The sequence below is a fragment of the Arthrobacter silvisoli genome, assembly GCF_003369445.1.
GTDB lineage: Bacteria > Actinomycetota > Actinomycetes > Actinomycetales > Micrococcaceae > Arthrobacter > Arthrobacter silvisoli.
Window position 1 is genome coordinate 167,304 of the sequence record NZ_QRCU01000059.1, and the last position, 50,257, is coordinate 217,560.

General features: G+C 67.1%; 43 protein-coding genes and 4 tRNA genes (1 of these 47 running past the window's edge). 21 read left to right on the forward strand and 26 right to left on the reverse strand.

Features of this window, described 5'->3' with window-relative positions; translation table 11 throughout:
• Positions 1–634, reverse strand: partial view of a phosphatase PAP2 family protein gene (locus DWV11_RS14155; RefSeq protein WP_115789550.1) — the 5' portion only. The gene continues 119 nt to the left of window position 1, outside the view; 634 of the gene's 753 nt are visible here — the first part of the coding sequence; its start codon is at positions 632–634; the stop codon falls past the left edge of the window.
• A 75-nt stretch (positions 635–709) separates the two neighbouring features.
• Positions 710–1,636 carry a LysR family transcriptional regulator gene (locus DWV11_RS14160; RefSeq protein ID WP_115789606.1) on the reverse strand — a complete coding sequence of 309 codons (927 nt, stop codon included), beginning with the start codon at positions 1,634–1,636 and terminating at the stop codon, positions 710–712.
• 73 nt (positions 1,637–1,709) lie between these two features.
• Here DWV11_RS14160 and DWV11_RS14165 point away from each other — a divergent pair, with 73 nt between their 5' ends.
• Positions 1,710–2,630, forward strand: coding sequence for an EamA family transporter (locus DWV11_RS14165; RefSeq protein WP_115789605.1), 921 nt, complete (start codon positions 1,710–1,712; stop codon positions 2,628–2,630).
• 44 nt (positions 2,631–2,674) lie between these two features.
• On the opposite strand, the gene DWV11_RS14170 is transcribed toward DWV11_RS14165, so the two are convergent.
• The 5 genes from DWV11_RS14170 to DWV11_RS14190 all read right to left on the reverse strand — a co-directional run bounded on the left by DWV11_RS14170 (position 2,675) and on the right by DWV11_RS14190 (position 8,302).
• Positions 2,675–3,280: a hypothetical protein gene (locus DWV11_RS14170; protein ID WP_115789551.1), complete on the reverse strand. Its 606-nt coding sequence runs from the start codon at positions 3,278–3,280 to the stop codon at positions 2,675–2,677.
• A gap of 74 nt (positions 3,281–3,354) precedes the next feature.
• Positions 3,355–3,990, reverse strand: a complete 636-nt coding sequence (locus DWV11_RS14175) for a TetR/AcrR family transcriptional regulator (RefSeq protein ID WP_115789552.1) — start codon at positions 3,988–3,990, stop codon at positions 3,355–3,357.
• Positions 3,987–6,023, reverse strand: coding sequence for a YhgE/Pip domain-containing protein (locus tag DWV11_RS14180; protein ID WP_115789553.1), 2,037 nt, complete (start codon positions 6,021–6,023; stop codon positions 3,987–3,989). The genes DWV11_RS14175 and DWV11_RS14180 overlap by 4 nt, the downstream gene beginning before the upstream one ends.
• A complete protein-coding gene (locus tag DWV11_RS14185; RefSeq protein WP_115789554.1) occupies positions 6,020–6,763 on the reverse strand; it encodes an ABC transporter ATP-binding protein in 744 nt (247 codons plus the stop codon). The genes DWV11_RS14180 and DWV11_RS14185 overlap by 4 nt, the downstream gene beginning before the upstream one ends.
• Positions 6,764–6,832: 69 nt before the next feature.
• A complete protein-coding gene (locus DWV11_RS14190) occupies positions 6,833–8,302 on the reverse strand; it encodes a dihydrolipoyl dehydrogenase family protein (RefSeq protein ID WP_115789555.1) in 1,470 nt (489 codons plus the stop codon).
• A gap of 209 nt (positions 8,303–8,511) precedes the next feature.
• Between DWV11_RS14190 and DWV11_RS14195 the strand changes: the two genes are divergently transcribed.
• On the forward strand, positions 8,512–9,228 hold the full coding sequence (locus DWV11_RS14195) for a FadR/GntR family transcriptional regulator (RefSeq protein ID WP_245953648.1): 717 nt from the start codon (positions 8,512–8,514) through the stop codon (positions 9,226–9,228).
• 222 nt (positions 9,229–9,450) lie between these two features.
• Here the strand turns inward: DWV11_RS14195 and DWV11_RS14200 are convergent.
• Positions 9,451–9,524, reverse strand: a tRNA-Arg gene (locus DWV11_RS14200).
• 296 nt (positions 9,525–9,820) lie between these two features.
• Here DWV11_RS14200 and DWV11_RS14205 point away from each other — a divergent pair.
• Positions 9,821–11,647 (forward strand): phosphoenolpyruvate carboxykinase (GTP), encoded by a 1,827-nt coding sequence (locus DWV11_RS14205; RefSeq protein ID WP_115789557.1) that lies wholly within the window; start codon positions 9,821–9,823, stop codon positions 11,645–11,647.
• A 161-nt stretch (positions 11,648–11,808) separates the two neighbouring features.
• Here the strand turns inward: DWV11_RS14205 and DWV11_RS14210 are convergent, their stop codons facing one another.
• The 4 genes from DWV11_RS14210 to DWV11_RS14225 form a co-directional block, all read right to left on the reverse strand.
• Positions 11,809–12,966 (reverse strand): globin domain-containing protein, encoded by a 1,158-nt coding sequence (locus tag DWV11_RS14210; protein WP_115789558.1) that lies wholly within the window; start codon positions 12,964–12,966, stop codon positions 11,809–11,811.
• Positions 12,967–13,111: 145 nt separating this feature from the next.
• A complete protein-coding gene (locus DWV11_RS14215; protein WP_115789559.1) occupies positions 13,112–13,582 on the reverse strand; it encodes an RrF2 family transcriptional regulator in 471 nt (156 codons plus the stop codon).
• A gap of 75 nt (positions 13,583–13,657) precedes the next feature.
• The gene (locus DWV11_RS14220) at positions 13,658–14,200 is read right to left on the reverse strand and encodes a hypothetical protein (RefSeq protein ID WP_245953650.1); all 543 of its coding nucleotides are present in this window, start codon (positions 14,198–14,200) and stop codon (positions 13,658–13,660) included.
• A gap of 12 nt (positions 14,201–14,212) precedes the next feature.
• A complete protein-coding gene (locus DWV11_RS14225; RefSeq protein WP_115789560.1) occupies positions 14,213–15,631 on the reverse strand; it encodes a phosphomannomutase/phosphoglucomutase in 1,419 nt (472 codons plus the stop codon).
• A 138-nt stretch (positions 15,632–15,769) separates the two neighbouring features.
• Between DWV11_RS14225 and DWV11_RS14230 the strand changes: the two genes are divergently transcribed.
• On the forward strand, positions 15,770–17,929 hold the full coding sequence (locus DWV11_RS14230; protein WP_115789561.1) for a RecQ family ATP-dependent DNA helicase: 2,160 nt from the start codon (positions 15,770–15,772) through the stop codon (positions 17,927–17,929).
• Positions 17,930–18,015: 86 nt separating this feature from the next.
• On the opposite strand, the gene DWV11_RS14235 is transcribed toward DWV11_RS14230, so the two are convergent.
• Positions 18,016–18,104: transfer RNA gene (locus DWV11_RS14235), tRNA-Ser, on the reverse strand.
• Between the two features lie 230 nt (positions 18,105–18,334).
• A complete protein-coding gene (locus tag DWV11_RS14240; RefSeq protein WP_115789562.1) occupies positions 18,335–20,686 on the reverse strand; it encodes a prolyl oligopeptidase family serine peptidase in 2,352 nt (783 codons plus the stop codon).
• A 62-nt stretch (positions 20,687–20,748) separates the two neighbouring features.
• Here DWV11_RS14240 and DWV11_RS14245 point away from each other — a divergent pair, with 62 nt between their 5' ends.
• Positions 20,749–22,692, forward strand: a complete 1,944-nt coding sequence (locus DWV11_RS14245) for an FAD/NAD(P)-binding protein (RefSeq protein ID WP_115789563.1) — start codon at positions 20,749–20,751, stop codon at positions 22,690–22,692.
• Positions 22,693–22,726: 34 nt separating this feature from the next.
• On the opposite strand, the gene DWV11_RS14250 is transcribed toward DWV11_RS14245, so the two are convergent.
• The 3 genes from DWV11_RS14250 to DWV11_RS14260 all read right to left on the reverse strand — a co-directional run bounded on the left by DWV11_RS14250 (position 22,727) and on the right by DWV11_RS14260 (position 29,025).
• Positions 22,727–27,214, reverse strand: coding sequence for an ExeM/NucH family extracellular endonuclease (locus tag DWV11_RS14250; protein WP_115789564.1), 4,488 nt, complete (start codon positions 27,212–27,214; stop codon positions 22,727–22,729).
• Positions 27,215–27,509: 295 nt separating this feature from the next.
• Positions 27,510–28,025 carry a septum formation family protein gene (locus DWV11_RS14255; RefSeq protein ID WP_168404713.1) on the reverse strand — a complete coding sequence of 172 codons (516 nt, stop codon included), beginning with the start codon at positions 28,023–28,025 and terminating at the stop codon, positions 27,510–27,512.
• 214 nt (positions 28,026–28,239) lie between these two features.
• A complete protein-coding gene (locus DWV11_RS14260) occupies positions 28,240–29,025 on the reverse strand; it encodes a VOC family protein (protein WP_115789566.1) in 786 nt (261 codons plus the stop codon).
• A gap of 171 nt (positions 29,026–29,196) precedes the next feature.
• Here DWV11_RS14260 and DWV11_RS14265 point away from each other — a divergent pair, with 171 nt between their 5' ends.
• Positions 29,197–29,490: a hypothetical protein gene (locus DWV11_RS14265; RefSeq protein ID WP_136017912.1), complete on the forward strand. Its 294-nt coding sequence runs from the start codon at positions 29,197–29,199 to the stop codon at positions 29,488–29,490.
• 352 nt (positions 29,491–29,842) lie between these two features.
• Here DWV11_RS14265 and DWV11_RS14270 read toward each other — a convergent pair.
• Positions 29,843–29,930, reverse strand: a tRNA-Ser gene (locus DWV11_RS14270).
• A 102-nt stretch (positions 29,931–30,032) separates the two neighbouring features.
• On the opposite strand from DWV11_RS14270, the gene DWV11_RS14275 reads away from it, so the two are divergent.
• From DWV11_RS14275 to DWV11_RS14305, 7 genes are all read left to right on the forward strand, one after another.
• On the forward strand, positions 30,033–31,016 hold the full coding sequence (locus DWV11_RS14275; RefSeq protein ID WP_115789568.1) for an NAD(P)H-quinone oxidoreductase: 984 nt from the start codon (positions 30,033–30,035) through the stop codon (positions 31,014–31,016).
• Positions 31,017–31,042: 26 nt separating this feature from the next.
• A complete protein-coding gene (locus tag DWV11_RS14280) occupies positions 31,043–31,612 on the forward strand; it encodes a PadR family transcriptional regulator (RefSeq protein WP_115789569.1) in 570 nt (189 codons plus the stop codon).
• Positions 31,613–31,729: 117 nt separating this feature from the next.
• Positions 31,730–34,018: a carbon starvation CstA family protein gene (locus tag DWV11_RS14285; RefSeq protein WP_245953652.1), complete on the forward strand. Its 2,289-nt coding sequence runs from the start codon at positions 31,730–31,732 to the stop codon at positions 34,016–34,018.
• Positions 34,018–34,233, forward strand: coding sequence for a YbdD/YjiX family protein (locus DWV11_RS14290; protein WP_115789570.1), 216 nt, complete (start codon positions 34,018–34,020; stop codon positions 34,231–34,233). Before DWV11_RS14285 ends, DWV11_RS14290 begins: the two co-directional genes overlap by 1 nt.
• Positions 34,234–34,298: 65 nt before the next feature.
• Positions 34,299–34,955, forward strand: a complete 657-nt coding sequence (locus DWV11_RS14295) for a bacterial proteasome activator family protein (protein WP_115789571.1) — start codon at positions 34,299–34,301, stop codon at positions 34,953–34,955.
• Between the two features lie 7 nt (positions 34,956–34,962).
• Positions 34,963–35,403, forward strand: coding sequence for a hypothetical protein (locus tag DWV11_RS14300; RefSeq protein WP_115789609.1), 441 nt, complete (start codon positions 34,963–34,965; stop codon positions 35,401–35,403).
• A gap of 145 nt (positions 35,404–35,548) precedes the next feature.
• A complete protein-coding gene (locus tag DWV11_RS14305) occupies positions 35,549–36,388 on the forward strand; it encodes an aldo/keto reductase (protein ID WP_115789572.1) in 840 nt (279 codons plus the stop codon).
• 58 nt (positions 36,389–36,446) lie between these two features.
• Here the strand turns inward: DWV11_RS14305 and DWV11_RS14310 are convergent, their stop codons facing one another.
• Entirely contained in the window at positions 36,447–36,842 is a 396-nt protein-coding gene (locus DWV11_RS14310; protein WP_115789573.1) for a winged helix-turn-helix transcriptional regulator, read from the reverse strand.
• A gap of 104 nt (positions 36,843–36,946) precedes the next feature.
• Here DWV11_RS14310 and DWV11_RS14315 point away from each other — a divergent pair, with 104 nt between their 5' ends.
• Entirely contained in the window at positions 36,947–37,846 is a 900-nt protein-coding gene (locus DWV11_RS14315) for an alcohol dehydrogenase catalytic domain-containing protein (RefSeq protein WP_115789574.1), read from the forward strand.
• 96 nt (positions 37,847–37,942) lie between these two features.
• Here DWV11_RS14315 and DWV11_RS14320 read toward each other — a convergent pair.
• A tRNA-Thr gene (locus DWV11_RS14320) sits at positions 37,943–38,015 on the reverse strand.
• Between the two features lie 265 nt (positions 38,016–38,280).
• Between DWV11_RS14320 and DWV11_RS14325 the strand changes: the two genes are divergently transcribed.
• Positions 38,281–39,021 carry an HAD-IA family hydrolase gene (locus DWV11_RS14325; RefSeq protein WP_245953654.1) on the forward strand — a complete coding sequence of 247 codons (741 nt, stop codon included), beginning with the start codon at positions 38,281–38,283 and terminating at the stop codon, positions 39,019–39,021.
• 23 nt (positions 39,022–39,044) lie between these two features.
• Here DWV11_RS14325 and DWV11_RS14330 read toward each other — a convergent pair whose 3' ends face one another.
• From DWV11_RS14330 to tmk, 3 genes are read right to left on the reverse strand one after another with little or no spacing between them, the layout of a single operon-like run.
• A complete protein-coding gene (locus DWV11_RS14330; protein ID WP_115789576.1) occupies positions 39,045–40,631 on the reverse strand; it encodes an alpha/beta hydrolase in 1,587 nt (528 codons plus the stop codon).
• Positions 40,632–40,680: 49 nt separating this feature from the next.
• Positions 40,681–41,826, reverse strand: a complete 1,146-nt coding sequence (locus DWV11_RS14335) for a DNA polymerase III subunit delta' (protein WP_115789577.1) — start codon at positions 41,824–41,826, stop codon at positions 40,681–40,683.
• On the reverse strand, positions 41,823–42,482 hold the full coding sequence (gene tmk / locus DWV11_RS14340; protein WP_115789578.1) for a dTMP kinase: 660 nt from the start codon (positions 42,480–42,482) through the stop codon (positions 41,823–41,825). Before tmk ends, DWV11_RS14335 begins: the two co-directional genes overlap by 4 nt.
• A gap of 186 nt (positions 42,483–42,668) precedes the next feature.
• Here tmk and DWV11_RS14345 point away from each other — a divergent pair, with 186 nt between their 5' ends.
• The gene (locus DWV11_RS14345; protein ID WP_115789579.1) at positions 42,669–43,853 is read left to right on the forward strand and encodes a trans-sulfuration enzyme family protein; all 1,185 of its coding nucleotides are present in this window, start codon (positions 42,669–42,671) and stop codon (positions 43,851–43,853) included.
• A 17-nt stretch (positions 43,854–43,870) separates the two neighbouring features.
• Positions 43,871–44,221 carry a DUF2516 family protein gene (locus DWV11_RS14350; protein ID WP_115789580.1) on the forward strand — a complete coding sequence of 117 codons (351 nt, stop codon included), beginning with the start codon at positions 43,871–43,873 and terminating at the stop codon, positions 44,219–44,221.
• Here the strand turns inward: DWV11_RS14350 and DWV11_RS14355 are convergent.
• Entirely contained in the window at positions 44,209–45,039 is an 831-nt protein-coding gene (locus DWV11_RS14355) for a class I SAM-dependent methyltransferase (RefSeq protein WP_115789581.1), read from the reverse strand. The genes DWV11_RS14350 and DWV11_RS14355 overlap by 13 nt on opposite strands.
• Before the next feature lie 91 nt (positions 45,040–45,130).
• Here DWV11_RS14355 and DWV11_RS14360 point away from each other — a divergent pair, with 91 nt between their 5' ends.
• A complete protein-coding gene (locus DWV11_RS14360) occupies positions 45,131–45,877 on the forward strand; it encodes a phosphoglyceromutase (protein ID WP_115789582.1) in 747 nt (248 codons plus the stop codon).
• Between the two features lie 141 nt (positions 45,878–46,018).
• On the opposite strand, the gene phoU is transcribed toward DWV11_RS14360, so the two are convergent.
• Complete coding sequence (phoU, locus tag DWV11_RS14365; RefSeq protein ID WP_115789583.1) at positions 46,019–46,672, reverse strand: phosphate signaling complex protein PhoU; 654 nt, start codon at positions 46,670–46,672, stop codon at positions 46,019–46,021.
• Positions 46,673–46,892: 220 nt separating this feature from the next.
• On the opposite strand from phoU, the gene DWV11_RS14370 reads away from it, so the two are divergent.
• Entirely contained in the window at positions 46,893–48,098 is a 1,206-nt protein-coding gene (locus DWV11_RS14370; protein WP_115789584.1) for a sensor histidine kinase, read from the forward strand.
• Entirely contained in the window at positions 48,095–48,775 is a 681-nt protein-coding gene (locus tag DWV11_RS14375) for a response regulator transcription factor (RefSeq protein WP_115789585.1), read from the forward strand. The genes DWV11_RS14370 and DWV11_RS14375 overlap by 4 nt, the downstream gene beginning before the upstream one ends.
• Positions 48,776–48,861: 86 nt before the next feature.
• Here the strand turns inward: DWV11_RS14375 and DWV11_RS14380 are convergent, their stop codons facing one another.
• On the reverse strand, positions 48,862–49,428 hold the full coding sequence (locus tag DWV11_RS14380) for a hypothetical protein (RefSeq protein ID WP_115789586.1): 567 nt from the start codon (positions 49,426–49,428) through the stop codon (positions 48,862–48,864).
• Between the two features lie 307 nt (positions 49,429–49,735).
• Here DWV11_RS14380 and DWV11_RS14385 point away from each other — a divergent pair, with 307 nt between their 5' ends.
• Positions 49,736–50,218: a CarD family transcriptional regulator gene (locus tag DWV11_RS14385; protein ID WP_011690592.1), complete on the forward strand. Its 483-nt coding sequence runs from the start codon at positions 49,736–49,738 to the stop codon at positions 50,216–50,218.
• Positions 50,219–50,257 lie beyond the last annotated feature (39 nt).

Below are 50,257 nucleotides of genomic sequence, written 5' to 3' on the forward strand. Positions count from 1 at the left end.
ACGCCAGTACGTCGCTCATCCAGTGGTAGCCGAGGTAGATGCGGCTGAAGGCCACCAGGAGCGTCCCGGCGAGTGCAGCGGCCGGGGCGAGCACCGCCGTCGAACGCCGGCCTGAACGCGACGCCAGAAGATACGCGAGGACGAACAGGAACACCGCGATGCCCGCGGTGTGGCCTGACGGGAAGGACAGGGCGTCATCGGGGCCGAGGAGGAAATCCCGGGCCGGCGGGCGGGGCCGGTCCACCCATTCCTTCACCACTGCGGTGACCACCACGGTGAAGCCCATGGCGCACAGCAGCAGGGCGGGGCGCCACAGTTCGCGGCGGCGGACCCACCACGCCACACAGAATCCCACGCAGATCACGGACATCGCCAGGGGCGACGTCGCCGCGGAAACGGCACCGAACAGGGCAGTGAGGACCGGGCCGCGGATTCCCAGGAGGAAGTCGTGGGCCGGGCCGTCGAGCAGTACGAGGCCTGAGGTGGTCTGCACCTGGGAGTACAGGGTCCAGAACAGGGCATCACCGGCCAACAGGAGGCCGGCCGCCCAGAAAAACAGGGTCCGCTGGGAGGAGCGTGGCGCGGGCGGCGGCGCGGAAAATTGCCGGGCGCGTTCCCGGAGGGCAAGGTGCATGTTCCGATGATCCCCGCCCGAACTGCGCGAAAACGGGGAGCTTGCTGGAAGCCGGCTGGGTCCGCCCTGGTCCGCCTACGCCTCGTCCAACTCCGCGGCTGCTTCCCGAAGCAGGCCCACGACGTGCCGGATGCTCGGGCTCGACCGCATCGTCTTGCGGTAGACGATGCCCACTTCCCGCTGCTGCCGCGGATTTTCCACCGGCACGGCCACCACGCCAGCGGGAAGCTCCGGCCTGCCGAGCCGCGGGACGAGCGCCACGGCCACGCCCTGCCGGACCATGGCGATGTGGGTGGAGAAATCGGGGTCGTACATGCGGATGTCCGGTACCTGGCCGAGGCCCGCGAAGATCGCCAGCAGCGCTTCGTTGCAGATGGCGTTGGACGGCGTGCTGATCCAGGACTCGCCCAGCAGATCGGATGCCTCGACGGCGGACCGCCCTGCCAGGGGGTGCACGGAGTTGAGCAGCACGTCCGCGGTGTCGGTGCACAGCTCTTCGTGGACCATGTTCCCGGGGATGAGCAGCGGCACGGAGTTCCAGTTGTGGACCACCCCGAGATCCGCTTCGCCGGAGGCCACGCGCTGCACGGCTTCGCGCGGGTCCTCGGCCAGGACGCGGATGTCCAGCCCGGGCTCGCTGTCGTCCGCCGTCGTGCGGCCGAGCTTCCCAAGCACCGGTCCCACCAGCCCCCGGCAGGCCGTGGAGAATGCCACGAGCCGCAGCACGCCGCTGGGCTTGGCGGGATCGGCCAGGAGCGTGGTCTGCAGTTCCTCCAGTTCGCCGAGGATGCGGCGTCCATGCTCCGCGAGGGCCATGCCGCGATCCGTCAGGAGCACTCCGCGGCCGTGGCGCTCGAGAACGGACACGCCGCTCTGCTTCTCGAGCTTCTTGATCTGCTGGGACACGGCGGACGGGCTGAAGCCCATGATGTCCGCTGCGGCGATCACCGAGCCGTGCTGTTCAACTGCGACCAGGGCACGCAGCGCTGCCATCTCAATCATGAAGCAACGGTACATGATTTCATGAAGAATTCAACGCTGGTGCTTCATGGTCCTGGAGTGCCACAGTTGGATCGTGAACCTGCGCCACTCCGCCCTTGCCGTCCTGGTCGCCGTCCTTTGGGGACTCAACTTCGTCGCGATCGATTTCGGCCTGCACCCCTCCGACGGCCATGGTGGCACTGCCGCTGTCCCGCCGCTGCTGTTCGTGGCCATCCGCTTCGTCCTGGTGGTCTTCCCCTGCATCTTCTTCATCCCCAAGCCGGACGTCGGCTGGAAGGCGATCGCCGGCGTCGGGCTCTTCATGAGCGCGGGGCAGTTCGGGCTGCTCTACCTGGGCATGGCACTGGGCATGCCCGCAGGGCTGGCGTCGCTCGTCCTCCAGGCGCAGGTGCTCCTGACAGTGTTGCTTGCCGCCCGGATCCTCGGCGAAAAACCCGGGAAGCGGCAGCTGGCCGGGGTGGTGCTCGGCGTGGCCGGACTCGCCGTGGTGGCCGTCGGCCGGAGCCTCGTCGCGCCGGTGGTGCCCCTCATGATTGTTCTCGCCGCGGCACTGTCCTGGGCGATCGGGAATGTGATCGTGCGCAAGGCCAAGGCAGCCTCGGGGCTGGGCCTTGTGGTGTGGTCCGGGGCGGTGGTGCCCCTGCCGCTTGCGGCACTGTCCCTGCTGGTCGACGGGCCCGACGCCGTCGTCGGCACCCTCACGCAGCTGCAGCCGGCCACCATCCTCAGCGCCCTCTACACGGCGGTCTTCGCCTCGCTGCTCGGCTACGGAATCTGGAACCGCCTGCTCAGCCTGTACCCGGGCTCGGCGGTCGTGCCATTCACGCTGCTCGTGCCCGTGGTCGGGATGACCGCGGCGTGGCTTCTCCTCGGGGAGATCCCGACGCCGGCCGAACTGGCGGGCGGACTGATCCTCCTGGCCGGCGTGGCGGTGGCAGTGCTGCAACGGCGGCAGGCATCGCCCCTGAAGATTCCCCAACTGACCCGCACCTAACGTCGTATTGAGGGCTCAAACGACACAAGTGCGAGCTACTTGGGTCAGCGGCGGCGGGCCGGAGAGTTTTGCCGGTTCCCCTTGGCGGGCGCCTTGGGCTGGGACGCAGCTCCCGACGTCGGCCGCTTGGCAGGTGTCGGCGGCACCTTGGCGGCGGGCCGCCGCCGGGCCGCCGGCGCCGGGCGCCGGGCAGTGCTTGAAGCCGGCCGACCAGCAGGACGCGGTGCGGGCTTGCGCCTTGCAGGGCGTGCCGGGGCGGTCCGGCGGCCAGGCCACACTGCCCCGACGAAGAGTACGAGCAGGGACGCGCCGCCGGCGGCGAGAGAGAGGTAGAAGTAGCTGTCCGAGTCCTTGCTGCTGACCGCACTGCCCAGGGAGTTCTCGCTCAGGGTGAAGGCCAGGCCCCACATGCGCAGGAAGGCGATACCGAAGGCGATGAACAGCGTGCACCCGACAAAGGCCACGGCCAGGACCAGGTAGCGGCGCCGGGCGAGCACCTGGGTGAGGGAAGCCAGGTAACCCAGCAGCACGGCGCCGAAGAACATGAACAGCACCCACTCTTCGAGGGTGATCGCCGCCAGGACCAGCAAGGCCCCGGCCACCACCGCGGAAATGACCGCGAGCTTTCCACTGTTCCCCATACGACGCATGGATCCATCATCCCCGAGCGGACGCCGGCGCCCGCACCCCCGCCACGCCGCGGCAGATTGCAGTTGCGTACCGTTTAGCGCAGCACGTAGCCGTGCATGAGGGTCATCACCGCGGCCACGCTCTGTTCCTTGCTGCGCTCCGGGTTGTAGGTCTGGCGGTCCAGGCCCACCACGAAGATGGCACCGAACATCGCCGCTTCCAGGCTGCCCCGCGCCACTCGCGTGTCCACGGGGTACTTCCGGGCCACGTTTTCCAGGGCCGCTCCGATGACGCCGATCAGTTCGGCCCGCAGCTCCGCAAAGAGCTGGCCCCATTCGTTCGGCGTCTTCCAGTTCTCGCTGACCCAAAGCCGGGCGAAGGACGGGTAGTCGTCCATGAAGTCCATGGCTTGGCCCACCATGGCATCCATGGCATCCAGGGGATCGGCTTCCGGATCCGCGATGCTTTGCAGCCGGCCCAGCATGATGTCCACGCCGTGGCGCAGCAACTGGGCGATCAGGTCCGACTTGCTGCCGAAGTTGTAGTACACCGTTCCCTTGGACACCCCGGCCGCGGCCGCGATCTCGTCCACCGTGACCCCGGCCGCCCCGCGCTCGCCGATCAGTTCCATCGAGGCCTCGAACAGGCGCTGCTTGGTGGCGTTGGTCCGTGCAGGGCGCAGCTTCCTGCCGGCGTCATCCTTCCTGCCCGCGTCATCAGGGGTGCTCATACGGCTATCTCCGGCTTCAGGGTCTTCAGGGTCCAATACTTGTGCTTGCGCACGGCCAAGGTGGACAGGGCCGCGCCCAGCAAAGTGTAGCCAAGCAGCCCGAGCACCGTGGGCAGGATCATCGACAGGTCCCCGCCGTAGACCAGGTGCCGCATGCCCGTGACAACATAGCCCATCGGCATGATCTGGTGCACCACGTGCAGCGGTTCCGGGGTGGTCTGCCAGGGGAACGTGCCGCCGGAGGACACCAGTTGCAGCACCAGCAGGATGAGCACCACGAACTTCCCGGGGGTGCCGAGCAGTGCCACCACACCCTGGATGATCGCGCTGAACGCCATCGCGGCGGCCAGCATGAACAGCCACATCAGCACCGGGTGGGCCGGGTTCAGCCCGAGCCCGAGGTCCACCACGAGGGTCAGGATGCTGGCCTGCAGCACGGACACCGCGAAGAACGGCAGCCAGCCGCCTACGGCGATCTTCCACGAGGGCGCGTTCGAGGCCAGCGCCCGCTGGGTGATCGGCCGCATGGCCTGCACCAGCATGAACACGCCGATCCACAGGGCCAGGGTCAGGAAGAACGGCGCGAGCCCGGCGCCGTAGGATCCGGCCTTGGCCTGCGAAACGTTGTTCACCGCCACGGGGTCCGCGATCACTTTGGAGACCTCGCTCTTCTGGGCGTCGTCCGGATTCGGGATCTTGCCTGCACCCTTGGCGAGTTCGTCCGCCAGGGTGCGCGAACCGTCCGCGGCGGTGGCGGCGCCGCTGGCGAGCCGGGCGGCGCCGTCGTCGAGCTTCGCGGCACCGTCCGCCAAGGCGGAGGCACCGTCCAGCGCCGTCTGCTGTCCCGCGGCGAGGGTGGCGGCTCCGGTGCTGAGCTGCTCGGCGCCCGCCGAGGCCTGGCCGATCGCCCCGGTCAGCGCGGGCATCGCCTGAGCGAGCTTGGCCGCTCCGGCGCTCACGGCTGCCGAACCGTCGGAGAGTTGCTGGATTTTCGCGGCGTCGGCGGCGATCTTCGCCTTCGCACCGGCGACCGGTGCCGATGCCGCGCCGGTGTCGTAGTCGGCCAGGATCCTGTCCGCCTGCTCCTGGGTGATCACTCCCGCGTCCATCAGCCGCGCATTGGCGGCGACCACGCGGTCCCGCGCCCCGGCGTCGAACGCTTCCAGTTGCCCGACGACGTCCTGCACCTTCGCGTTCAGCTGCGCGTTTCCGGCGGCCACCTGCGCGGCGCCGTCGGCGAGCTTCCGCGAATCCGCCGGGAGGCTGGCGGTCTTGTCCCTGAGTTCGGACAGACCCGCACTGAGCTGGCCCGCCCCGGCGTTGAGCTGGTTCGCTCCGTCGCGCAGCTTGGCCTGGCCGGCCGCGAGCTCAGCGGTGCCGCGGCGCAGCTGGGCGGTGCCGTCATGGAGCGCGGCGGCGCCGGAACTGAGCTTGCTTACGCCGTCCGACAGTTTCGCGGCGCCGTCTGCCGCCTTCACGATTTGGGCGTGAATGGTGCCGAAGCCGGTGAGGAGCTGGTTGGCGGTCTCCTCGCCCACTTCCTTGGCCACCGTGGAATGCACGGCCGTGGTGAGCTTGTCCACGATCGTGCTCAGCAGGTAGTTGTTGGCATCGTTCGTAGTGACGTTGAGCATCGCCTGGTTGGCGGCGTCGAAACTGCCGGGCGAAACCAGGTTGGCGGAGAAATCCTTGGGGATCTTCAGGGCGAAGGCGTACTTGCCGCTCTGCACCCCGGCGTCCGCCTCCTCGGCAGTGTCCACCTGCTGCCAATTGAAGACATGGCCCTCCACCAGCGAATCGGCCACCTTGCGGCCGGCCTGCAGTTGTGTGCCGTCGGAGGACGTGGCGCCCGCGTCCTGCACCACCAGTGCGGCGTCGATCTTGTCCAGGTTTCCGTACGGGTCCCAGTTTGCGTACAGGTACACGGCGCCGTAGAGCAGCGGAACCATGGTCAGGGCAAGGATGGTCAGCTTGGGCAGCAGCCCGCCGGTCATGCGCTTGAGTTCGGAGCGGGCCAGCCGCAGAACAGTCACTGTGCAGTCCTTTGCAGGGTGTCGGGCCTTTGCAGGGTGTCGGTCCCGGGGACTTCCGGAGCGGAGTCCGCTTCCTCGGGTGCACCTTCTTCGGTGTCCGCTTCCCTGGCGGGCTCCGGCACGGCGTTGCCGATCGTGGCCGAGGCGCCATCCCAGCCGTCCGGGAGGGCGGAAACGACCGCGACGACGGCGAGCGGCCGCCCGGCGTCGTGCGCCAACTGCTCGAGCCGGGGGAGCCAGTCCGCAGGATCGGAGCTGTGCCGGTCCGGGGAGTCGAGCACCAGGAGGTCAACCGCGGGGTCGGCGAGAGCGAGGGCGGTCAGCAGTTCGAGGCGCCGCGCCGCGGGGAGTTGCTCGATCCAGAGTCCTGCGATGTCCTCGAAGCTGTTCACCTTGAGCCAGGGCTTGCTGAGCAGGGCGCCGCGGTACCGGCGCGGGATGAGGGCAAGGTCCTCGGTAACGAGGTCGCGCACGCTCAAGTGCTGTTCGGGCTCGTTGATTCCGGGGGAGTCGAGCAGCGCGCCCGCCGAGCGGATCTTCCTGGTCCTGGTGGCGCCGTCCCAGCTGAGCAGCCCGCTTCCGGGCTTCATCCGGCCGCTGAGGGCGAGGGCGAGGGCGGTGCGCTGTTCCTGCCCGTCGCCGCTGATGAGCAGAAGCTGGCCGCGGCGGACCTCGAGGGAGGTGGGCGGCAGCAGGTCGGCGCGGCGGCCGTTGATCTGGAGTTCCTGTGCGGTGAGCACCGATGGACCTTTCGAGAGCCTGATGTCACCATCATTCTATTTGAACTGACTAGTCAGTTCAAATAGAGCTCACAGGCCGTATTTTTCCAAGAGCCGCAGCCACACCTCGCTCAGGGTGGGGAAGGAGGGCACCGCATGCCACAGACGCTCCACCGGCACCTCGCCCACGATCGCGATCGTGGCCCCGTGCAACAACTCCGCCACGCCGGGTCCCGCGAAGGTGGCGCCCAGCACTACGCGCCGGTCTTCGTCCACCACCAGCTGCGCCCACCCCTTGTAGTTCTCCGCGTACAGTTGCGAGCCCGACACGTTGATGGGCAGGTCCACCGAGCCCGCCCGGATGCCGCGCTCCTGCGCCTGGGCCAGGCTCAGGCCGACGCTCGCTACCTCGGGATCCGTGAAGACCACGCTGGGCACCGCGTGTTCGTTGGCCGTGCTGGTGACGTGGCTCCAGGGTTTCGGGGCCCGGTGCAGCTTCCCCTCGGAGCGGGCCACGATCGCGTCACCCGTTGCCCGCGCACTGTACTTCCCCTGGTGGGTCAGCAGCGGAGTGCCCGCGGCGTCGCCTGCCGCGTACAGCCACAGCCCGCTGGTCCCGTCACTCGCGGCCCCCTCCACCAGTCCTGTCGAATCGGTGCTGAGCCGCACCGCCGCCGGGCCGCCGTCGTCCTCCACTTCCGCGAGCCCGACGCTCTCCAGCCCGAGGTTGTCCAGGGCCGGCCGGCGGCCCGTCGCCACCAGGAGCTTGTCGGCGTCCAGGACTTTGCCGTCGTCAAGGGTGACGGAGAAGGACTGCTCGTTCGTCCGCACGCTCAGGACGGCGGCGCCGGTGTGCAGCGCCACGCCGTCGGCGCGCAGCCCGGCCGCAACCAGTTCCGCCGCTTCCTCCGGGAAGGCGCTGAGCAGCCTGCCGCGCGCCACCACCGACACCTGCGATCCCAGCCGCGCAAAGGCCTGCGCGAGTTCGACGCCGGCAACGCCGCCGCCCAGCACCACGAAGCGCTCCGGGACCTCGCGCGCCGAGGTGGCCCCGCGGGTCGTCCAGTAGGGGGCCGAGCGAAGGCCTGGAATGTCCGGAATGAGTGGTGTGGAGCCGGTGGCGATGACGACGGCGTGCCGTGCCTTGAGCGCGTAGCTGTTGCCGTCCACCCCGTCCACCTGGACCTCCCGCGGCCCGGTGATTCGGGCGACGCCGCGCACCAGCTCGATTCCGGCGTCGGACAGCCACTGGACGCCGCCGTCGTCCTGCCAGCGGTTGGTGAAGTAGTCGCGGTACTTGAGCACGGGCGCGGGGTCCAGGACCTTCGTGACGGAATCGGCGGCGCCGGGGACGGATTGTGCGCCATGCAGCGCGGTGCCCGGGCGGAGCAGGGCCTTGGACGGAATGCAGGCCCAGTAGGAGCATTCTCCGCCCACCAGCTCGGATTCGACGATGGCTGCTGTGAGGCCTCCCCGGACGACGCGGTCGGCGACGTTTTCGCCGGCGGCTCCGGCACCGATCACGATGACGTCGAATTCCCGGGAGCGCTCCTCAGTCATGAGAGAAGCCTACGCCTGTCCTTTCGCCGCGGTATCCGGGCCCGCAGGCTTGTTTCCCGGGCGGAGATGGGACATCCGATATTGTCTTGAGATGGACGGAACGGCGCACTAAGCTCGCCTCAACATCGTCACCGGAACGTTCGCGCCCGCCTTCCTCGGGATCGGCGGAACGGCGTCCGTCTTGGGAGGGGGCACGGATGGAATCCGGCATGGTTCGGCAGGCGCGGTACGGCGCCCAGACCCGGCTCAGGGCCCTGCAGTCGGACATCATGGACCTGATCCTCGAGCGGGAACTCGAAGCGGGGGACCCGCTGCCCACCGAAAACGAACTCGCTGCGTCCCTCGGGGTGGGTCGCAATACCTTGCGGGAATCGCTCAAGGTGCTGCAGGCGATGGGTGTGGTGGAGATCCGCCACGGCTTCGGGATGTTTGTGGCCCCCAGCAATTTCGACGCTTTTGCGGACGGGCTGGTGTTCCGCGGCCGCTTGTCCCTGCGCCAGAACGGCGAGGACGCCCTGCAACTGCTCGGCATCCGGGAAGCACTGGAGACCGGACTCCTGCCGGCTGCGGTCGCCGCGACCACTCCCGGGCAGCTCGCCCGGCTGGCCGAAGCCGTTGAGCATGTGGAGCAGCTCGCGGAATCGGGCGAACACTCCGCCGCGGCCGACGCCGAATTCCACCGCCGCCTGTTCGAGCCCCTGGGCAACGATCTGCTGCAGCAGCTGCTCGAGGTCTTCTGGAAGGTCTACCGCAGGATCCAGCTGGAGGCAGGTCCCTCCGCTGACGATGCCGCGGTGGTTGCGGCGTTGCAGCGGAAGATCTGCGACGCCGTCGCCGCGGGTGACGCTGCCGCTGCCGGCGGTCTGCTCGCGTCCCGTTTCGAGGAGCTCCGGGGGAGGATCGCGGCGCTGGTGGCCGGCCACTGAGGATGCCATTGTGGCGGTAAGGCCCGACGCCGGTGCGGGTGCCGTCCGTGGCGGGCACCTACCGTCGTACTACTTACCGGGGTTTGTACAGGATCGCCGCCAGGGCGGCCTGCACTTGGGGAGAGCCCTGATCGCCGCACGGCTCTATGACGAAAAAAGACAACGAAAAAGGCCCGCACCGCCGAAGCGGTACGGGCCTTGTCTGTGTTGTATCAACAACTGTGCGCCCAAAGGGATTCGAACCCCTGACCTTCTGTTCCGTAGACAGACGCTCTATCCAGCTGAGCTATGGGCGCATTCAGTGCTTTCAGCACCGTGGTCCGTGGGCTTCGCTTTTTCGCTCGCCCCCCGAACCTCAATAAACTTTACGCGAGATCGGCCCATCCGCCAAATCGAGAACGTGTAATCTGGGCAACTATACCGGTCTATGTGACCTTGCTCACTAAAATCGTCGGTTTTTGGGTCGCAATCGTTGATTTTCCGGGCTTTTGCCCCGAAAGGCCCATGAGGTCCCACGTCCTAAGCCGAAATGGTCTACTCCGCGAGACCTAGCATTTAGGACACACCACTGACCCCGACGAAGGGAACCGCAATGGGCGACCTGGCGCGACTGCCGCTGCTTGAGAAGGCACCCACTACGCACGCACGCCTGCTGGCCTGGGTTGAGGAAGTTGCAGAACTCACCCAGCCTGACCGCATCCACTGGGTGGACGGCAGCGAGGGCGAATACAAGACCCTGACCGAGGAACTCGTCGCAGCCGGCACACTGAAGCCGCTGAACCCGGAGACCTTCCCGAACTCCTTCGCGGCGTTCTCCGATCCGGCAGACGTTGCGCGCGTCGAAGAGCAGACCTTCATCTGCTCCGAGAACGAGCGCGACGCAGGCTTCACCAACAACTGGATGGCCCCGGCCGAGATGAAGCAGAAGCTGCGCGGGCTGTTTGCCGGCTCCATGCGCGGCCGCACCATGTATGTCATCCCCTTCGTCATGGGGCACCTCGACGCCGAGGATCCCAAGTTTGGCGTCGAGATCACCGACTCCGCCTACGTTGTGGCCTCCATGCGCATCATGGCCCGCATCGGAACCGACGTGCTTAACCGCATCACCGCGACCGACGCGTTCTTTGTGCCGGCGCTGCACTCCCTGGGCGCTCCGCTGGAGCCCGGCCAGCAGGACGTTGCCTGGCCGTGCAACCCCGAGAAGTGGATTGTGCACTTCCCTGAAGAGCGGTCCATCTGGTCTTTCGGTTCCGGGTACGGCGGCAACGCCCTCCTGGGCAAGAAGTGCTACTCGCTGCGCATCGCTTCCGTCATGGCCCGCGATGAGGGCTGGCTGGCCGAGCACATGCTGATCCTCAAGCTCACCTCCCCGGAGCAGAAGGTCTACCACGTGGCTGCGGCTTTCCCGTCCGCATGCGGCAAGACCAACCTGGCGCTCCTGGACCCCACCATCAAGGGCTGGAAGGCTGAGACCCTCGGCGACGACATCAACTGGATGCGTTTCGGCAAGGAGGGCGAACTCCGTGCCGTGAACCCCGAGGCCGGCCTGTTCGGCGTCGCTCCCGGCACTGGCTGGGGCACCAACCCGAACGCCATGCGTGCCATCGCCAAGGGCAACAACATCTTCACCAACGTCGCGCTGACCGACGACGGCGGTGTCTGGTGGGAAGGCATGACCGAGGAAACCCCGGCGCACCTCATCGACTGGCAGGGCAACGACTGGACTCCCGAGTCCGGCCGTCCCGCAGCGCACCCGAACTCCCGCTTCTGCACGCCGATCGACCAGATCGACATGCTCGCCGAGGAGTACTTCGCTCCGGAGGGCGTGAAAGTGGACGCAATCCTGTTCGGTGGCCGCCGCAAGACGACCATCCCGCTGGTCACTGAGGCCCGCAACTGGACCAACGGCATCTTCATGGGGTCCACGCTGTCCTCCGAAACCACGGCCGCTGCCGCGGGTGCCGTCGGCGTCGTCCGCCGCGACCCCATGGCCATGCTGCCGTTCATCGGCTACGACGCAGGCGACTACCTGAACCACTGGGTGAACCTGTCCGCCAAGGCCAACCCGGAGAAGCTGCCGAAGATCTTCCTGGTCAACTGGTTCCGCCGCACCGCCGACGGCGGCTTCGCCTGGCCCGGTTTCGGTGACAACTCCCGCGTCCTCAAGTGGGCCATCGAGCGCATCGAAGGCAAGGCCGACGCCGTCGAGACCCCTATCGGTTTCGTGCCGACCGGCGAGTCGATCGACCTCGAAGGCCTGGACATGACTCCGGCCGAGGTCGAAGCGGCCGTCCGTGTGGACGCCGCCGAATGGGAAACCGAACTGGCCTCCATTGAGGAGTGGTTCGCGAAGTTCGGCGAGTCCCTCCCTGCGGCCCTGCAGGCCGAGCTGGACGGGCTGAAGAGCCGGTTGGCCTAGTCCCCGCTGCGGCCCCAATCTCGCAAGCTCGATTGGGGCCCCTCGGCAGCGTGGGCCCACCTGGCCTAGACCACTCAGGGACAATGGCGTCCCTGAGACGACGGCGGTCCGTCACCTTTTATACGGGAAAGGTGACGGACCGCCGTCGTGCGTTAAGGGCTCTAGCTCGCGAGCCAGACGTCCGGGCCGAACACTTCGTAGTGGATGCGGGTGGCCGGGATGCCCGCTTCGATGGCTTCGTCGCGGATCTTCTTCATGAAGGGCAGCGGGCCGCAGAGGTAGAGCGAGGCGTCCGCGGGAAGGTCGACCTCCCGCAGCGACATGAACCCTTCTTTGGCGCCGGGCTGGGGCGTCTCAAGCCACAGCAGGAGATCGGCGTCGATCTTCGCGGCGTCCGCAGTCATCTGCCCGCTCAGTGCCCAGCTGTCCATGGACCGTTCCGCGTGCAGCACCAGGACATCGCGCTCTGTACCGGCGTCTGCGAGGGAGCGCAGGATCGACGCCGTGGGGGTGCAGCCGATGCCGGCGGATGCCAGGACTACCGGTCCGTGGCCGTCCTTGAGCGTGATTTCGCCGTAGGGGTTGGAGATCTCCAGGATGTCGCCGGGTTCGACGTCGGCGTGCAGGGCGGAGGACACCTCTCCGTCGTCGTTGAGCTTGGTGGTAAAGCTCCGGCTGGTGCCGGCGTCACCGGACAGGGAGTACTGCCGGACCTGGCGGAGGCCGTCCGCCACCCGGACCTTGACGCTGATGTACTGGCCGGGTTTGGCTGCCGTGACGGGCGTGTCATCCGCGGGCTCCAGGGTGAAAGTCATGGAGGCCTTGCCTGCTGCCTCTTTGGCAATCACCCGCCACGGCATCCACATCCTGGTGTTCGCCTGTGCTGCGTAGAGGTCCTTTTCCAGTTTGATGAGCGCATCGGCCATGAGCCAGTAGACCTCGGTCCAGGCTTCCGCGATTTCCGGGGTGATGACGTCGGCCAGGTCCGCGGCGATGGCTGCGAAGAGGTGCTCGTACACCACGCCGTACTGCTCTTCCTTGATTCCCAGGGACGCGTGCTTGTGGGCAATCCGGGACAGGACCTTTTCCGGAAGGGTGCCCGGGTTGTTGACCAGGTGGGTGGCGAAGGCCGCAATACTTCCGGCCAGGGCCTGCTGCTGTTCGCCGGAGCGCTGGTTGGAGCGGCTGAAGAGTCCGTCCAGCAGTTCCGGGTGTGCCGCGAAAAGGCGCTTGTAGAAGTCGGCGGTGATTTCGCTGATCCTCGATCCGACAAGGGGGAGAGTGGCTTGGATGACAGGACGCGACTTCTCGGAAAGCATTGGTTCTCCTGCGGGTAGGGCCGGGCAGTTCACCCGGGCGATCAATATTCGTATTTGAAATACGAGTATTTGTGCTCAATTTCTACCCCTTGTAGAAAAGAAGTGCAAATCGACCCTTCTGCGCGCCTGGGACGCGTAACAGCGCTCAGCGCCGGGCTGCCGGCTCCTGGAATTCCGGCCGCAGGCCGATGCTCCCGAAGACGGGTGCCATCTGGCGGGCATGGGGGAGGGAGGAAATCACCACGGGGTCGAGTTCGCGGTAGAAAGCTTCACGGGCGCGCCCCATGGCGTGCCGGAGTGCGCATTCGGTGATGAGCGGGCAGTCGCCGTTGCTTGACTGGCATTCGGCCGGGTCCTGCCTGCTGTCGAGCTGGCGCAGCACTTGACCCACCGTCGCGCGCCGTCCGGCAGTGGTCAGCTGCGATCCGCCGTTCCTGCCCCGTTCGACTGCGATCAACCCGAGTTCGCGCAGCTTGGCCAAGGCCTTGCTTACGTGGTTGTAGGGGGTCCCCACGGCGTCCGCCACCGCTTGAGTGGTTAAAAGCGCGCCCTCCGGAACCGCCGCCAGCACCATGACGGCGCGCAGGCTCACATCGGCGAACGCGTTGATTTTCATGTACTCAGCTTAAGCAGAGCTTCGCATTGATGCCGATTCGCGTGCCTGGAGCTGCTCATGCAGGGCTGGCCGAAGCTAGTCCGACCAGACCGTGGGCTCGTGACCGTCCGCCTCGAGCGGGCGGAAGCTGAAGCCTTCCGTCGTGACGTCGTAGGGCACGACGGCGGCCATCAGGCCGCCGCTGCGGTGCTCGGCCGCGGCGTGTATCCCGTCCGTGCCGTGCTCGGGCAGGGTGACGTCGCTGGCGAACGCCACGGCTCTGTACCCCTCGCGGCCTTGGCGGAGGAGTCCGATGACATCGGTGAGCATCGTCCCGGCGTCGATGTTCCCATCCGCATCCAGCTCACCAGGCGAGATCATCACGAGCCGCAGTTCGCCGTCGTCGGCCAGGGTGACGCCAAACGGCAGGAAGCCGCCGTTCTGCTCCATGTGCTCCTGCGCCGTGCCAAGGGCGGCGCCCAGGACCTCGCGCAGTTCGCGCGAGATGGTTTCCTGGGCGGATTCCTGCACGGCGCCTTCTTCCTGCACGGCGCCTTCTTCCTGCACGGCGTCTTCCGGCGTTCCGGAAGCGGGCGTTCCGGACGCCTGCGGGCCGCCCGGCGGGATGTTTTCAACCATTCTGCTGCTTCCTTAACCGCGGACGATTGCCAAGACGCGGTCGCGGACCGCGCTCATGGTTTCGGCGTCCTTGGCCTCGGCGTTCAGGCGGAGGAAGGGTTCGGTGTTGGACGGGCGCAGGTTGAACCACCAGCTGCCGTCCTTCGCGCTGAAGGTGCTGCCGTCCAGGTGGTCGATATCGATGTCTTCGCCTTCGAAGTCGGCACGGACGCGTTCGATCGCGGCGGCCTTGTCCTCGATTTCGGAGTTGATCTCGCCGGAAGAGACGTACGGTTCGTACTGGCGGCCGAGCTCGGACAGCGGCCCGTCCTGTTCGCCGAGGGCAGCGAGCACGTGCATGGCGGCGAGCATGCCGGTGTCCGCGTTCCAGAAATCCCGGAAGTAGAAGTGCGCGGAGTGTTCGCCGCCGAAGACGGCGCCTTCTTCGGCCATGACGGCCTTGATGAAGGAGTGGCCCACGCGGGTGCGGACGGGGCGGCCGCCGTCTTCTTCGATCAGCTCCGGAACGGCCTTGGAGGTCAGCAGGTTGTGGATGATGACCGGGACCTCCTCACCCGCGGCTCTTGCCCGCGCGATTTCGCGGCGGGCCACCATGCCGGTGATGGCCGACGGCGACACGGGCTCGCCCTTTTCGTCCACCACGAAGCAGCGGTCGGCGTCGCCGTCGAACGCCAAACCGATGTCCGCGCCATGCTTGACGACTGCGGCCTGGAGATCGCGGAGGTTCTCCGGCTCCAGCGGGTTGGCCGGGTGGTTCGGGAAGGAGCCGTCCAACTCGAAGTACAGCGGGACGATCTCGAAGGGCAACGCAGGGAGCAGGGCGTCGCCGAGCACCGCGGGCGTGGTCAGGCCCGCCATGCCGTTGCCGGCGTCGACGACCACCTTCAGCGGACGGGAACCGCTGAGGTCCACCAGCTTGCGCAGGTAGGCAGAGTAGTCCTTCAGCACATCGCGGACAGCGATGGTCCCCACGGCTTCCGCCTCCGGGATCGCGCCTTCGTTCAGGTACTGCTCGGCGAGGGCCTGGATTTCCTTCAGTCCGGTTTCGGAGGAGATCGGTTGGGCGCCGGCCTTGGCCATCTTGATGCCGTTGTACTGCGCCGGGTTGTGGCTTGCGGTGAAGGTGGCACCGGCGGCGTTCAGCGCCCCGCAGGCATAGTAGAGCTCATCGGTGGAGATGAGGTCGAGGAGCTGGACGTTGGCACCGCGGCGGGACGCGCCATCGGCGAATGCCTTGATGAACTCCAGCGAGGACGGCCGCATGTCACCGCCGACCAGGACAGTCTGGCCCGCAAGGCCAAGGGTGTCGACAAAAGCAGCGCCCACAGCCGTCACGATTTCCGCGCTGATGGTTTCGCCGACGATGCCCCGCACGTCGTAGGCCTTGAAGGAAGCCGAGAGGTCGAAAGTGTTGTTCTGCTCGCTAGTCACGGGCTCAATCCTACTGTGGCGTCGGTCCGGTACACCCACACGGACCACGTATGTGGACAGACTTCACAAGTTTCCCGGTTGTCCACATACCGAAGGTCCCGGCTGCCGGCTGTCGGACCCGGCTGAAATACTGGAGCCATGTCCCAGGAGCCATACACCGCAGAAATCACCAGCACACGCCAGGAAGCCCTGCAGGTCCTCCGGGAGCTTGTCGGCAACCCGGAAGCCGGGTTCCATGACGGCCAGTACGAGGCCATCGAAGCGCTCGTTGACGCCGGCCGCCGGGCGCTGGTGGTGCAGCGCACTGGTTGGGGAAAGTCGGCCGTTTACTTCGTCTCCTCGCTGCTGCTGCGGCGCCGGGGGAGCGGACCTACCCTCATCGTGTCGCCGTTGCTGGCCCTGATGCGGGACCAGGTGGCCGCGGCGGCCCGCGCCGGTGTCAGGGCCGTGGCCATCAACTCCGCCAACCAGCTGGAATGGGACACCGTGCACGCGCAGCTCGCCGCCGATGAAGTCGACGTGCTGCTGGTTTCACCCGAACGGCTCACCAACCCTTCCTTCCGGGAAAACCAATTGCCGGAATTGATCCAACGCACAGGCCTGCTGGTGATCGACGAAGCACACTGCATCTCGGACTGGGGGCACGACTTCCGACCCGACTACCGGCGCATCGCCGACTTGATCGGCCGCCTGCCGGATGCAGTGCCGGTCCTTGCAACCACGGCAACGGCAAACTCGCGCGTGGTCCACGACATCGAGGAACAGCTCGGCGCCGGAGTGCTCACCATCCGCGGTTCCCTCGGACGCGAATCGCTGCGCCTCGGCGTGCTGAACCTGGCCAATTCCCGGGACCGGCTTGGCTGGTTGCTGACGCACTTATCGGACATGCCCGGCAGCGGCATCATTTACGCCTTGACCGTCTCAGCCGCCGAGGACACCGCAAGGCTGTTGGCGGAAGCCGGCCATGAGGTCCTTGCGTACACCGGGCGTACGGATCCTGCGGACCGGGAGCGGGCCGAACAACAGCTCAAGGACAACCAGGTGAAAGCGCTCGTTGCCACCTCGGCCCTCGGCATGGGCTTCGACAAACGGGACCTTGGTTTTGTGATCCACTTGGGTGCGCCGTCCTCACCGGTCGCGTACTACCAGCAGGTGGGCCGTGCGGGCCGAGGGGCTGCCAACGCGGACGTCCTGCTCCTTCCGGGGCAGGAGGACCGGGACATCTGGCAGTACTTTGCCACGGCCTCCATGCCTTCCGAGGAGAAGGCAGCGGCGGTGCTCCAGGTCCTGGGGGAGGCCGGGACCGCACTGTCCACCGTCGCCCTGGAGGCGCGAGTCGACCTGCGCCGCACGCCCCTGGAACTTCTGCTGAAGGTCCTTTCCGTGGACGGGGCGGTGGAGCGGGTCGGCGGCGGGTGGAGGGCCACCGGGCAGCCGTGGTTCTACGACGCCGAGCGCTACGCCAGGATCGCCGAGGCACGGGTCGACGAACAGGACTCGATGATCATCTATGAGGACACCGCAGGCTGCAGGATGGAGTACATCACCGCCGTCCTGGACGACGACACCGCGCGCCCCTGCGGCCGCTGTGACAACTGCGCGGGACGCTGGTTCCCGGCGGACATCGCTGCAGAAGCTTCCGACGCGGCGGGCCGCACGCTCAGCCGCGCTGGAGTCGCCGTTGAACCGCGGCTGCAGTGGCCAAGCGGCATGGACCGCCTGGGCGTGGCCATGAAAGGCAAGATCAAGGCCGGGGAAAGTATCGCGGAGGGCCGCGCGCTGGCCCGCCTGAGCGACCTTGGCTGGGGCGGTGCCTTGCGGGAACTGTTCGCGGCGGGGGCTCCGGACCGCGAGGTCGATCCGTCCATGCTGCAGGCCTGCGTCCAGGTGCTCAAGGAATGGGCTGCAGGCAGCGCCGGCCGGGGCGGTTGGAGCGGCGAGGAACGCCCGGCTGCCGTGGTCAGCCTGCCGTCCCGGGGCAAGCCGCAGCTCGTGGACTCCCTGGCCCGGGGAATCGCGGGCATCGGCCGGATGCCCTACCTCGGCTCCCTCCAGCTTCAGCACGGCGGGCCCACCGGCGGCCGGGGAGGCAACAGCGCCTACCGCCTGGCCGGAGTCTGGGACCGCTTGGTCGTGGGTCCGGACTTGGAGGAAGCGCTCGCCCCCATGGCGGGACGGAGCGTCCTGTTGGTTGACGACCTGGTGGACAGCCGGTGGAGTGTGACGGTTGCCGGCCGTGCCCTCCGGCAGGCGGGGGCAGGTGCGGTGCTGCCGCTCGTCCTCGCGCAGGCGGGCTGACGCCGGCCCGGGGGTGGGGTTGGTACCCGGCGGGCCCCGCGCCCCAGGTACGCAAAAGGCCCCGGTCCAGGACCGGGGCCAAAACGCGGAGACGGGGGGATTTGAACCCCCGGTCGAGTTTAACCCCGACCCTTCATTAGCAGTGAAGTCCATTCGGCCGCTCTGGCACGTCTCCAATTGCTATTGCTAGCCCACCAAGGATACGCAGAACACGGCGTACAGCGCAAAACGGCCGGTTCCCGCGGCTTCGGTACCGGATTGCCGCCGTCGGAGGCTCACCACCGGCACCGGCGAAGCTGCTCTGTACCGGGGCATCACCGCAGGCGGGGGCGGCTACGGGACCCCATGCCAGCCCGCCTCGCCGAACGGGCGATGCGGGCTCCGCCTTTTCCGGTCCAAGGTGGGTTAAGCGCCCTGGGCCCGGATGTCTGCGGTCAGTGCACGCCAGAGGAACTGCTGGCTGCGGGCCTGCAGTGCCGCGGCCTGCCGGTTGTCCGAGGCGCCGGCGTGGCCGCCCTCCAGGGTTTCGTGGAACCAGACATTCGGGATGCCCATCGCCTGCATCCGTGCGGCCATCTTGCGGGCTTGGACCGGGCCGACGCGGTCGTCGGAAGTCGAGGTCCAGATGAACGTCTCGGGGTAATCCACGGCGTCGTGCAGCAGATGGTAGGGGGAGAAGGTCTTGATGAACTCCCACTGCTCAGGAATGTCCGGGTCACCGTACTCGGCGATCCAGGAGTATCCCGCGGACAGCTTGGTGTAACGGCGCATGTCCAGGAGGGGCACGCCACAGGACACCGCCGCGAAGAGTTCCGGGTACCGGGTCAGCATGTTGCCCACCAGCAGCCCGCCATTGGATCCGCCCACGCAGCCCAGCCGTTCGCGGCTGGTCACGCCCCGGGAAATCAGGTCCTGCGCCACCGCCGCGAAATCCTCGTAGGCGCGGTGCCGCTTCTCCTGCAGGGCCGCCCGGTGCCAGGCCGGGCCGTACTCTCCGCCGCCGCGGATGTTCGCCACCACGTACACACCGCCCCGGGGCCCGCCGGCGACGGAACCGCTGCGCCGTTCCAGCCAAGACCGGCCGATCGCGCCGCTGTATGCCGGCGTGCGGGAAACCTCGAAGCCGCCGTAACCGGACAGCTGGGTGGGATTGCCGCCGTCGAGCACCAGGTCCTTCGACCCGATCTGGAAGTACGGCACCCGGGTACCGTCCGCGGACACCGCGAAATGCTGCTGCACTTCATAGTCGCCGTCGTTGAAGAACGACGGCGAGGTCTTCACTACGGCGTGCGCGCTGGTGACGGCGGTGCTCCCCGACGCCGCGCCCGAGGCCGTGAGGGTTCCCCGCATCAGGGTCGTAGGGGTAGTGAAACCCGTGGCGACGAGCCAGAAATCGTTGCCCGCACCCTCGCTTTCATCCTCATCATCCACCGCGTAGGCGTTGACATCGTGGAGCGGCGGGCAGGCATCCAGCGGGGCCATAGCCCAGCCGCCTGCCGCCACCGCGCCGTCGGTTGCCACCGCTCCGTCGAACGCGCCGTCGGCGCCGTTCTGTCCGACGCCGCCAGGCCCGCCGCCCGGCTCGACGGCTGCGTGCTTGCCGGTCGTCGACGGACGCGAGGGGTCGAGCACCAGGATCTTGGAGGAGACGTCACTGAGCAGGTTCAGGATGAGGAAGTCCCGGGTCCAGCTCCAGGACTGCAGGGACGTGCGCTCGTCCGGCGTGAAGAGCACTGTGAAATCCCTGCCGCCGTCCAGGTAGGACTGCAGCCTGGCGGCGAGCAGGCAGCCGGCCGGGAACACGGTATCCGCCGCTTGTCCGCCGTCCACCGTAGCGCCGGCAACGGTCCAGTCCTGGCGCGGACGGAACAACAGCCACTGGCGGTGCGTGCTGATGTTGACGTCGGTGGGAACCTCGATTTCCAGCCACCCGCCGTCGCGCTGCAGGTAGGTGCGCTGGTTGAAGAAATCGATCCAGTCCACGGCGAAGGTGCGCTCGAAGCCCGGCGTGGAGTCGTGCGCCACGAGGGCCATCATGTGGTCTTCCGCGATCTCGAAGATCCGCTCGGCCTGGTCCAGGCCCTGGCCACGGGACAGCCTCACTCCCGTGCGGGCGTACGAGGAACTGGTCTTGGGCAGCCCCTCGGCGGTGCTGGCAACCAGCAGGGTATCGGCGTCGAGCCAACTGACGTTGCCCTTGGCGACCGGAAGGTCGAAGCCGCCCTCGGCGGGGTCCACGAAGCGGCGCTGCTCGACGTCGAACTCGCGGTAGCGGTTGGCGTCGCCGCCGTCGGGGGAGAGCGACACCATGGCGAGTTTGTAGGGCTGGCCGGCTGCGGGGCGCAGGAAGGATGCACCGTGGAAGACCCACTCTTCGTCCTCCGCGGCCGCGAGGGCGTCAATGTCCAGCAGCACGTCCCATTCGGGGTCGTCGCGCAGGTAGCTTTCCCAGGTAGTGCGCCGCCACAGACCCTTGGGATTCTGCTTGTCGCGCCAGAAGTTGTAGTAGTGCCCGCCGCGCTTGGTCACCATGGCGATCCGGTCAGTGGAGTCCAGCACCTCCAGGATCCCGCCTTCGAGGCCGGCAAAGTCCTCGTCTTCGAGCAGTTCCTCGGTGCGGGCATTCTGTTCCCGGACCCAGGCCAATTGCTCCTCGCCGTGGATTTCCTCAAGCCAGATGTTCTCGTCAACAGGCTCCGGGGCCGTGGCCTTTCCGGGAGCGCCTTCAGGGCTTTGTCCGGCTGCAGTGGTGGTCATGGCCCCATCCTAGGGTGCCCTCGCAAGCGGGAAGCAAGTCACGGTGAAAGTAAGCTTGGGCGGTGGGCAATTCGCAGAAAACCAAGGTGGCACTGATCGGTGCGGGGCCTCGTGGCACCAGTGTCCTGGAGCGTTTGTTCGCGAACTGGGCGGCGTCGGCGCCGGCCGGGCACACCTTGCAGGTCGACGTCGTGGACCCGTACCCGGCGGGTCCTGGCAGGGTCTGGCAGCCGGGGCAGTCGCGCCTGTACCTGATGAACACGCAGTCGTTCTACCCCACCCTCATCCACGAAGATCCCACCCTTGCCCCTCCGTTGGCGGGCGGCACGTTCGAGCAGTGGCGGATCCACCGCCGGGAGGACGGCCGCGGGCTGGCCAGCGATGAGCAGGCCGAACTTTCGGAACTCGGCACCGGCGGCTTTCCCAGCCGCGCAATCTACGGGCGGTACCTCAGCGAAACGCTGGACGCCGTGCTGGAACGCAAGCCCGACGGCGTCGACCTCACTTTCCACCGCAACGCCGCGGTGTCGGTCCGGAAGAACCCGGACGGGACGTCCGCGTTCGACGTCGAACTCGACTCCGGAGCGCACCTGGCCGTCGACCGGGTGGTCCTTGCCCTCGGCCATCTGGAAGCCCAGCTGAACGCCGAGCAGCGTTCCTTCGCCGGCGCCGCGGCCGGGCTGGGACTGCTGTACCTGCCGCCGGCGGCCCCGGCCGACGTCGACTGGTCCCGGGTGCCCGACGGCGAACCGGTGCTGGTCCGCGGCATGGGGCTGAACTTCTTCGACGTCATGGTGCAGCTGAGCGTGGGCCGCGGCGGACGGTTCGAACCGTCGGGCGGCGGCCCGGGCCCGCTGAGGTACGTGCCGTCCGGGCGGGAACCGAAGATCATCGCCGCGTCCCGGCGCGGAACCCCGTACCGGGCCAAAGCCGGGCTGGACGGCTACTACCCGAAATCCATCCGGCTGCGCTACCTGAACGAGCGCGCCCTGGCACGTTTCGCTGCGGCCGGTATCCAGCCCGGGTTCGATCACGACCTCTGGCCCCTGCTGCACCGGGACACTCTGTGGGCGTACTACTCCACGCTCGCCGCCGCCCAGCCCGCTGCGATCAGCGACACCGGGGAATTCCTTGCCGCGCTGGAGGACGCCCTGCAGCCCCACGCCCATGCCGCCGGCAGCTGGGAGAAGCCGGTTGACGAACTGGTGACCAAGCACGTGGCGGCGTCGCGCCGCCTGGACTTGCCCGGCCTTGCCGCCCCACTTGCCGGACGGTCCTTCGCCGGACGACGGGAGTTGGATGCCGCCGTCGTGGAGTACCTCGATGACGACGCGCGCCGTTCCGCACTCGGCGAGACGGACCCCATGAAAATGGCGATCGGCGCCCTGCACACGGGCCGGGCTGTGCTGAAAAGCGTGGTGGCCGACGGCGGCATTACCGATGAGTCCTGGCTGGGGGAACTGCGGGGCTGGTTCGAGTCCTTCGTCGAAGGCCTGGCCAGTGGGCCCCCGGCGCTGCGGGTGGAGCAGTTGGCAGCCCTGGCGCGGGCCGGCGTCGTCAGTTTCACCGGACCCGACCCGCGCTTCAGCGTGGACCGTGCGCAGCATCTTTTCGCGGTCTCGTCCCCCTGGGTGGGGGGACCGCCGGCCACGGCGAAGACCATGGTGGAAGCCCTGGCCCCGGCGAACCGGGTGGGCACCACGGCGTCCCCGCTCATGCGGCAGTTGCTGGCCGACGGCCTGGTGCGGCCCAAGGTCATGCTAGGCGCCGAAGGCGTCCCGGTGCAGGCGACGGGCCTGGACGTCGAGCCGCACCCGTACCGCGCCGTGGGAGCCAACGGCTCGGTGACCGAGGGCATGTACGTGCTTGGCCTGCAGTTGTCCGCCAACCAATGGGGGACAGCTATCGCTGCCGAGGCGGTTCCCGCGGACGGCCCGGCGTACCGCAGCGGGCAGCGGACCCTGCGCGACGCGGACGAAATCGCCAGGGCCATCCTGGGGCTCTGAGGCCTAGCATGTCCCTCCTGCTGGGCCTACGGAGTTAGCCCTTCAGGCACTTCTGGTATTCGATCCACGCAATCGCGTAGCGGATCCAGCCGATCACGTCGTACCACTTCGGCGGAACCGGTGCCGTGCACTTGGGCGGCAGCGGCGCGGCCACGTTCACCGCGGCCTTAACCACCGTTCCGGACTCGACGGCGGTCAGCGCCAGCGTGCCCGTTCCGGCGGCGGCCGATGCGGGAACCGTCAGTTCCACGGCCGCAGCGCCCCCGCTCACCGGAACGGAACCCAGCTGGGTGGCCACGCCCTTGGCGTCGGTGAACACCGCGGTGAGCGATTTGTTCACCGGGCTGCCGAGGGAGGTCAGGTCCAGCTTGGAAACCGCCAGCGAGATCGCCCCGCCGCCCTTCACCTCGGCTGCCGTGTTATTGACGACGGCCACCGAGCGGCGGCCGAAGTCCGGCGATACCGGTTTGTGGGCCTGCAGGTACTTGATCCAGGCGTCCCGGTCCACCAAGCCGCTGTCCCGGGTGTTGGCGCCCTCCTTGAAGATCCGGAAGTTGTCGCCGCCCGCGGCCAGGAAGCTGAACGTGCCGATCCGGTAGGACTTCGCCGGGTCGATCAGTTCGCCGCCTATCCGGATCGAGGTGACCCGGTCACCGGCCGGACGTCCGGCGTCGTACGTGTAGTTCACGTTCTTGGACAAGCCCAGCTGCAGGTACGGCCGGCTCGGCACTGTCCCGTCCGGGTTGCTCTGCCACTGCTGTTCCAGGAGGGTCTTGAACTGCGCGCCGGTCAGGGAAGTGGTCCAGAGGTTGTTCACGAACGGCAGCACCGCGTTGGCCTCGGCGTAGGTGATGGTGCCGTCGGGTGCGTAGTAGAGCTCGTTGCGCAGGCCGCCGGGGTTTACGACGCCGATCTCGGCCCCGCCCAGTTCCGGTGCCTTGAGCGTGTCCACCAGGGAGTCCGCCACGAGGTTGCCGAGGGTCGATTCGCTCGCGCGGTCGTCCCGCTTCGGTGCGCCGCCCGCCGGGTCCGGCGTGAACGCCGTCGTGATGTCCGCCGTCACCGCACCCACCGGCTGGTTCCCGACGGCGGCGGCTTGGGCCAGTGCCTTGTCAACGATCGTCTTCACCTGCGCCGCCCGTGGATAGGTGCCGGAAAGGTCAGTGGTGAGGCGCTTGACGTTGGCCGCGGTGTGCGCCGTGATTTCCTTGCTGGCGGTGTCCACGGTGAGGGTGATGCGGCCGATGTTCTCGCCGTAGTTGCCGGTCTGGACGATCGGGCGGGTCCGCGTGGTGGGCTGGCCGTTGGCGTCATACACCGGGGCGTCCCAGGCGTACTCCTTGTGGGTGTGGCCGGTGAAGATAGCGGCCACGTCCGGACTGGTTTCCTTCACCAGCTTCGCGAAGGGTCCGCCGGCGGCCACTTCCTGCTCCAGGGTGGCGCCGTCCGGTGTTCCTGCGCTGGCGCCGTCGTGGTTCTCCGCGACGATCACATCGGCGAGCTTTTCCGCTTTGATCTTCGCTGCCACCCGGTTGATGGCGTCGACCGGATCCCCGAAGTCCAGGTCAGCGATGCCGGTCGGAGTCACCAAAGAGGGCACTTCCTGGGTGACGGTGCCGATCACGGCAACCTTGATTCCATTCATGTCCAGCACCGTGTACTCCGGCAGGGCCGGGGTGGTGGTGCCCTTCTGGTACACGTTGGCGCCCAGCATGGGGAACTTCGCGTTGGCGCCGCCGGCGATGACGCGGTCGCGCAGGTCAGCCCAGCCGCCGTCGAACTCGTGGTTGCCCACCGCCGAGGCCTTCAGGTCCAGGGCGTTCAGCACGTCGATGGTGGGCTGGTCCTTCGCGATCGCGGAGGCGAACAGCGAGGCGCCGATGTTGTCGCCGGCCGAGATGAACGCGGTGGGGCCGGCGGCCTCGGCGCGGAGCTTTTCGATGGTGCTGGCGAACAGGACCGTGTTGCTGTCGATGCGCCCGTGGAAATCGTTGATGCCCAGGAATTGCAGCTCCACGCTCTGCGGAGTTTCCGTCACGGGCAGGTTGAGTCCCACCAGCACGGGGTCGTGGTCGCTGGCGCGGAACTCGTCCGGCACGTAGAAGTTGCCCACGTTGTTGTTGTAGCGGCTGTACTCCAGGGCGACGGACTCCACGGAGTTGATGTTCCAGATGTCAGTTCCCGTGACTGCTGCCTTGGCCGCGGGTGAGGCGAGGACGTGGTCCAGGGAGCCCACCATGCCGCCGAACACGTAGGAGTGCTTTCCGGTGCCGGCCTCGAGATCGGTGTAGCCGGCGTCGGTGAGTGCCCGGATGGGGTCTTCCTGCGAGTAGGCGTTGAAATCGCCGATCAGGAACACCTTGTCGGTGCCTTGGGACTGCTGCAGGGTTGCTGCGAACTCCAACAGGGACTGTGCCTGCTTGGTGCGGGCAAGGTTGGACGCGCCCTGGCCCTTGTCGGTATCGTCCGGGGTCGCGGCGGAGCCCTTGGACTTGAAGTGGTTCACGATCGCGATGAACTTCTTGTCATCCCCGGCGCCCACGGGCTTGAACACCTGGGCGAGCGGCTTCCGGGCGCTGGCGAAGGCCACCGTGTCGTTGTGGATGATCGACTCGCCCAGCGGTTCGGCCGTGGCCTTCTTGTAGATGAACGCGGTGCGGATCATGTCCTCGTCGCTGAGCGGCGGGGCATTGGCGGGCGTGCGGACGTAGTCCCAGACACCCGGAGTCTTGACGTTGAGCGCCGCGGCCAGTTTGGCCAGGGCGTCGTCCCGGTCCTTGCCGAACTGGGCTGAGTTCTCGATCTCCTCGAGGGATACCACGTCCGCCCCGGCCTTGGTGATGGCGGCGACGATCTTGGCCTGCTGGCGTTCGAAGTTCTCCGCGTTGGCTGCGCCGCGGGCGTTGCAGCCGTCCTTGACCGTGATGGGGTTGCCGTCCCGGTCCGTGTAGTAGGTGCAGCCCGTGAGCTGGTCGCCGGTGGTGGGGAAGTAGTTGAGCACGTTGAAGGAGGCGATCACCAGGTTCCCGCCCACATCGGCCGGCCCGGCGGGGCGGCTGGGGGCGAAGGAGGCCGGCTGCACGGTGTCGGCATTTTCCGGGGCCAACTGGGCGAGCGGCTGAAACTTCCAGGAGTTGTTGCCGTAGCCCAGGATGACGTTGGTGCGGAAGGTCGCGGCGGAGCCGACCCGGACGGGGTCGCTGTTGCTGAGATAGGGCAGCGGCAGTGCCTTCGTTGCGGCGTCTTTAAGGAAGTTGGTGGAGGCGCCGTCGTCGAGCTTGATGCCACGGAGTGTATTCCCGGTGGCCGCGGCGGTGTTCTCCGGCGAGCCGTACGGCGCCAGGGCGTTCGGCTGGACCAGCGGGGTGGTGCCCGCAGCCAGGCCGATTTCGCCATATTGGTTCAGGGAGTAGTTGTCCGTGACCGTGTATGCATCCTGCGGCGCCACGAGCATGCCTTCATAGCGCTCGCGGGTGGCGTCGTCCGCGGGCAGGGCGAAGTTGCTCGGCTTCACCTCGGGTGCCGCCTCGGCCAGCACCCTCAGCCCGGTGGTGTCGACGGTCAGTTGGGTCTGGTTCGCGAATTCGCTGACCGTCCCGGTGAGTTCCAGGTAGTCGCCGGCGTGCACGCTGGCCGCCGTCGACGGCGAATAGACGAACAGAGCGTCCGACGCCGTCCTGGCCGCCGGATCCGTGTCCCCGCCGCTGCCGGGCGTCTGGACGTAGTAGCCGTTGAAACCGCCCGTGGCGTACACGGCGGTGACCTTGCCGCGGGTGGTGACTGTGCTGCCCGCCAGCGGGCTTGCGGCTCCGGTGCCTTGGATTTCGGCGATGGTCCTGGTGTCCGTCCCGGACGGCGGGGGTGTCACGGTGCCCGAGGCCGTGGGGGTGATGGTGGCGCTCAGTGCAAGGTCGGCCGCGTTGTTGTTGCTGTCCGTTCCGTTGCTGCGGTTCAGGCTCTTGACGTCGGTGTTCCCCGCCGGCGCGGTGGCCGCCGCGGTTTCAAAGGTGTTCGAGGTGCCATAGCCGAGGAGGTCGGCGACGGCAGCGTTCCCGGTGACCGATCCTGCGGGCAGCGGACTCACTGCCGCCGCCTGCCTGGCCAGCACAATGGTTCCGGTGGTGCCGGAAGGATTGAAAGTGCCCGAACCGTCAACGTCAGCGGCCGGAAGTTCGGGGGCCGTGGAGCCGGTGCTGTTGCTGGCTCCCTTGATGAGGAAGTGGCCCTTGGCCGGGATGCTTCCGGACAGGGCAGTGACCCCGCCGGGCGCCGACGTGCTGGTGCCGGAGCGGTACTGCAGGGACCAGCCGCCAAGGTCCACGGCGGTGTCGCTGTTGTTGTAGAGCTCCACGAACTTGTTCCGGAACGCGGCGCCGGAGCTTCCGCCGCTGAGGTAGGCCTCGTTGATGACGACGCCGGGGAGCGGTTCTTCAGCCACCGCAGGCAGGGCAGTAAGCGGCGCCGCCAGCAAGGTTGCCGACAGCGCCGATCCCGCCAGGAATTTCCAGTAATTGCTATGCATCCGTTCTGACTTTCTCTCGAGAACCGGTCAGGTTCTTTGCACACCGTTGCCGCGTTGTACCTGGCGACGGCGATTGGACCGTACAGGGGAGGACTACGTGTTGCCGGGAGTACCGGGAGCCGGACTTCCCGCCGTGATTGAACTTACCGGGAGTAAAGAAACGTTCGTGGCATTCGAGCAGGACAAAATGAACCGGGGGTTGCCGGCCGGCAAAGGGACAGCCACCATGAGCGCCTTAACGCCCGGCGTGCGCCGTGAAGATGACAACATCCGGTCCCCCAATGTTCCGGTAGTGCTATTTCTTGGAGCCCCTCAGGCTTCCTTTGCTCTGTGCGCCCGCGGCGCCGCCGACGAGGCAGACAATCTCCTTGTCCCCGGTCTTCCAGCTCTCGCTGGTGGGGAAGAAGTACGTCATTTCGAGCCCGGATTCGTCGAAGGGCTTCCCAATGAAGGTGGCGAACTCCTTGCTGCAGAAGTCCTCGGCCTTCTGGGTGATGGCCGCGTCTCCCGGGTAGGCAGAATCCTGCAGGTTCGTGGCCGCGAAGGCCTCGAAGTCGTGGTCCTGGGGGCAAGGAATGATGGTGACGTCCTTGACTTCCGAACCGCCGGGTTTCTCCAGGCAGTCGCCGACCTTCACCTTGAAGGCGTCGGCCTTCGACGATTCGGTGGCCACGCCGGAGGGATCCCGTTTGGCGTCCCCGCTCCCAAACAGGGAGCACCCGCCCAGGGTGAGGGTGAGCGTGCACAGGGCCGCGGCCATGGCCGCGGTTTCCTTGCCGTTGCGGCGTGTGGCAATGCGCGGGATGGACATCGGTGTCCTCATTTCGAGAGGTCTGCTGCGTTCCGGGCGGTCTGGGACGTTCGGGCTGTTCGGGCTGTTCGGGCCAGGACGCCGGGATCGGGAACCTGAATGGGTGCGGGTGGTGGTGGTGATGATGGTGCGGTGCGGGTGGTGCCGGCGGATTCCCCGTATGCCGGCGGAAACGCTCCCCGACCGGCATCGTGCCGGCCGGGGAACAGCGGTTCTAGCCCTTGAGGTTGACGTCCTGGACCAGCCGGAACACCGCTCCCGTGGGATCGGTGAGCGCAGCGAGGCGGCCGAACGGAGTGTCCTCCGCAGGCTGGATGACGGTGGCGCCCAAGGCAAGGGCCTGCTCGACGGTTGCATCGGCGTTGTCCACCGCGAAATACACGGTCCAATAGGAAGGCACCTGTTCCGGCAGGAATCCCGAGGCGTCCATGATTCCGGCCTTGGCGTCGTCCCCGGTGCCGAGCGTCGTGTAGCGGAACTCGGGGGTGTCGCCGACCACGGTGGTGTCCCAGCCGAAGACCTTCTGGTAGAAAGCCACGGCGTTCTCGTAGTCCTTGGAGTGCAGTTCATGCCAGGCAGGGGCGCCGTTTTCGGCTGCAAGCTGGTAGCCCTTGTGCTCGCCGAACTGCCAGAGCCCGATCGCTGCTCCCGAGGGGTCGCCGACCATCGCCATGCTGCCCTGCTCGGGCACTTCCATGGGCTCGAGGAACACCTGGCCGCCGTTGGCCACCGCGGCCGCGGCGGTCGCCTTGATGTCATCGGTGCGCAGGTACGTGGACCAGACGTCCGGCATGGGGCCCATGTCCTCCTGCTTCTGCATGATGCCGGCCACCATCTTGCCGTCTTTCCAGGCGGTGATGTAGCCGCCGTACTTTTCCTCATCGCCGGTTTCGTAGCTCCAACCGAACAGCGCGTTGTAGAAGTCCTTGGCCTTTTCGGTATCCGAGGTCATCAGGTCGATCCAGCAGGGTGCGCCGGGCGTGATCTCAGGGGTGGGCATGTTGCTCCTTGAGTTTGTTCCGTGGCGGATCGCCGCGGATTTCTTGGGCATTTGGTGGAGACAGACAGCACCCTATGCCGGGGGTCGGACAGTTTCAATGATGCGGAGCGGAACCGGGTTGCCCGGACCGGAATCCTTGTTGCTGTCGGTACCCCGGCGTAGCCTTCGGGCATGCCAGAAGATCGCTTCCCGTCACCGCTGAACGCTGCGAAGACGCCCCTTCCCAGGGAAACCCAGGCGCTCTCCAGAGTGGGAAAGGTTCCGGTGCTGGCCTACCTCGAATGGCCGCGGTTCGGGCAGTACGTTCCGGCCATGGTGGTGCGGACCGCGCCCGGCCGGGTCCTGGTCCAATGGTGGCCGGATCCGTTCAAGCCGGGCGAGCGGCATACCTGGCTGAAGGATACGGATGTGCGGCGTGACCTGCGGGTAGCCCGCGGCAGCCCGCAGGCGCCGGGCGCGGCCTGACTGGCCGTGACGCCGGGTGGCCAGGCCTTCAATCCGGGCGGCCGGGCCGTGACGCCGGCCTTCACGCCGGAAGGCGCCTCAAGCCACGGGGTTGGGGACCTCGACCAGGCGGGTGTTCCCGTCCACGAGGTCCACGGGGCGGAGCTTCCACGGGGACGCAACGTCGTCGGCCTCGGGCAAGGCAGCTTCCAGTTCTCACGCACCCGACGGCGCGGCGCCACCCGGGGAACGAAGCCGTAAGGCTGGGCGCTGCCAGGCGCCCGGAAAACACCGAAGGCCGGCAACCGCCCACCGGAGTGGGCCGTCAACCGGCCTCTGGCCTGCGCAAACACCTCAACAGGGCTGCGCCACGCGGAAGGTAAGGGATTTGAACCCTTGGTACGGGGTTACCGCACACTGGTTTTCAAGACCAGCTCCTTAGGCCGCTCGGACAACCTTCCCTGCCTAGTAGTGTTTCATAGGGAGTTGGCTGCTTCAAAAAACCTGCAGCGCCCACCGGCCGCCGCGGCCGCGCACCAACAAGCAAGAAATCGGGAGCACGCATGAAAGCCGTCTACATTTCGGAGCCCGGAGGGCCTGAGGTACTTGAGGTCCGTGATGTTCCCGCGCCGGTTCCGGGCCCCGGCGAGGTGCTGATCGACGTCGTTGCGGCCGGACTGAACCGGGCGGACGTCCAACAGCGGCGCGGCTTCTACCCGCCGCCCGCGGGAGCCCCGGAGGTCCCTGGCCTGGAGGTTTCCGGCCGCATCGCGGCGTTCGGTCCGGAGGTCAGCAAGCCGTTCACGGTGGGGGACAAGGTGGTGGCGCTGCTGGCGGGCGGCGGCTACGCCCAGCAGGTGGCGGTCCCTGCCGAACAGGTCCTCAAAGTGCCCGACGGCGTCGACCTCGTCACCGCTGCCGCCCTGCCTGAGGTGGCGGCAACCGTCTACTCCAACCTGGTGATGACCGCCCAGCTGCAGCCGGGCGAAACGGTACTGATCCACGGTGCCACCGGCGGCATCGGCACCATCGCGATCCAGCTCGCCAAGGCTTTCGGGGCGGTCGTGGCCGCCACGGCCGGCTCAGCCGAAAAACTCGGCACCGCCAAGGCATTCCTCGGTGCGGACATCGTGATCAACTACGCCGAAGAAGACTTCGCCGCAAGCCTCAAGGCACAAAACGGGGGCCGGGGAGCAGACGTGATCCTCGACGTCGTCGGGGCGAAGTACCTGAAGCAGAACATTGCCGCGCTGGCCGACTACGGCCGCCTCGTGGTGATCGGCCTGCAGGGCGGCGCCAAGGGCGAAATCGATCTCGGCCAGTTGCTCAACAAACGCGCGGCGGTCATCGGAACCACCCTGCGTTCCCGTCCCGTCGCGGAAAAGGGCATGATCATGAACGCGGTCCGCGAGAACATGTGGCCCATGTTCGGCGACGGCCGCATCAAGCCGCTCGTAGCGAAGTCATTCCCGCTGGAACAAGTCCGCGAAGCCCACCAGTATTTCGATTCAGGCGAGCACATGGGCAAGGTGCTCCTGCTGCTCTAAATGGGCGGCTGCCGCAAGGGAGGGACATGGCGATCCGGTACGGCATCCTGGCACTGCTCCAGGACAAGGCCCGCTACGGCTATGACCTCAGGGCAGAGTTCGAGGCCCGGACAGGCGCGGTCTGGCCGCTGAATATCGGTCAGGTCTACTCCACGCTGGACCGCTTGGAACGGGACGGCCTGGTTACCCGCGACGGGGCCGACGGCGAGGGCCACGTGATCTACAGCCTCAGCCCCGCGGGCGCGGACGAACTCGGGCAGTGGCTGTCGACGGCGGTGGGCCGCGACGCCCCGCCACGGAACGAGCTCGCCATCAAGCTGTCGCTTGCCGCGACCATGCCCGGATCGGACCTTCCGGCCATTATCCAGGAGCAGCGGGCGGCCTCCCTCGCAAGACTTCAGGAACTCAGCCAGCAGCGCAAGGACGCTTCAGGCGCGCCACGGGCCGCCGACACGGCCCGGCTCATGGTCCTGGATTCGCTGGTGTTCCAGCTCGAGGCCGAGCTGCGTTGGCTGGACCTCTGCGAGGCCCGGCTGGTCCATAACGGGCAGATCGTCCCCGCCCCGCCCGGCGTCGGCCCGGAGACCGCCGGCTGAGCAGCGGCTTTGCATTTGACTGGCTTTGTCATGTTTGACTGACTCTGTCACAGGGCCTTGCTACAGTGCGCCTAACGCCAACCACTGTTCTCAGGGAACGGGTCTCAAGGAGGAGCCATGGGTACGCAGCCGAACACGGAAGACACCGAATCCGCTCAATCACACGTCCTCGAACTCGATCAGGAGCTGCCGCCGCCTGCGGTGGACGACGCCGTCAGGGAAGCCGAGGAGCGGCGCTGGACTCCCGGGAAAGTCGCCCTCTGGGTGGCCATCTCGCTGCTCGGCGCCGTGGCCTGGTTCATGGTGGCCCTGGTCCGCGGCGAGACCGTCAACGCCATCTGGTTCGTCTTCGCAGCTGTCTGCACGTACCTCATCGGATACCGCTTCTACTCCAAGGTGATCGAACGCTACCTGTTGAAACCCGATGACCGGCGGGCCACTCCCGCCGAATACAAGGCGGACGGCAAGGACTACGTCCGGACGGACCGGAACGTGCTCTTCGGGCACCATTTCGCCGCGATCGCGGGCGCCGGTCCGCTCGTGGGGCCGATCATCGCCGCCCAGATGGGCTACCTGCCGGGCACCATCTGGATCATCATCGGCGTCGTCCTGGCCGGTGCCGTGCAGGACTACCTCGTGATGTTCTTCTCCATGCGCCGCGGCGGGCGTTCGCTTGGCCAGATGGCCCGGGAAGAACTCGGCGTGATCGGCGGAACGGCGGCCCTCGTGGCCACCCTGCTCATCATGATCATCATCGTGGCGATCCTCGCGCTGGTGGTGGTGAACGCCCTCGGCGAGAGCCCGTGGGGTGTCTTCTCGGTGGGCATGACCATCCCGATCGCCCTGTTCATGGGTGTCTACCTGCGGTTCATCCGGCCCGGCAAGGTCATGGAAGTTTCGGTCATCGGCTTCGTGCTGCTGATGGCCGCGATCATCGGCGGCGGCATGGTGGCCGGCACGGAGTGGGGTGCCTCCTTCTTCCACTTGGACAAGACCACCATCGCCTGGGGGATCATCGTCTACGGCTTCATCGCCGCGATCCTGCCGGTCTGGCTGCTCCTCGCACCGCGGGACTACCTGTCCACGTTCATGAAGATCGGCGTGATCGTCATGCTCGCCGTGGCCATCATCGTGGTGCGCCCCGAGATCACCGTGCCCGCCTTCAGCGAGTTCGCGGGGCGGGAGAACGGTCCCGTGTTCTCCGGAGCGCTGTTCCCGTTCCTGTTCGTCACCATCGCCTGCGGTGCGCTGTCCGGCTTCCATGCTCTGATTTCCTCGGGCACGACGCCCAAGCTGGTGGAGAAGGAGCGCCAGACGCGTTTTATCGGCTACGGCGGCATGCTTATGGAGTCCTTCGTGGCCATCATGGCCCTGGTGGCTGCCATCTCCATCGAGCGCGGCATCTACTTCGCCATGAACGCCCCCGCGGCCCTGACCGGCGGCACGGTGGAAACCGCCGCCCAATGGGTCAACAGCCTTGGCCTGTCCGGCGTCAACCTCGCCCCGGCCGAGCTGGCACAGACCGCCCAGAACGTCGGCGAGCCGAGTATCGTATCGCGATCGGGCGGTGCGCCGACCCTCGCCGTCGGCCTGGCGCACATCATGCAGCAGTTCATCGGCGGCACCTCGATGATGGCGTTCTGGTACCACTTCGCCATCATGTTCGAGGCGCTGTTCATCCTCACAGCCGTCGACGCCGGGACCCGCGTTGCCCGCTTCATGCTGCAGGATTCCCTCGGCAACTTCGTCCCGAAGTTCAAGGAGGCGTCCTGGCGGCCCGGCGCCTGGCTGTGCACCGCCGTCATGGTGGGTGCCTGGGGTGCCGTGCTGCTGATGGGCGTCACCGATCCGCTCGGTGGCATCAATACCCTGTTCCCGCTGTTCGGCATCGCCAACCAGTTGCTCGCCGCGATCGCCCTCGCGGTCTGTATGGCCATCGCCGCCAAGCGGGGATCCTTCAAGTTCCTGTGGATCGTCGGGGTGCCGTTGGCGTTCGCCGCCGTCGTGACCATTACCGCGAGCTTCCATAAGATCTTCTCCCCGGTGCCTGCCGTGGGCTACTTCGCCAACAACGCCGCCTTCGCCAAGGCCCTGGCCGATGGCAAGACGGAGTTCGGCACGGCCAAGACAGTGGCCGCCATGGAGGCGGTGGTCCGCAACACCATGGTGCAGGGCGTGTTGTCGGTGGTCTTCGTGGTGCTCAGCATCATCGTGATCCTCACCGCGATCCTCGCCACGGTGAAGGCCTTCCGGGACGGCGGCGGCCACGACCACGAGGACGCCCCGCGGCCTTCGCGGGTCTTCGCCCCCGCAGGGCTGTTCCCGACGGCGGCCGAGCGTGAGCTTGCCGCAGCCTGGGCCAAGGTCCCCGAGGCCAAGCGCTTCGAGCGGCCGGGGCATCACTGATGGCCGGGCCGATCGGGCCGGTGACGGAGCCGCTGCTCCGCGGTCTCCGGGGCGTCGCCGCTTACTTCCGTGGCGTCATGGGCGCCGACGCCTACCGGAAATACCTCGAACACCATGAAGCCAGCGGCCACTCCGTGGCCCCGATGACTGAAAGGCAGTTCTGGCGGGAACGCATGGACCGGCAGGACTCCAACCCGCACGGGAGATGTTGCTGAAGGTGGAGCCACCATCGAAAGAAACGAACGACAGGCTGCTTGCGGCCACGTGAGAGTATGAAGCCATGAGCGATCTGGACGCGACCGAGGACAGCAAAGGCGTCGACGACATCCCCGTCGAAGGAACCACCCTCGACGACGGATCCGGCGTGCGCACCGCTGCGGCCGAAACCGGCAGGGACGGCGATGACAACGCCGGTTCCAAGAAGCCGAACCATCTCCAGGACCTCGTCGACGAGCCGGCCAAAGTGATGCGGATCGGCACCATGGTCAGGCAGCTTCTCGAGGAAGTGAAGAGTGCGCCGCTCGACGATGCCGCGCGTGGCCGGCTTGCCGAGATCCATGAACGCTCCATCAAGGAACTCGAGGACGGCCTGGCCCCGGAGCTGATCGAGGAGCTCGAAAGGATCAGCCTGCCCTTCCCCGAGGATAAACCGCCCTCGGACGCCGAACTGCGGATCGCCCAGGCCCAGCTGGTCGGCTGGCTGGAAGGGCTCTTCCACGGCATCCAGGCCGCAATCGCTGCCCAGCAGGCCGCCCGGGAACACGCCGCGGCCCAGCTGCAGCTACGCCAGCTTCCACCCGGAACCATGATCGCGCCCGGCGTCGTCATCGGGGCCAACGGCGAACCACAGCGCGCCCCGGCACGCCGGAGCGAGCACGGACCCGGCCAGTCCGGCGGTGCCGAGGATCCGGACCACGGCCCCGGCCAGTATCTCTGAGTTTCGCTTGGGTCTCTTTGGGGAACTCCGCCAGGGGCGGAGGGATGACACCGAACTTGGCAAGGGTCTGTGGCGGCGCGCCCATGACCGTTTCCACCGCGGTCTCGACCGGTACCACCAGGTGCTGGAGGGCGTGGAGGACGAGCAGCTGTACGGTGAGCTCGTGGTGATCGCCAATGAGCTGGCGGAGCTGTCTGCCCGGGTGCGTGCGGTGTGCATCGAAGCCCAGCGGATCGCACCCAGCGAGGGCCTGGACATCCCCGGGCAGCTCGCCGGTGTCCACCGCGCCTTGTCCAAGGCGGGGAACTCGCTTGCGACGACGGCGGAGGCCGCCGCGATGCTGCGCCTCGCTGCTCCTGCGGCGCAGGCGGGGGCGGCGTCCGTGCGCCGCCGGGCCGAAGCCGTTCACGAGCACGTCGACGAAGCCGAACGGCTGATGCGCCGCTGAGCACCGCGAATCAGCAAAGCGGCAATCAGCTGGCCAGGCAGATAGCTGCACGCGCGCTTATTCCAAGGGTGCAATTATTAAGCGCCTAGCTTAGCCGTCGCAAAAGCCGTGACCCGCCTCAGGCCCGGCTGGCAGGATGGATGCCATGACTTCGTCTCCGAATCTGACTCTTAATGACGGCAACACCATTCCCCAGCTCGGCTACGGGGTCTGGCAGGTTGAGGACGATGTAGCCGAAAAGGTAGTCCGCCAGGCATTCGAGGCCGGCTACCGCCATATCGACACCGCCAAGATCTACGGCAACGAGTCGGGTGTGGGCCGCGCGATCGCAACCTCCGGCCTGAAGCCCGAGGAAATCTTCATCACCACCAAGCTGTGGAATGCAGACCAGGGCTACCAGTCCACTCTCGAGGCGTTCGAAGCCTCCATGGACCGCCTTGGCCTGGAGACCCTTGATCTCTACCTGATCCACTGGATGCAGCCCAAGCAAGACAAGTACGTGGACACCTGGAAGGCACTCATCGAGCTGCAGAAGCGCGGCCGCGTCAAGAGCATCGGCGTCTCCAACTTCAGCAAGGAAGGTCTGCAGCGCCTGATCGACGAAACCGGGGTGGTTCCGGCGATCCACCAGATCGAACTGCACCCCTTCTTCAACCAGGCGGAGCTGCGCGAATTCAACGCCGCCAACGGCATCCTGACCCAGGCCTGGTCCCCGTTGGGCCAAGGCGGTGAACTGTTGGCCGACGAAACGATCGCCGGCATCGCCGCCAAACACGGCGCCACACCGGCCCAGGTCGTCATCGCCTGGCACCTGGCCATCGGCAACGTCGTGATCCCGAAGTCCGTCACCGCGTCCCGGATCGTGGAGAACTTCGAATCGCTGGACGTCACCCTTGACGCAGCGGACATCGAGGCCATCAACGGCCTGGACCGCGGTGCCGAAGGCCGGATCGGCCCGGACCCGGCGGTTTCCGACTTCGCCTAGACACGGCTCCACAAAGGGTCCCGCGCTCGCTCACGAGCGCGGGACCCTTTGGCGTTTTTCATGCTCCGTCGTACCGTTCCCTGGCGGCGGACACCTCCGGCATGTTGTCTTCGGCCCAGAGCTTCAGTTGGCCCATGACCTTCAGCAGGGAACTGCCAAGCTCCGTCAGGGAGTAGGTCACGGTCACCGGAACGGTCGCTTCGACGTCCCGATGCACCAGGCCGTCACGTTCGAGGTTCCGCAGGGTTTGGGTCAGCATTTTCTGGCTCACCCCTGCCACAACCCGGGCGATCTTGGAGTAGCGTGCGGGCCCGTCGCCCAGTTCGGTGAGCACCAGGACCACCCACTTGTTGGATATACGCTCCAGGAGCTGGCGGCTGGGGCACGCCGCGAGGTATGCATCGTAGTCGTGCTTCCGCGCTGCCCGCTGCTGTGCCGCCGTCGTCGTGGCCATGTTACCTCCGAGGGGGATACGCACTCTGAGGTGCCTACTTACCAAAAGAGAGTACGGCCGGAAGGATCGGAGAGGAAAACCGCCGAATCCTTGAAGGAGGACAAATGAAGACCGCCATCGCCACGCCCGACGGAATCGAACTTCGTAAGCTGGAGCAGCTGCCGCCCGGTGCGGGTGAAGTATTGCTCGAGGTGCGGGCCGCTGGTGTGAACCCGGTAGACGCGATGATCGAAGCGGGCGTGCCGCGGGAGCTGGGCTGGGTTCCCGCAGACGCCCCGATCGGTCTCGGCGCGGATGTCGCTGGGACCGTGCTCGCGGTGGGTCCCGGTGTTTCCGCAGACCGTCCGGAACTGGTCCCGGGCACCCGGGTGGCCGGGTTCCGCGGTGACTTCGTCTCGCCCCGCGGCACCTTCGCCCATCACGCCGTGCTGCCCGCGGCCTCGCTCGCGGTCATCCCGGATGCCCTGGACTTCGTCGGGGCGGCGACCATCCCGCTGAATTCCTCCACGGCTGCCCAGGCCATCGCCCTCGCGGGGGAACCATCCGGAACGTTGCTCATCACCGGGGCGGCGGGTGCAGTCGGTGGCCTGGCCGTCACCCTCGCCCGCCGCGCGGGATGGCGGGTCGCGGCGTTCGCCCGGCCCGCCGACGTCGGCTTCCTTGAGGAGGCAGGCGCCGAGGAAATCGTTGCCGGCCTCGGGACGGCCCGTTTCGACGCGGTGCTGGACGCCGCGGCCCTGGGCGAGCCGGCCGTGGACGCCGTCGCCGACGGCGGGACGTACGTCGGGCTGGTTCCCCCGACCCTGCCTGACTCGGACCGGGTGACGACGACGGCGCTTGTCGCGGTCCCGGACAGCACCGAGCTTGCCGGGCATCTTGAGTTGGCGGCCGACGGCGTGCTGGCGCCGCGCGTGTTCGCCACCTGGCCGCTGGAGCGGGCTGCCGAAGCGATCGCGGCCGTCGCCGCGGGCGGCACCAGGGGCCGCTACGTCCTGGTGCCGTGAGGCCCACTTCCGGCCGCGCGGCTGATCGCATGCTTGGCCGATAGCGCGCAGGAAACAAACAAGCCCCGCCATTCATGGAATGGCGGGGCTTTTCCGAGCTTCGTATCAGAATCGAACTGATGACCTTTTCATTACGAGTGAAACGCTCTACCGACTGAGCTAACGAAGCACCGCGGTTCTTCCGGAAACACCGGCTGAATCACGCAAGACACAACTGTAGTGGAGCCACCGCGCCCGGGTCAAAACGGTTCGGCCCACCCGGCAGGGGCGGCCCGGAGGAGGCCGGAACAGGGTTTGGGGTGGTGTTCATCAAGCCGTCAGGCACGGTTCAGCGGGCCGTCGCGGGCCGGGCGGAAGCTGGGCGGAATACCGTGGCCGTTGATGGCGGCCGCCGAGGCCGGGACCCGCACAGGTCCCACCAGCAAAGGGGAACGATGAGCATGGATATCGTGGGGTCAACCGGGAACCGTGACGGACACACACGGCCTCCGCGACTGAGGCTGGCGGTGCTGGACATGGTGGGCACCACCATCACCGACGATGGCCGCACCGAGCAGGCCATGGCGCGGGCCTTGCTCGAACACGGCGTGGAGCCGGGGTCCGCACGTTTCGAGAGCATGCTCGGCTACGCCCGGGACACCATGGGGTACTCGAAGGCGACGGTCTTCACCCACCTCTTCGACGACCCGCGCACAGCCGAGAGCGCCAACAAGGTCTTCGAGCTGGCCTACGACGAGCTGATCGCCGACGGCGGGGTCCGCGCCATCCAGGGCGCCGCGGAAACCATCGCCTGGCTGCGTGACGCCGGCATGAAGGTCTGCCTGGCCACCGGCTTCGGCCGGCACACCCAGAATATGGTCCTTGAATCCCTCGGCTGGATGGGGGAGGCGGACCTCAGCCTGTGCCCGGATGACGCCGGCCGTGGCCGCCCCTACCCGGACATGATCCTCACCGCAGTCCTGGCCCTCGACGTGGACGACGTCAGAGAGGTCGTGGTCGTCGGCGACGCCAGTTCCGACATGCTGTCGGGCGTGCGGGCGGGCGCTTCCGCTGTGGTGGGAGTCCTCAGCGGATCCCACTCGGAGGCGACACTCCGCGCTGCGGGGGCTACCGACGTCGTGCCTTCCATCAGGAACCTGCCGGCACTCCTGGAACCCCGCGCGGCCCGGCTCTAGCGGGGCGCCCGGCTGCAGCGGAGTTAGCAGCGGGTGCCGTCGACGGGCAGCTTGCCGTTCAGGAAGTAGTCGTCGACGGCGGTGGAGACGCAGCGGTTGGAGCGGCCATAGGCGGTGTGTCCTTCGCCCTGCCAGGTCACCAGGGATGCGTTCCCCAGCTGCTTGCGCATGGCCTCGGCCCAGGCGAGCGGAGTGGCGGGATCACCAGTGGTGCCGATGACGACGATCGGGGACTGGCCCGAGTACTTGGCGGGCTCCGGGGAACCGACAGGCTTGAACGGCCAGTCCCTGCAGTTCAGTCCGCCGTAGGCAAAGTAGGGGCCGAAGGTGGGCGCCACCTTCTTGAGCCGGGCAGCCTCGGCCCGCATTCCTGCTGTATCGGTGACCATGGGATAGTCGAGGCAGTTGATGGCGTTGAAGGCGAACCCCGTGTTGGAGCTGTAGGTGCCATCCGGGTTACGGTCGGCACCCAGGTCGGCGATGCGCAGCATGAGGGAGAGGTCTCCGTCGAAGGCGGAGCTCAGCGCCTGCGTGAGCACGGGCCAGGAGGAGTCGTCGTAGAGCGGCGTGTACAGGCCGCTGACCAGTGTGGGGCCGGTGACCAGCCGGCCGTCGTCGGCCGGTTCCGGATTGGCGTCGACGCTGGAGACAAGGTCCTGGATCTGGCGGATGCCGTCATCCACGCTGCCGGACAACGGGCAGTCCGACTGACCCAGGCAGTCCTCCACGTAGCTGCGGAGGGACTTTTCGAAGGCGGCTGCCTGCTGGGACGTCAGGTCCTCGTTGCTGAGGGCCAGGTCAACAGCCCCGTCCAGCACGAGCCGGCCAACGTTGTCGGGAAACTGCTCAGCGTAGGTGGCCCCGAGGGACGTCCCATAGGAGAAGCCCATGTAGTTGAGCTTGTTGTCGCCGAGCAGGGCCCGGAGGATGTCCATGTCCTTCGCCGAGCTGACGGTGTCGATGTGGCCGAGGGCGGGGCCGGATTTCTCAACGCATTTGGCGATGATCTCCTTGTTGTCGGCAATGGCCGCCTGGAGGCCGGCGTCGGTGTCGTAGTGGTACACCTTTTCGCGGGACTCGTCCCGCTCGATGTCGCTGAGGCAGGTAACGGGGGCCGAGCGCTTCACACCGCGCGGATCGAAGCCCACCAGGTCAAAACCGGCCCTCAGCTTCGCCGTGAAGTGGCTCTTGCCGGCGTCCCGGACGAAGTCGTAGCCGGAGGCGCCAGGGCCGCCGGGGTTCACCAGGATGGAGCCCTTCTTGCCGCCGCGTGCAGGGAGCCGGATCGCGGCGATCACAATGTTGCCCGCTTCGGGGTGGGCGTAGTCGGTGGGCACCTTGATGTTGGCGCATTGGAAGCCGCTTTCGCAGGAGCTCCAGCGAACGTTCTGGGAGTAGAAGGACTCAAGCCCTTTCGGAACGGACTTGAGGCTGTCCTGGTTCGGGCCGCTGCTGGTCGTGGAGCCGCCTCCGGAGCTCCCGCCGAGCGGCAGGGAGAACACGCAGCCACTGAGCAGGAGGCCGGCCGAAAGTGCCGCCGCAATCGCGCCCGCGACGCGGCGCAAGGGGGGCCGCCGGTGCTGTCCGGGCCGGAGTGTTGCGGGGTTCATGCGGTTCTCCTCATTACTGCGCTGGATGCGGGTGCAGGGGTACTGGCTGTTATTGAATCAGGCTGCTTGCCATGGACTCCACCGCGAGCAGCGGTGCCACATTGCTGGTGGTGATCCGCACCCGTGCCTTGTTGATGGCGTCCATGCGGGCCAAGGTGATCTCCGGGGTCGAACCCGCGGCGTAGGCTTCCAGTTCGCTCCTGAGTTCAACGTTGACCAGGTCCACGGCGTTCCCCAGCTGGATAATCAGGACGTCGCGGTAGAAGGAGAGCAGATCGGTGAGCGTGCGGTCCAGGGAGTCCGTGATGGAGCGTTTGGCGCGGCGCTTCTGGTCGTCTTCAAGCTGTTTGACCTGGCTGCGCATCGCGGGCGGCAGTGTCCCGGTGTCCGGTGCCCCGAGGCTTGCCAGGAGCGCGGCCTTTTCGGCGGCGTCGCGTTCCTCGTTTGAACTGTTCGCCTCGTCCGTGGCGATCTTCACGAGCTTCTCGGCCATCATGACGGCGGCGGTCACGCCGCGCAGCCCTAGGGGGAAACGGACCGTTTCCAGCCGCCGGGCGCGGGCCTCGGGGTCGCGGGCCAGACGCCTGGCGATCCCCACATGGCTTTGCGCCGCCCGGGCCGCGCGGTCGGCAAGGTCCGGTTCGACGCCGTCGCGCCGGACCAGCAGCGCGGCGACCTCGGCCGCCGGCGGAAGCCGCAGTCCCACCGGGCGGCAGCGGGAGCGGATGGTAACGAGCACGTCCGCGGGGGAGGGGGCGCACAGCATCCAGATGGTGCGGGGTGTGGGTTCCTCGATCGCCTTCAGCAGCACGTTCGTGGTGCGCTCGGCCATGCGGTCGGCGTCTTCCACCACGATGATCCGCCAACGGCCCGACGACGGCCGGTCACCTGCCTTGGCCACCAGCTGCCGGGCTTCCTCGATGGTGATAGTGAGCTTCTCGGTGCGGACGAAGGTCACATCCGAATGGGTTTCGGCCAGGATCGTGTGGCAGGAATGGCATTCGCCGCAGCCGCGCAGGGCGACGTCTTCCTGTTCGCAGTTCAGGGCAGCGGCAAAGGCCTTGGCGGCGTTCGACCGCCCCGAACCCGGCGGTCCCGTGAACAGCCAGGCATGCGTGAGCCCCTCGCCCTGCGCAGCCTGCCGGAGCTGGGCCACCACCGGTGCCTGGCCCTGAAGGTCGTCCCAGACGGTCACGGCCGGCCTCCGGAGACGGGGGATTCCAGCAGTTGCCTGACCCGTTCGAGGATGCGTTCGGCGAGGTCCTCCACCGGGTCCTTCGCCGCGAGCACCAGATATGATGCCGGCCTGGCCGCCGCCAGTTCCAGGAAAGCGTGGCGGATGCGGGAATGGAAGTCGTCCGGTTCCGATTCGAGGCGGTCCTCGCCGGCGTTGCCGGCGGTGCGCCGCTCGCGGCCGTCCTCCGGGTGGACGTCCAACAGCACCGTCAGGTCCGGCACCAGGTTTTCGGTGGCCCATTCGTTCAGGTTGCGGACCTCGGCGGTGCCCAGCCCGCGGCCGGCACCCTGGTACGCCACCGAAGAGTCGATGTAGCGGTCGGTGATGACGACGGTGCCCTCCGCTAAAGCAGGCCGGATCACCTGGTGCGCATGGGCGGCCCGTGAGGCGGCGAACATCAGTGCCTCGGTGCGGGCGTCGATGGTGCCGTGGCCGTGGTCCAGCACAAGGGAACGCAGCTTCTCGCCGATGGGCGTTCCGCCGGGCTCACGGGTCCGCAATACGGTATGGCCAAGGGATTCGAGGGCCTCGGCCAGGCGGGCGGCCTGCGTGGACTTGCCGGCTCCGTCCCCGCCCTCGAAGGCGATGAAGATTCCTCGGCTCTGCGTAGTCACGGATCTAAGGTTACAGAGGATCCCTGACAGGCTCCGTTCGTGGCCTTCGCTGGGCCCACGCTGCCCGGTTCCGTGGTGGGTGGGCCCACACCGGCGAGGGGCCCAAGTCGAGCGCAGCGAGGCTTGGGAGCTGGTGGGGACGCAGCGGAGGTTAGGGACGGCGGGTGGGGAACTACCCTTGTAGCCATGAGCCTTTCGCGAGAGCATGCCGCTGAACTGTCGGCCGATACCGTGGTGGTCGCTGCCGGCCGCCCCGAACGCGCGCACGACGAAGCGGTGAACCCGCCCATCGTTCTGTCTTCCACCTACTACGGGACGGGTGCGCTCGGCGACGGCGACCGGGGCTACGGGCGGTACGCGAACCCCACCTGGGACCCGTTCGAGGAAGCGCTGGCGCAACTTGAAGGCGCGGAGCTCCCCGGCCTTCTTTACGCCTCGGGACTTGCCGCGGTCAGCTCTGCCCTGTCACTGATCCCCGCGGGCGGGGTCCTGGTCATGCCGTCGCACAGCTACTCCGGCTCCCTCGTGATGGCCTCGGAACTCGCAGCCAAGGGGCACATTGAACTGCGCACAGCGGACATCGCGGACACCGATGCCGTGAAGGCACTGCTGGCCCCGGAGGACGGCAAGGCCGCGGACATGCTCTGGCTGGAAAGCCCCACCAACCCGATGCTCGGCATCGCCGATGTCCGGGCCCTCACGGACGCGGCCCATGCCGCCGGGGCGGTCGTCGTCACCGACAACACCTTCTCCACACCCCTCGTGCAGCAGCCGCTCGGCCTGGGCTCCGACGTCGTGCTCCATTCGGTGACCAAGTACCTGGCCGGCCATTCCGACGTCGTCCTCGGCGCTTTGGTGACGTCCAACCCGGAGCTCCGCGCCGAACTGCTGCACCAGCGCACCATCCACGGCGGCATCGCCGGGCCCTTCGAAGCCTGGCTCGCGCTGCGGGGCCTGCGCACCCTGGCGCTGCGCGTGGAGCGCTCACAGGCCTCGGCAGCAACCCTTGCCGAGCGGCTGAAGGACCATCCGCGGGTGGAAAGCATCCGTTTCCCCGGCCTGCCGCACGACCCCGGCCATGAGCGCGCCAGGAAGCAGATGAAGGGCTTCGGCTCCATCCTCTGCATCCAGGTGGCGGGCGACGCTTCCCGGAGCGCAGCCGACGCCGCAGACCAGTTCGTGAAGGCGCTCCGCCTCTGGATCCCGGCCACCTCCCTGGGCGGAGTCGAGTCCCTCATCGAACGCCGGCGCCGGCACGCAGCCGAACCGCAGAGCGTCCCGGAGAACCTGGTCCGGATGAGCGTGGGCATCGAGAACGTCGAGGACCTGTGGGCGGACCTGGAGCAGGCGCTGGCTTCCCTCGACGGCTAGTTCGGTACGCTTAGCCCGTGGACGGAAAATTCTTGATCGGAACCATCCAGGCCGGAATCTACTTCATCCTGGGCTTGATTGCCTTCGGGCTGGAGCTGTGGGCGCTGGTGGACTGCCTGCGCTACAAGCCCGCCCAGTTTGAGGCAGCGTTCAAGCGCACCAAGACTTTCTGGCTCGCTATGACCGGTACTTCGGCAGTCATCGGCGCTTTCACCGTCTTCGTCGGAGGCGGCAGTCTGGGGATCTTCGCCGTCGCAGCCGTCACCGCGGCCAGCGTCTACCTGGCCGATGTCCGCCCGGCCCTGCGGGAAATCGGCAACAGCGGCCGCAGCCAGGGCCCCTACGGGCAGGGCCCTTACGGCTGGTAACCGCTCCCGGGCGGGGCCACCGCCATCCAGTCAACGGTCAGTTCGCCCAGCCGCCAGCGTGAAGGCCCGTCCTGGACCGGCCAGCCGGCGTCGTGCAGCGCAGCGCACATCGCCGTCCAGCGTTGGCGCTTGCCGAAGGACGCCATGGGCGCGGCCGCCAGCCATGCCTGGTCCATCGCCTGCAGGAAGGTGTGGATTTTTTCTCCGGGTACGTTGCGGTGGATGAGGGCTTTGGGCAGCCGTTCGGCGATGTCGGAGGGCAGTTCGAAGCTGCCGAAACGCACCGAAAAGCTCAGGCTCAACGGTCCGCCGATACCGAGGGCCACCCAGCTCATCCGCCGGCCGATCTCGTCGCAGGTGCCGTCGATGAACAGTCCGCCCGGAGCCAGGCGGGAGCACACCAGTTGCCAGATCGCCGCCACATCGTCCTCCTCGTACTGCCGCAGCACGTTGAAGGCGCGCACCAGCACCGGTCTCCCGGGAACCGGCAGTTCGAATCCGCCCAGCTGGAAGCTCAGTCCGGGCCGCTCGAGTTCCTTGGCCAGGCGCACGCGCTCCGGTTCGATCTCGATCCCGCACACGCGCACATCCGGGCGCACGGCCTGCAGCCGCTCAAAGAGTTCGACGGCGGTGGCCGGCGAGGCGCCGTAGCCCAGGTCCACTACCAAGGGGTCGACGGCGGCGCGCAGCCGCCAGGCCTGCGGTCCGGCCAGCCAGCGGTCCAGCCGGCGCATGCGGTTGGGATTGGTGGTGCCGCGGGTGATGTTGCCTACCGGCTTGCCGTGCCTGCCTGTTACCCGTTCCGCTTTCTGGACCACTCTCCAAGGTTAGCCGCCGCTCCGCCCGGTCAGGCCGCCGTCGGGCGTAACGCCCGGCAACGGCAGGTGCCGCTCGGATAGGATGAGGACCATGACTTACAAGCTGATTCTGCTGCGCCACGGCCACAGCGACTGGAACGCCAAGAACCTGTTCACCGGCTGGGTGGACGTCGACCTGAACGACCAAGGCCGCGCGGAAGCAGCCCGCGGCGGGGAGCTCCTGGTTGAGAACAACGTTCTCCCGGACATCCTCTACACCTCCTTGCTCAAGCGCGCGATCAACACCGCCAACATCGCCCTGGACAAGGCCGACCGTGGCTGGATCCCGGTCAAGCGCGACTGGCGCCTCAACGAGCGCCACTACGGCGCCCTGCAGGGCAAGGACAAGGCCCAGACCCTCGCCGAGTTCGGCGAAGAGCAGTTCATGGAATGGCGCCGCAGCTACGACACCCCGCCGCCGCCCCTCTCCGACGACAGCGAGTTCTCGCAGGTCAACGACCCCCGCTACGCCGGCCTCGGTGACGCCCTGCCCCGCACGGAATGCCTCAAGGACGTCCTCGTGCGCCTGCTGCCGTACTGGGAATCGGACATCAAGGAAGACCTCAAGGCCGGCAAGACCGTCCTGGTCACTGCGCACGGCAACTCCCTGCGGGCCCTCGTCAAGCACCTCGACGGCATCAGCGATGACGACATCGCCGGCCTGAACATCCCCACCGGTATCCCGCTGGTGTACGAACTGGACGAGGACTTCCAGCCGATCAACCGCGGCGGCACCTACCTCGACCCCGAGGCCGCTGCCGAGTCCATCAAGGCCGTCGCCGCCCAGGGCAAGAAGTAAAGCTCCGCGTGCCCTTCGCCGGGTGCTGCTCCTTCGTCGCTTTGACGCACTCCGGCCGAAGGACACACTCCGCGTTGTGTTAAACGACGTCGGCCGCTTACCTCGCAAGGCAAGCGGCCGACGTCGTTTGTTAAGGCAGTGTCAGAAGCCTTCCGGCTGCCACTCGCCGGTGACCAGGTAGCTGACCTTGCGGGCAACAGAAACACCGTGGTCGGCGAAGCGTTCGAAGTAGCGGCTCGCCAGGGCAACGTCCACGGTAGTCGACGGCGTCTCCTGCCAGGAGGGCTCGGCGATCGCCTTGAACACGCTCAGGTGCAGGTCATCGAGGGCGATGTTCAGCTTGACGATGTCGCGGGCAACCTCGAGGTCGCGGGTTTCGAGCAACTGGGTGACCTTGAGGCTGATGTCGAGGTCGATCTGCGCCATTTCCTTGAAGGTCGCGGTCAGGGCCTCCGGAATCACGGTGGCCGGGAAGCGCAGGCGTGCGAGCTGTGCCACGTGGCGGGCGAGGTCGCCCATGCGCTCCAGCGAGGCGCTCATCCGCAGCGAACCCACGATCATGCGCAGGTCGCTGGCCACCGGCCCCTGCAGGGCGAGGATATCGATGGCGCGCTCGTCCAGGCTGTTCTGCAGGAAGTCGATGCGGGCATCGGCCGCGATGACATCCTGTGCGAGGTCCACATCGGCTCCCTCGAACGCCGTGGTAGCGTTCCGGATCGCCTCCGTGACCAGCTTTGAGATCTCGATGAGGTCTTCGCCCACCTGGGTGAGTTCCTCCTGAAAAACCTTGCGCACGTGGCGTCCTCTCTCTGTACGTTCCTGCAGTACATTCGTGCAGTGCATCCCCGCAGCGCGGCTGTACGGCGCGCACTGCTATATTGTCCAACCAGCAAGGGTGGCAGTGCGTGGTGAACGGCTGCGCATCTTTAGATGAACGTTAGTTGAACCGGGCCCGTTTGGCTGCCCGAGCCGAATTCGACGTGTTGTGAACGCATATGCTGGAGGCGTGGATCCAGTGCTCGTCGGTGTCATCGCCGGCCTTATCGGCTTGTCTTGCGGTGTCTTGGGGGTGCTCGCTTTCAGGCTCAGCGAGCGGCAGCGCACCATCGTCGATGTCGAGGTCGACGAACCCCTCCTGCCGGAAGGCGCCGCGGAAGTCCTCTCCGTCGTCGGGCGCGCGTTCGTGGTGGTGGACGCAATCGACGGAGTCGTCCGTGCCAGCCCCGCCGCCTACGCATACGGTCTCGTCCGCGGGCACACCGTGGTTCACAAGCAACTCCTGGACATGACCGCGAAGGTCCGCCGCGACGGCGTCATCCTGGAGGAAACCCTCGAACTTCCCCGGGGGCCGATGGGCAAGGGCAGCATCGTGGTCCAGGTCCGGGCCGCCATGCTTGGCTGGGAATACATCGTGCTGCTTGCCGATGACCGCACCGAGATCACCCGCACCGAGGAGATCCGCAATGACTTCGTTGCGAACGTCTCGCACGAGCTGAAGACCCCGGTGGGCGCGATCTCGCTGCTCGCCGAAGCCCTTGAAGCCAGCCCCGACGACGAAGAAGCCGTCCGCCGCTTCGCCCGGCGCATGCACAAGGAGTCCGGCCGCCTGGCCGCCCTGGTGCAGGACATCATCGAGCTTTCCCGGCTGCAGGGGGCCAACGTGGCCCAGCAGGGCCATGCCGTGGACATCAACAACGTGGTGGCAGAAGCCGTGGACCGTTCCCAGCTCCCGGCCGAGAGCAAGAACATCACGATCGTGGTGGGCGGGCGCTGCGAATCCCATGTCTTCGGCGACCAGGACCTCCTGGTGACCGCCCTGCGCAACCTCATTGACAACGCGATCCGCTACTCGCCGGAGAACACCCGGGTGGGCGTCGGGGTCCGGTCAAAGGAGGGCGTCGTCGCCATTTCGGTTACCGACCAGGGCGAAGGGATCAGCCCCGAGGAACAGGAGCGGGTCTTCGAGCGCTTCTACCGGGTGGATGCCGCCCGGTCCCGGCAGACCGGCGGCACTGGCTTGGGCCTGAGCATCGTCAAGCACGTGGTGTCCAACCACGGCGGCGAAGTGACGCTGTGGTCCCAGCCCGGCCAGGGATCGACCTTCACCATTCGGCTGCCTGAGCTTGAGGGCCAGGGCGCCGACGACGCCGGGGCACCAACCCGCGGCGCCATTCAGACCGCGGGCGCGCCAGGCGCCCATGAGCAAGGAGCGAGTGCTTGAGCAGGATACTCATTGTGGAGGACGAGGAGTCCTTCAGCGACCCCTTGTCCTATTTGCTGGGCAAGGAGGGCTTCGATGTCCAGGTGGTGGACAACGGCACTGACGCCCTCGTGGAATTCGACCGCAACGGTGCCGACCTCGTGCTGCTGGACCTCCAGCTTCCCGGTACCCCCGGAACCGAGGTCTGCCGGCAGCTGCGCCAGCGTTCGGGCGTGCCGGTCATCATGCTGACCGCCAAGGATTCGGAAATCGATAAGGTGGTGGGACTGGAGCTCGGCGCCGACGACTACGTCACCAAGCCGTATTCCTCGCGTGAATTGGTGGCCCGGGTCCGTGCCGTGCTCCGCCGCCAGGGCGAGCCCGAGGAACTCATCACCTCCACCGTGCAGGCCGGCCCCGTACGCATGGACATCGAACGGCACGTCGTCAGCGTCAACGGCGAACAGGTGGCGCTGCCGCTGAAGGAGTTCGAACTCCTGGAAATGCTTCTGCGCAACTCGGGCCGGGTGCTGACCCGCGGCCAGTTGATCGACCGCGTCTGGGGATCCGACTACGTCGGCGACACCAAGACCCTGGACGTCCACGTCAAACGGCTGCGCGGCAAGATCGAACCGGATCCCTCGGCGCCACGCTACCTGGTGACCGTGCGGGGCCTTGGCTACAAGTTCGAGCCGTAGGCACAGAGCCGAAAGCAGCGCCCACGCGAAAAGGAGGGCCTCCATGGGAGGCCCTCCTTTTGGTCCGCCTGGACCGGCGGAATGCCTTAGTGGCCCGACTCGCTCGGCGTCGCTGCCGGTTCGCTCGCGTGGTCGCTGGCGCCTTCGCTGGAAGTCGAGCCGGGCGTCGCCGTCGGGCTCGCGCTGGCCGGCAGGTACTTCTGGTACTCGACCAGGGAGCCGTCCATGACCGGGACCTGCAGCTTGGACGAATCCGAACCCGCGGAGATGGACACGGTCACCAGGGAACCGGGCTTTCCTCCGGTGCTGCTGAGGATGGCAGCATCGCTGTCCTCGTTGAGGTAGGTCTGGGACTTCGCCTTCACCGGGATGCTGGTCTGGGCGCCGTTCGCGCCGTTGATCACCAAGGTTGCGTTGCTGGAGGACTGATTGAACACGGCACCGATCACTCGGCCCGGCTTGTCCTCAGCGGTGGAGACAATCATGATGTTGCGCAACTGCAGCGAACCGAGGTCTGCCCTGACCCCGTCCGAGGCTGCGTACTGGTGGCTGGTCTGCTGGGCGTTGATGTAGCCGCAACCCGTTACGGACAGAAGGCCGGCACCGATGGCCACAGCCGCCATGGCCAGCTTCCCGCGCTGGACACGGTTCATCGCAGTTTTGCGCACGACACGTACTCCTCTAAGAGGTCATTGGAACACTTTTCAGCCATAGCCTATCGGCAAACTACACGAAACAAGGATTTGTGTGCGCAATGTGGCTGCCGTCCCGCGGAGCGTCCAGGACCCGCCCAGGACCCGCGCCACCCGCCTGAATGCACTTTTGAACGCGTTCGTCAAGGGGGTTCGCCGGGGGCAAATTGGCCGATTTCCGCGTGATTCCGGGCTTCCCGCCCGCCGCCAGGGCCAGTCGTATGCCTTAAACGTGATAAACTAGTCTGCGGGAAAGGGGAAAGTCCACATGGTTTTTGAGGTCGGCGAGACAGTAGTTTACCCTCACCACGGTGCAGCGAAAATTGAGGAAATCAAGATGCGCACCATTAAGGGCGAAGAGAAGATGTATCTCAAGCTCAAGGTGGCTCAGGGTGATCTGACCATTGAAGTTCCAGCAGAGAACGTTGACCTTGTTGGGGTTCGTGACGTAGTGGGCAAGGAAGGCTTGGAGCACGTTTTCGATGTCCTCCGTGCCGAGTTCACCGAGGAACCCACCAACTGGTCGCGTCGTTACAAGGCAAACCTGGAGAAGCTTGCTTCCGGTGACGTCATCAAGGTCGCAGAGGTCGTCCGTGACCTGTGGCGCCGGGATCACGACCGGGGCCTGTCCGCAGGTGAAAAGCGGATGCTGGCCAAGGCCCGGCAGATTCTGATTTCGGAATTGGCCCTGGCGGAAAAGACCGACGAAGAGAAGGCAGCAAGCGTTCTCGACGAGGTCCTGGCTTCCTGAGAATTGAACCCCGGCGGCACCTACGGTGCCGCCGGGGTT

Excerpts from the sequence above, each read along its gene's own strand:
- DWV11_RS14210 (WP_115789558.1), bottom strand. The coding sequence starts at position 12,966 with ATGCTTTCCGAGAAGTCGCGTCCTGTCATCCAAGCCACTCTCCCCCTT.
- DWV11_RS14305 (WP_115789572.1), top strand. The coding sequence starts at position 35,549 with ATGACTTCGTCTCCGAATCTGACTCTTAATGACGGCAACACCATTCCC.
- DWV11_RS14360 (WP_115789582.1), top strand. The coding sequence starts at position 45,131 with ATGACTTACAAGCTGATTCTGCTGCGCCACGGCCACAGCGACTGGAAC.
- DWV11_RS14290 (WP_115789570.1), top strand. The coding sequence starts at position 34,018 with ATGGCCGGGCCGATCGGGCCGGTGACGGAGCCGCTGCTCCGCGGTCTC.
- DWV11_RS14205 (WP_115789557.1), top strand. The coding sequence starts at position 9,821 with ATGGGCGACCTGGCGCGACTGCCGCTGCTTGAGAAGGCACCCACTACG.
- DWV11_RS14315 (WP_115789574.1), top strand. The coding sequence starts at position 36,947 with ATGAAGACCGCCATCGCCACGCCCGACGGAATCGAACTTCGTAAGCTG.
- DWV11_RS14285 (WP_245953652.1), top strand. The coding sequence starts at position 31,730 with ATGGGTACGCAGCCGAACACGGAAGACACCGAATCCGCTCAATCACAC.
- DWV11_RS14230 (WP_115789561.1), top strand. The coding sequence starts at position 15,770 with ATGTCCCAGGAGCCATACACCGCAGAAATCACCAGCACACGCCAGGAA.
- DWV11_RS14250 (WP_115789564.1), bottom strand. The coding sequence starts at position 27,214 with ATGCATAGCAATTACTGGAAATTCCTGGCGGGATCGGCGCTGTCGGCA.
- DWV11_RS14380 (WP_115789586.1), bottom strand. The coding sequence starts at position 49,428 with ATGAACCGTGTCCAGCGCGGGAAGCTGGCCATGGCGGCTGTGGCCATC.
- DWV11_RS14240 (WP_115789562.1), bottom strand. The coding sequence starts at position 20,686 with ATGACCACCACTGCAGCCGGACAAAGCCCTGAAGGCGCTCCCGGAAAG.
- DWV11_RS14260 (WP_115789566.1), bottom strand. The coding sequence starts at position 29,025 with ATGCCCACCCCTGAGATCACGCCCGGCGCACCCTGCTGGATCGACCTG.
- DWV11_RS14175 (WP_115789552.1), bottom strand. The coding sequence starts at position 3,990 with ATGAGCACCCCTGATGACGCGGGCAGGAAGGATGACGCCGGCAGGAAG.
- DWV11_RS14280 (WP_115789569.1), top strand. The coding sequence starts at position 31,043 with ATGGCGATCCGGTACGGCATCCTGGCACTGCTCCAGGACAAGGCCCGC.
- DWV11_RS14330 (WP_115789576.1), bottom strand. The coding sequence starts at position 40,631 with ATGAACCCCGCAACACTCCGGCCCGGACAGCACCGGCGGCCCCCCTTG.
- DWV11_RS14215 (WP_115789559.1), bottom strand. The coding sequence starts at position 13,582 with ATGAAAATCAACGCGTTCGCCGATGTGAGCCTGCGCGCCGTCATGGTG.
- DWV11_RS14275 (WP_115789568.1), top strand. The coding sequence starts at position 30,033 with ATGAAAGCCGTCTACATTTCGGAGCCCGGAGGGCCTGAGGTACTTGAG.
- DWV11_RS14265 (WP_136017912.1), top strand. The coding sequence starts at position 29,197 with ATGCCAGAAGATCGCTTCCCGTCACCGCTGAACGCTGCGAAGACGCCC.
- DWV11_RS14190 (WP_115789555.1), bottom strand. The coding sequence starts at position 8,302 with ATGACTGAGGAGCGCTCCCGGGAATTCGACGTCATCGTGATCGGTGCC.
- DWV11_RS14325 (WP_245953654.1), top strand. The coding sequence starts at position 38,281 with ATGAGCATGGATATCGTGGGGTCAACCGGGAACCGTGACGGACACACA.
- DWV11_RS14160 (WP_115789606.1), bottom strand. The coding sequence starts at position 1,636 with ATGATTGAGATGGCAGCGCTGCGTGCCCTGGTCGCAGTTGAACAGCAC.
- DWV11_RS14310 (WP_115789573.1), bottom strand. The coding sequence starts at position 36,842 with ATGGCCACGACGACGGCGGCACAGCAGCGGGCAGCGCGGAAGCACGAC.
- DWV11_RS14195 (WP_245953648.1), top strand. The coding sequence starts at position 8,512 with ATGGTTCGGCAGGCGCGGTACGGCGCCCAGACCCGGCTCAGGGCCCTG.
- DWV11_RS14255 (WP_168404713.1), bottom strand. The coding sequence starts at position 28,025 with ATGTCCATCCCGCGCATTGCCACACGCCGCAACGGCAAGGAAACCGCG.
- DWV11_RS14220 (WP_245953650.1), bottom strand. The coding sequence starts at position 14,200 with ATGGTTGAAAACATCCCGCCGGGCGGCCCGCAGGCGTCCGGAACGCCC.
- DWV11_RS14345 (WP_115789579.1), top strand. The coding sequence starts at position 42,669 with ATGAGCCTTTCGCGAGAGCATGCCGCTGAACTGTCGGCCGATACCGTG.
- DWV11_RS14295 (WP_115789571.1), top strand. The coding sequence starts at position 34,299 with ATGAGCGATCTGGACGCGACCGAGGACAGCAAAGGCGTCGACGACATC.
- DWV11_RS14170 (WP_115789551.1), bottom strand. The coding sequence starts at position 3,280 with ATGCGTCGTATGGGGAACAGTGGAAAGCTCGCGGTCATTTCCGCGGTG.
- DWV11_RS14385 (WP_011690592.1), top strand. The coding sequence starts at position 49,736 with ATGGTTTTTGAGGTCGGCGAGACAGTAGTTTACCCTCACCACGGTGCA.